49 protein-coding genes and 3 pseudogenes are annotated in these 55,500 nt (G+C 70.8%); 31 read left to right on the top strand and 21 right to left on the bottom strand.

The window, feature by feature from the left end:
* Window positions 1–67: 67 nt before the first annotated feature.
* The 4 genes from ACWCRB_RS24590 (at window position 68) to ACWCRB_RS24575 (ending at window position 4,576) form a co-directional block, all read left to right on the top strand.
* Window positions 68–1,567 carry a GMC oxidoreductase gene (locus ACWCRB_RS24590; RefSeq protein ID WP_450998094.1) on the top strand — a complete coding sequence of 500 codons (1,500 nt, stop codon included), beginning with the start codon at window positions 68–70 and terminating at the stop codon, window positions 1,565–1,567.
* 13 nt (window positions 1,568–1,580) lie between these two features.
* Window positions 1,581–3,083, top strand: a complete 1,503-nt coding sequence (locus ACWCRB_RS24585; RefSeq protein WP_450998093.1) for an alpha/beta hydrolase domain-containing protein — start codon at window positions 1,581–1,583, stop codon at window positions 3,081–3,083.
* A gap of 141 nt (window positions 3,084–3,224) precedes the next feature.
* Window positions 3,225–3,467, top strand: a complete 243-nt coding sequence (locus ACWCRB_RS24580) for a DUF6411 family protein (protein ID WP_450998092.1) — start codon at window positions 3,225–3,227, stop codon at window positions 3,465–3,467.
* A 143-nt stretch (window positions 3,468–3,610) separates the two neighbouring features.
* Complete coding sequence (locus ACWCRB_RS24575; protein ID WP_450998091.1) at window positions 3,611–4,576, top strand: YihY/virulence factor BrkB family protein; 966 nt, start codon at window positions 3,611–3,613, stop codon at window positions 4,574–4,576.
* A 130-nt stretch (window positions 4,577–4,706) separates the two neighbouring features.
* Here the strand turns inward: ACWCRB_RS24575 and ACWCRB_RS24570 are convergent, their stop codons facing one another.
* The gene (locus tag ACWCRB_RS24570; protein WP_450998090.1) at window positions 4,707–5,174 is read right to left on the bottom strand and encodes a winged helix-turn-helix transcriptional regulator; all 468 of its coding nucleotides are present in this window, start codon (window positions 5,172–5,174) and stop codon (window positions 4,707–4,709) included.
* A 96-nt stretch (window positions 5,175–5,270) separates the two neighbouring features.
* On the opposite strand from ACWCRB_RS24570, the gene ACWCRB_RS24565 reads away from it, so the two are divergent.
* From ACWCRB_RS24565 to ACWCRB_RS24555, 3 genes are all read left to right on the top strand, one after another.
* Entirely contained in the window at window positions 5,271–5,801 is a 531-nt protein-coding gene (locus tag ACWCRB_RS24565; RefSeq protein ID WP_450998089.1) for a PaaI family thioesterase, read from the top strand.
* A 131-nt stretch (window positions 5,802–5,932) separates the two neighbouring features.
* Entirely contained in the window at window positions 5,933–6,313 is a 381-nt protein-coding gene (locus ACWCRB_RS24560) for a VOC family protein (protein WP_450998088.1), read from the top strand.
* A 166-nt stretch (window positions 6,314–6,479) separates the two neighbouring features.
* A complete protein-coding gene (locus ACWCRB_RS24555) occupies window positions 6,480–7,472 on the top strand; it encodes an enoyl-CoA hydratase/isomerase family protein (protein WP_450998087.1) in 993 nt (330 codons plus the stop codon).
* Between the two features lie 20 nt (window positions 7,473–7,492).
* On the opposite strand, the gene ACWCRB_RS24550 is transcribed toward ACWCRB_RS24555, so the two are convergent.
* Window positions 7,493–8,377, bottom strand: coding sequence for an NADP-dependent oxidoreductase (locus tag ACWCRB_RS24550; RefSeq protein ID WP_450998086.1), 885 nt, complete (start codon window positions 8,375–8,377; stop codon window positions 7,493–7,495).
* Between ACWCRB_RS24550 and ACWCRB_RS24545 the strand changes: the two genes are divergently transcribed.
* The 3 genes from ACWCRB_RS24545 to ACWCRB_RS24535 all read left to right on the top strand — a co-directional run bounded on the left by ACWCRB_RS24545 (window position 8,368) and on the right by ACWCRB_RS24535 (window position 11,746).
* A complete protein-coding gene (locus tag ACWCRB_RS24545; protein WP_450998085.1) occupies window positions 8,368–8,868 on the top strand; it encodes a winged helix-turn-helix transcriptional regulator in 501 nt (166 codons plus the stop codon). The two genes, ACWCRB_RS24550 and ACWCRB_RS24545, sit on opposite strands and share 10 nt — an antisense overlap.
* Before the next feature lie 177 nt (window positions 8,869–9,045).
* Window positions 9,046–9,690 (top strand): class I SAM-dependent DNA methyltransferase, encoded by a 645-nt coding sequence (locus tag ACWCRB_RS24540; protein WP_450998096.1) that lies wholly within the window; start codon window positions 9,046–9,048, stop codon window positions 9,688–9,690.
* 55 nt (window positions 9,691–9,745) lie between these two features.
* Entirely contained in the window at window positions 9,746–11,746 is a 2,001-nt protein-coding gene (locus ACWCRB_RS24535) for a SpoIIE family protein phosphatase (protein WP_450998084.1), read from the top strand.
* Window positions 11,747–11,823: 77 nt separating this feature from the next.
* On the opposite strand, the gene ACWCRB_RS24530 is transcribed toward ACWCRB_RS24535, so the two are convergent.
* The 4 genes from ACWCRB_RS24530 to ACWCRB_RS24515 form a co-directional block, all read right to left on the bottom strand.
* A complete protein-coding gene (locus ACWCRB_RS24530; RefSeq protein WP_450998083.1) occupies window positions 11,824–13,275 on the bottom strand; it encodes a DUF1996 domain-containing protein in 1,452 nt (483 codons plus the stop codon).
* Window positions 13,276–13,452: 177 nt separating this feature from the next.
* Window positions 13,453–15,426 carry an SMI1/KNR4 family protein gene (locus ACWCRB_RS24525; protein ID WP_450998082.1) on the bottom strand — a complete coding sequence of 658 codons (1,974 nt, stop codon included), beginning with the start codon at window positions 15,424–15,426 and terminating at the stop codon, window positions 13,453–13,455.
* Between the two features lie 112 nt (window positions 15,427–15,538).
* Window positions 15,539–16,321, bottom strand: coding sequence for a TSUP family transporter (locus ACWCRB_RS24520; RefSeq protein WP_450998081.1), 783 nt, complete (start codon window positions 16,319–16,321; stop codon window positions 15,539–15,541).
* Window positions 16,322–16,386: 65 nt separating this feature from the next.
* Window positions 16,387–18,696: a heavy metal translocating P-type ATPase gene (locus ACWCRB_RS24515; RefSeq protein WP_450998080.1), complete on the bottom strand. Its 2,310-nt coding sequence runs from the start codon at window positions 18,694–18,696 to the stop codon at window positions 16,387–16,389.
* A 265-nt stretch (window positions 18,697–18,961) separates the two neighbouring features.
* On the opposite strand from ACWCRB_RS24515, the gene ACWCRB_RS24510 reads away from it, so the two are divergent.
* The 6 genes from ACWCRB_RS24510 to ACWCRB_RS24485 all read left to right on the top strand — a co-directional run bounded on the left by ACWCRB_RS24510 (window position 18,962) and on the right by ACWCRB_RS24485 (window position 24,312).
* Window positions 18,962–19,924 (top strand): hypothetical protein, encoded by a 963-nt coding sequence (locus ACWCRB_RS24510; RefSeq protein ID WP_450998079.1) that lies wholly within the window; start codon window positions 18,962–18,964, stop codon window positions 19,922–19,924.
* A gap of 139 nt (window positions 19,925–20,063) precedes the next feature.
* Entirely contained in the window at window positions 20,064–20,219 is a 156-nt protein-coding gene (locus ACWCRB_RS24505; RefSeq protein WP_450998078.1) for a hypothetical protein, read from the top strand.
* The gene (locus ACWCRB_RS24500) at window positions 20,216–21,433 is read left to right on the top strand and encodes an MFS transporter (protein ID WP_450998077.1); all 1,218 of its coding nucleotides are present in this window, start codon (window positions 20,216–20,218) and stop codon (window positions 21,431–21,433) included. Before ACWCRB_RS24505 ends, ACWCRB_RS24500 begins: the two co-directional genes overlap by 4 nt.
* Window positions 21,434–21,572: 139 nt before the next feature.
* Entirely contained in the window at window positions 21,573–22,496 is a 924-nt protein-coding gene (locus ACWCRB_RS24495; RefSeq protein ID WP_450998076.1) for a TIGR03619 family F420-dependent LLM class oxidoreductase, read from the top strand.
* 482 nt (window positions 22,497–22,978) lie between these two features.
* Window positions 22,979–24,163 carry a sensor histidine kinase gene (locus ACWCRB_RS24490; RefSeq protein WP_450998075.1) on the top strand — a complete coding sequence of 395 codons (1,185 nt, stop codon included), beginning with the start codon at window positions 22,979–22,981 and terminating at the stop codon, window positions 24,161–24,163.
* Window positions 24,160–24,312 carry a hypothetical protein gene (locus tag ACWCRB_RS24485; protein WP_450998074.1) on the top strand — a complete coding sequence of 51 codons (153 nt, stop codon included), beginning with the start codon at window positions 24,160–24,162 and terminating at the stop codon, window positions 24,310–24,312. Before ACWCRB_RS24490 ends, ACWCRB_RS24485 begins: the two co-directional genes overlap by 4 nt.
* Window positions 24,313–24,330: 18 nt before the next feature.
* Here ACWCRB_RS24485 and ACWCRB_RS24480 read toward each other — a convergent pair.
* The 3 genes and pseudogenes from ACWCRB_RS24480 to ACWCRB_RS24470 form a co-directional block, all read right to left on the bottom strand.
* Window positions 24,331–24,559 (bottom strand): annotated as a pseudogene (locus ACWCRB_RS24480) (NADH:flavin oxidoreductase/NADH oxidase); the annotation flags it as partial.
* A 16-nt stretch (window positions 24,560–24,575) separates the two neighbouring features.
* On the bottom strand, window positions 24,576–25,121 hold the full coding sequence (locus ACWCRB_RS24475) for an SDR family NAD(P)-dependent oxidoreductase (RefSeq protein ID WP_450998073.1): 546 nt from the start codon (window positions 25,119–25,121) through the stop codon (window positions 24,576–24,578).
* Window positions 25,106–25,291: a hypothetical protein gene (locus tag ACWCRB_RS24470; RefSeq protein ID WP_450998072.1), complete on the bottom strand. Its 186-nt coding sequence runs from the start codon at window positions 25,289–25,291 to the stop codon at window positions 25,106–25,108. Before ACWCRB_RS24470 ends, ACWCRB_RS24475 begins: the two co-directional genes overlap by 16 nt.
* A 211-nt stretch (window positions 25,292–25,502) precedes the next feature.
* On the opposite strand from ACWCRB_RS24470, the pseudogene ACWCRB_RS24465 reads away from it, so the two are divergent.
* Both ACWCRB_RS24465 and ACWCRB_RS24460 read left to right on the top strand, forming a co-directional pair.
* Window positions 25,503–26,446: pseudogene (locus ACWCRB_RS24465) on the top strand (helix-turn-helix transcriptional regulator).
* Between the two features lie 59 nt (window positions 26,447–26,505).
* Window positions 26,506–26,637, top strand: a pseudogene (locus ACWCRB_RS24460) (aldo/keto reductase); the annotation flags it as partial.
* Between the two features lie 278 nt (window positions 26,638–26,915).
* On the opposite strand, the gene ACWCRB_RS24455 reads toward ACWCRB_RS24460, so the two are convergent.
* Complete coding sequence (locus ACWCRB_RS24455; protein WP_450998071.1) at window positions 26,916–27,797, bottom strand: helix-turn-helix transcriptional regulator; 882 nt, start codon at window positions 27,795–27,797, stop codon at window positions 26,916–26,918.
* A gap of 132 nt (window positions 27,798–27,929) precedes the next feature.
* Between ACWCRB_RS24455 and ACWCRB_RS24450 the strand changes: the two genes are divergently transcribed.
* Window positions 27,930–28,880: a quinone oxidoreductase family protein gene (locus tag ACWCRB_RS24450; protein ID WP_450998070.1), complete on the top strand. Its 951-nt coding sequence runs from the start codon at window positions 27,930–27,932 to the stop codon at window positions 28,878–28,880.
* Window positions 28,881–28,987: 107 nt separating this feature from the next.
* On the opposite strand, the gene ACWCRB_RS24445 is transcribed toward ACWCRB_RS24450, so the two are convergent.
* Entirely contained in the window at window positions 28,988–29,158 is a 171-nt protein-coding gene (locus tag ACWCRB_RS24445; protein ID WP_450998069.1) for a hypothetical protein, read from the bottom strand.
* A 45-nt stretch (window positions 29,159–29,203) separates the two neighbouring features.
* On the opposite strand from ACWCRB_RS24445, the gene ACWCRB_RS24440 reads away from it, so the two are divergent.
* Window positions 29,204–29,734 (top strand): GbsR/MarR family transcriptional regulator, encoded by a 531-nt coding sequence (locus ACWCRB_RS24440; RefSeq protein WP_450998068.1) that lies wholly within the window; start codon window positions 29,204–29,206, stop codon window positions 29,732–29,734.
* Here ACWCRB_RS24440 and ACWCRB_RS24435 read toward each other — a convergent pair.
* From ACWCRB_RS24435 to ACWCRB_RS24420, 4 genes are all read right to left on the bottom strand, one after another.
* A complete protein-coding gene (locus ACWCRB_RS24435) occupies window positions 29,731–30,537 on the bottom strand; it encodes an ABC transporter ATP-binding protein (protein WP_450998067.1) in 807 nt (268 codons plus the stop codon). The two genes, ACWCRB_RS24440 and ACWCRB_RS24435, sit on opposite strands and share 4 nt — an antisense overlap.
* The gene (locus ACWCRB_RS24430) at window positions 30,534–31,598 is read right to left on the bottom strand and encodes a FecCD family ABC transporter permease (protein WP_450998066.1); all 1,065 of its coding nucleotides are present in this window, start codon (window positions 31,596–31,598) and stop codon (window positions 30,534–30,536) included. The genes ACWCRB_RS24435 and ACWCRB_RS24430 overlap by 4 nt, the downstream gene beginning before the upstream one ends.
* The gene (locus ACWCRB_RS24425) at window positions 31,595–32,518 is read right to left on the bottom strand and encodes a FecCD family ABC transporter permease (RefSeq protein WP_450998095.1); all 924 of its coding nucleotides are present in this window, start codon (window positions 32,516–32,518) and stop codon (window positions 31,595–31,597) included. The genes ACWCRB_RS24430 and ACWCRB_RS24425 overlap by 4 nt, the downstream gene beginning before the upstream one ends.
* A 68-nt stretch (window positions 32,519–32,586) precedes the next feature.
* A complete protein-coding gene (locus ACWCRB_RS24420; RefSeq protein ID WP_450998065.1) occupies window positions 32,587–33,639 on the bottom strand; it encodes an iron-siderophore ABC transporter substrate-binding protein in 1,053 nt (350 codons plus the stop codon).
* A gap of 219 nt (window positions 33,640–33,858) precedes the next feature.
* On the opposite strand from ACWCRB_RS24420, the gene ACWCRB_RS24415 reads away from it, so the two are divergent.
* From ACWCRB_RS24415 to ACWCRB_RS24365, 11 genes are all read left to right on the top strand, one after another.
* Complete coding sequence (locus tag ACWCRB_RS24415; protein ID WP_450998064.1) at window positions 33,859–36,777, top strand: aminotransferase; 2,919 nt, start codon at window positions 33,859–33,861, stop codon at window positions 36,775–36,777.
* Window positions 36,778–36,783: 6 nt separating this feature from the next.
* Complete coding sequence (locus ACWCRB_RS24410) at window positions 36,784–37,806, top strand: LacI family DNA-binding transcriptional regulator (protein WP_389349757.1); 1,023 nt, start codon at window positions 36,784–36,786, stop codon at window positions 37,804–37,806.
* Window positions 37,807–37,911: 105 nt separating this feature from the next.
* Window positions 37,912–39,510: an ABC transporter substrate-binding protein gene (locus ACWCRB_RS24405; RefSeq protein ID WP_450998063.1), complete on the top strand. Its 1,599-nt coding sequence runs from the start codon at window positions 37,912–37,914 to the stop codon at window positions 39,508–39,510.
* 6 nt (window positions 39,511–39,516) lie between these two features.
* Complete coding sequence (locus ACWCRB_RS24400) at window positions 39,517–40,488, top strand: ABC transporter permease (protein ID WP_450998062.1); 972 nt, start codon at window positions 39,517–39,519, stop codon at window positions 40,486–40,488.
* A complete protein-coding gene (locus tag ACWCRB_RS24395; RefSeq protein WP_450998061.1) occupies window positions 40,485–41,639 on the top strand; it encodes an ABC transporter permease in 1,155 nt (384 codons plus the stop codon). The genes ACWCRB_RS24400 and ACWCRB_RS24395 overlap by 4 nt, the downstream gene beginning before the upstream one ends.
* Window positions 41,636–42,622 carry an ABC transporter ATP-binding protein gene (locus ACWCRB_RS24390; RefSeq protein ID WP_450998060.1) on the top strand — a complete coding sequence of 329 codons (987 nt, stop codon included), beginning with the start codon at window positions 41,636–41,638 and terminating at the stop codon, window positions 42,620–42,622. Before ACWCRB_RS24395 ends, ACWCRB_RS24390 begins: the two co-directional genes overlap by 4 nt.
* Window positions 42,619–43,341 carry an ABC transporter ATP-binding protein gene (locus tag ACWCRB_RS24385; protein WP_450998059.1) on the top strand — a complete coding sequence of 241 codons (723 nt, stop codon included), beginning with the start codon at window positions 42,619–42,621 and terminating at the stop codon, window positions 43,339–43,341. Before ACWCRB_RS24390 ends, ACWCRB_RS24385 begins: the two co-directional genes overlap by 4 nt.
* Complete coding sequence (locus ACWCRB_RS24380; RefSeq protein WP_450998058.1) at window positions 43,338–44,372, top strand: P1 family peptidase; 1,035 nt, start codon at window positions 43,338–43,340, stop codon at window positions 44,370–44,372. The genes ACWCRB_RS24385 and ACWCRB_RS24380 overlap by 4 nt, the downstream gene beginning before the upstream one ends.
* Window positions 44,342–45,442: a C45 family autoproteolytic acyltransferase/hydolase gene (locus tag ACWCRB_RS24375; protein ID WP_450998057.1), complete on the top strand. Its 1,101-nt coding sequence runs from the start codon at window positions 44,342–44,344 to the stop codon at window positions 45,440–45,442. The genes ACWCRB_RS24380 and ACWCRB_RS24375 overlap by 31 nt, the downstream gene beginning before the upstream one ends.
* Window positions 45,427–47,202 (top strand): MOSC domain-containing protein, encoded by a 1,776-nt coding sequence (locus tag ACWCRB_RS24370; RefSeq protein WP_450998056.1) that lies wholly within the window; start codon window positions 45,427–45,429, stop codon window positions 47,200–47,202. The genes ACWCRB_RS24375 and ACWCRB_RS24370 overlap by 16 nt, the downstream gene beginning before the upstream one ends.
* Window positions 47,203–47,266: 64 nt before the next feature.
* The gene (locus ACWCRB_RS24365; protein ID WP_450998055.1) at window positions 47,267–48,508 is read left to right on the top strand and encodes a MalY/PatB family protein; all 1,242 of its coding nucleotides are present in this window, start codon (window positions 47,267–47,269) and stop codon (window positions 48,506–48,508) included.
* A 9-nt stretch (window positions 48,509–48,517) separates the two neighbouring features.
* Here ACWCRB_RS24365 and ACWCRB_RS24360 read toward each other — a convergent pair whose 3' ends face one another.
* The 6 genes from ACWCRB_RS24360 to ACWCRB_RS24335 all read right to left on the bottom strand — a co-directional run.
* Window positions 48,518–51,604, bottom strand: a complete 3,087-nt coding sequence (locus ACWCRB_RS24360) for a glycoside hydrolase family 18 protein (protein WP_450998054.1) — start codon at window positions 51,602–51,604, stop codon at window positions 48,518–48,520.
* Window positions 51,605–51,739: 135 nt separating this feature from the next.
* A complete protein-coding gene (locus tag ACWCRB_RS24355; protein ID WP_450998053.1) occupies window positions 51,740–52,459 on the bottom strand; it encodes an alpha/beta fold hydrolase in 720 nt (239 codons plus the stop codon).
* Between the two features lie 167 nt (window positions 52,460–52,626).
* Window positions 52,627–53,808: a cytochrome P450 gene (locus ACWCRB_RS24350; RefSeq protein ID WP_450998052.1), complete on the bottom strand. Its 1,182-nt coding sequence runs from the start codon at window positions 53,806–53,808 to the stop codon at window positions 52,627–52,629.
* Between the two features lie 54 nt (window positions 53,809–53,862).
* A complete protein-coding gene (locus tag ACWCRB_RS24345; protein ID WP_450998051.1) occupies window positions 53,863–54,966 on the bottom strand; it encodes an NAD(P)/FAD-dependent oxidoreductase in 1,104 nt (367 codons plus the stop codon).
* The gene (locus ACWCRB_RS24340; protein WP_450998050.1) at window positions 54,963–55,157 is read right to left on the bottom strand and encodes a ferredoxin; all 195 of its coding nucleotides are present in this window, start codon (window positions 55,155–55,157) and stop codon (window positions 54,963–54,965) included. Before ACWCRB_RS24340 ends, ACWCRB_RS24345 begins: the two co-directional genes overlap by 4 nt.
* An 89-nt stretch (window positions 55,158–55,246) precedes the next feature.
* Window positions 55,247–55,500, bottom strand: a 254-nt coding sequence (locus tag ACWCRB_RS24335) for a response regulator transcription factor (protein WP_450998049.1), incomplete at its 5' end; no start/stop codon positions are given.

The following is a 55,500-nucleotide window of genomic DNA, read 5'->3' as shown; positions in this document are numbered from 1 at the left end:
CGCGGCGACGTCAACGACGCGGTGATCACCGGCTTCGTCTGGCCGGAGCGCGGGCCGGGCCCGCGCCGTGACGTCCTCCGCCGCGCCCTCCGTGACGGAGCGGCGCGAACGCGCCGTCGTCGTGGGCACCGGCTTCGGCGGTGGCGTGACCGCGCTGCGACTGGCCCAGGCCGGGGTGTCGACCCTGGTCCTGGAGCGGGGTCTGCGCTGGCGCACCGGCCCCAACGCCACCACCTTCTGCCGCTTCGCGAACATGGACAACCGCTCCGCCTGGCTGACCGACCACGCCATCGTCGGCGATGTCGACAAGACCTGGACGCCTTTCACCGGCGTCATCGAACCCGTCGTCGGCAACGGCATGACCGCGATGGTCGGGGCCGCGGTCGGCGGCGGCTCGCTCATGTACCACGGCATGACCCTGCAGCCCACGAAGGCCGACTTCGCCACGTCCATCCCCGTGGCGGCCGGCCTGTACGACGACCTCAACCGGTGGGCGTACCCCACCGTCGCCCGGATGCTGGGCATCTCCACCATCCCGTACGACCTGCTGGCCTCCGCCCCCTACACGTCCTCCCGCCTGTTCCAGGAGACCGCACCGAAGGCGGGCCTGATCCCGTTCAAGGTGCCGCTGCCCATCGACTGGAGCTACGCCCGGGGCGAGTTGACCGGCCAGTACGAGCCGACCTACACCACCAGCGACATCGCCTTCGGCGTCAACAACGGGGGCAAGCACTCCATCGACGTCACCTATCTCGCGCAGGCGGAGTCCACCGGCCTGGTCGAGGTGGCGCCCCTGCACGTCGTCCGTGACCTCGCCCTCGGCGCGGACAAGCGCTGGGTGCTGTCCGTCGACCGCATCGACACCGCCGGCACTGTCCAGGAACGGATCCGGATCTCGGCGGACGCGGTGTTCCTCAACGCCGGTTCGCCCGGTACCACCCGACTCCTCGTCAAGTCCCGCGCCAAGAACCTCGTCCCCGACCTGCCGGACGCCATCGGCACCCAGTGGGGCAACAACGGCGACCGGATCTGGGCCTGGATCAACCCCACCGGGGACGCCGGCACCCAGCAGGGCGGCCCCGCCTGCATCGGCGGCACCGACCCCACCAGCCCCATCCCGCTCACCGTCATCCACGCCGGCTCACCCATCCAGCAGCCCGGCGTCACCGCGCTGACCGTCGTCGGCTTCGGCATCGTCGACGGCGCGGGCACCTGGGCGTACGACGCCACGACCGACGACGCCGTGCTCACCTGGCCCACCGACGCCGACGCCGCGCTCCAGGCACTGATCGCGACCCGGATGCGGGCCATCGCCACGGCGGGCGGCGGCATGATGATCGACACCAACGCGAACGCCGCCTCCACCTGGCACCCCCTGGGCGGCGTTCCCATGGGCGACGCCGTCGACCTCACCGGCCGCGTCCTCGGCCACCAGGGCCTGTACGTCCTCGACGGCGCCCGCATCCCCGGCTCCACCGGCGCCTGCAACCCCTCCATGACCATCGCCGCCCTCGCCGAACACAGCATGCAGACCATCGTCCGCCAGGACGTCGGCCGAGTTTTCTGACCCAGGAGATGTCATGCATATGAAAATCCAGTGGGCGAGAAAGACCCGCCCTCAACTCCTCACGGCAGCCGCGCTGATCCTCCCGCTCCTTCTCGGAACCTCCTCGGCGGTCGCCGCACAGCCCGGCGGCACGGACTCGGGACCGGTCGCCCAGGCAGCCGCGAGTCCGACGGTCACCGGGCCGGTGACGGGCGGAAACGGCGCCGTCGTGCTGCAGGCGACGGCGTTCGACCTCGGCAGCGTGGGATACACACGGTCCGAGTACCTCCTGTCCGGTACCGCCGAGTCCTACGTACCCGAGGAGCCCCTCGACTCCGACGGCCGCTGGTCGGTCACGCCGGCGAGCAGTGCCCCGTACACCACCCGGATCGTGGTGAACCGGCCCGCGGATCCCGCCCGTTTCAACGGGACCGTCGTCGTGGAGTGGCTGAACGTCAGCGGCGGGCTCGACGCCGCCCCGGAGTGGATCTACGCCCACAACGAACTGATCCGCGAGGGCTACGCCTGGGTGGGTGTCTCCGCCCAGGCCACCGGAGTGACCGCCACCAGGACCGCGGACCCGGTCCGTTACGCGGACCTGTCCCACCCCGGCGACAGCTACTCGTACGACATCTTCAGCCAGGCAGGCCAGGCCGTACGGGACTCCGCGGCCACCGTCCTCGACGGGCTCCGCCCCCGCGTCGTGCTGGCCAACGGCGAGTCGCAGTCCGCGTTCCGCCTCACCACCTACATCAACGCGATCCAGCCCCTGGTGTCGGTGTACGACGGTTTCCTCGTGCACAGCAGGCGGGACATCGGCGCGCCGCTGTCGCAGGCGCCCCAGGCGGACGTCCCGACTCCGGCGGCCGTCCGCTTCCGCCCGGACCTGGACGCACCGGTACTCGTCGTCCAGGCCGAGACCGACGTGATCGCGCTCGGTTCCCTGTCCGCCCGCCAGGCCGACTCGCACCGCCTGCGGCTCTGGGAGGTGGCGGGCACCGCCCACGCCGATGCCTACATCGGCCTCGGCACGATCGACGACGGCAGCGGCACCGTCGGCCTCCAGGGACTGAAGGCCATGCTCAGCCCCCCGACCCGGACCGGCTGCGGCTCGCCGATCAACACCGGCCAGGCGCACTACGTCCTGGACACCGCCGAGTTCGCACTCAACCGCTGGGTGAAGACCGGCATCCCCCCGGCCAAGGCACCCCGCCTCCAGGTGGACACCTCCGGTTCCGCGCCCGCCTTCGTCCTGGACACCCACGGCAATGTCGTGGGCGGCGTCCGCACACCGTCGGTCGACGTGCCGGTCGCCGTCCTGTCCGGCCTCGGGCAGACCGGGGCGTCGTTCTGCTTCCTGTTCGGTACGACCACCCCCTTCTCCGCCGAGAAACTGGCGACCCTGTACCCCGACCACGCCACGTTCGTCGCGAAGTGGACGTCCGCGACCGTACGAGGGGCCGTCGCGGGTTTCATCCGCCCGGCCGACGCGGCTGAACTGATCGGAGCGGCCACCGAGTCCGGCATCGGCGGCTGACGCACGACGGGCGAGGCTCCCCGGCGGCCGAGGCGAGGCGTCTGATGCCTCGACTCCCGGCGCGGGGAGCCTCGTCCGTCGTGCGTAGGTGCGCGGCCCCGGGGCACCCGTCTCCTCCCGACCGACCAAAGGAGCAGACTCGTGATCATCGCCGCAGTTGTCGGAGTATGTGTGGTCCTGGCCGTGCTGGCCTTCCTCGTCCCGCGTCTCTCCCGCCACCCCGAACGCGGCACGCAGCGTTCGCTCGGCGCCGGCGCGCGGACCGGCGGCAAGGCACCCGGCTTCCTGGGCAGGCTGTTCAGCAAGCCGTTCCGGACGAGTTCGCGCGCCGTGGGCCGCAGCGGCTCGGCAGGCCGTCGCACCCGTGGCCGTATGCCCTTCTGACGCCCCGGCCCGCTCGTCGTCGGTGCTGCCACCCCGAATCCCCCTGACGACCGACCCCCACAGCCGTCCGGCTGTACGGTTCTCCCCGCGGCAAGATCGCGTTCCTCGTCTCGCCGTACGGACGACAGGAGGAGACGTTCTCGATGGGGACCGTCGTACACGTTCCGCAGACGCGGGACATGATCGGGGAGGAGCTGTCCGGAGACGAGGCGCTCACCGCGCTGAGGCACTACGGCGGCCGCCGACTGCTCCTCGACGCGTTCTCCCGCTTCCGCTACGCCGACGGCTTCACCAACTCCCGTTCGCTCGCCTTCCAAGTGGTCCTGGGCCTGGTGCCGTTCACGATCGCGCTGGTCGGCGTGGCCACCACCGTGCACACGGAGAGCGTCGGGCGGATCATCGAACTCACCCTGGGCCAGATCGTGCCGGGCGCCAGCGCGAGCCTGGTCGAGGACGCCCTGGACGCCACCGCGCGCAGCGCCGGTTCCGGAGTCGGGAACGCCGTCGCCATGTGGCTGGGACTGGCCTTCGCCGTACTCAACCTCGCCTCGGCGATGGGGCAGGTCGAACGGGGCGCCAACCGCATCTACGGCATCGAACGCGACCGGCCGTTCCTGGCCAAGTACGGGCGTTCCCTGCTCCTCGCGCTCACTGCGGGCATGCCAATGGTTCTGGGATTCCTCGTGCTCGTCGCGGGGGACGCCATCGGGAACGCGGTCGTGGAGGCCCTCGGGTGGCCCCGGGAACTGCTCGACTGGTGGCGGCCCCTCGAAGTGCCCCTGGGCGTGCTGCTCGCCTGGGTCGCGTCGGCGGTGATCTTCCGCTGGGCTCCGCGCAGGGACCAACCGGGCTACACCTGGCTCGCGTTCGGCTCGGCGGTCCACCTGGTCCTGTGGATCACGGCCACGTGGCTGCTGGCGCTCTACGTCGCCAACAGCGGAGCGTTCGGCGCGGTGTACGGACCACTGACGGCGTTCGTCGCCCTCCTGCTGTGGGCCAACCTGACCGGTGTGTCCCTGTTCCTGGGCATCGCCTTCGCCGCCCAACTCGAAGCGGCCCGGGCCGGGATCACCGAGGCGGTGCAGCCGGATCCGGGGCCGGGGCCGTGAGCCGGGCCCGGGCCAGGCGTGCCGTGTACCGAGGCGGACTGAGTGGTGTGGGTCGGCTTGATCGGCCGTGCGTACCCCAAGTGCGGCGGTGCCACCGGACTTGCTGAAGGCCCGGGCCGGGGCGCAGGGCTCACGACCGGGGACGGGCACCGGGCCCCAGCCGGGCGGTGATCTCACCGGGCGTGAGGGCCGAGTGCTCGGCTGAGCACTCGACGACGACGCGGACCGGGGCGTCGCATTCGGTGTGGCGGATGTCCAGTACGGGGCCCTCGGGGCCGAGGGCGTGCTTTTCGCCCCACTGGCTCAGCGCCAGCAGGACCGGCCACAGGTCCCAGCCCTTGCGGGTCAGGCGGTACTCGTTGCGGGCGCGGCTGCCCGGCTCCTGGTAGGGGACGGTCTTGAGGACGCCCGCCGAGATCAGCTTCCGGAGGCGGTCGCTGAGGACGGCTTCCGACAGGCCGATATGGCGGTGGAAGTCGTCGAAGCGGCGGACCCCGTTGACGGCGTCACGCAGGATCAGCAAGGTCCATTTCTCGCCGACCACGTCGAGCGTGCGCTGGACGGGACAGTTCTCCGTGCTCGCCTCAAGCCACTCCATGCCGCCATCGTAAGGGGCTGGCTTCGTCATTGACAGTCAGGTGAAGGCGCGGCTAGCTTCATTTGTAAAAGTCAGAGGACGGGAAGGTACTCGGTCGTGGGACGGACACGTACGTATCAATGGGAAGATCCCGCGATCCTGGCGGAGGCCGCCGGGCGCATGGCCGGTATCGACTTCCTGCGCGAACTGCAGGAGGGGCGCCTGCCGCGGCCGCCCATCAACCACTCCATCGACTTCACCCTCGACGAGGTGGAGCCCGGCCGGGCGGTCTTCTCCCTGACGCCGGGGGAGGAGCACTACAACCCCATCGGCAGCGTGCACGGCGGTATCTTCGCCACCCTGCTCGACTCGGCGGCGGGCTGCGCCGTCCAGTCCACCCTCCCGCAGGGCATGGCCTACACCTCGCTCGACCTGACGGTGAAGTTCCTGCGCCGGATCACCGTGGACACGGGCACGGTGCGCGCCATCGGCACGGTCGTCAGCAAGGGCCGTCAAACCGCCCTCGCCCAGGCCCAGTTGGTCGACAGGACGGACCGCCTGCTCGCCCACGCCACCAGCAGCTGCATGCTCTTCCCGGTGCCTCCTTCCCGCGCGGGCGCGCCGAGCCCCGGACAGGATCGCCCCTGAAATCAATTCGCCCGCGCTCGCCTCATCCGGTACGTTCACGGGGTTGTTTTCCCTGCTGGGGGACCTGCGGTTCGCGTGTGGCCTTCCTGGCGGTTTCCCGGCAGTTCCCAGGCTGAGAGTAGGTTTCGTCCATGGCATGTCGTATCAGTGAGCTGGTCCTCGGTTGCCGCGACCCTGAGGTGCTGGCGCGGTTCTGGTGCGAGGTACTGGACTTCGTCGTCCTCGACCGCGAGGACGACGGCACGCTGGAGATCGGACCGCGCGAAGGGTTCGGTGGTCCGCAGCCGACGATCATCCTCAGTCGCAGGGACGAGCCGGAGAAGGGAAAGTCCCGGCTGCACATCGACGTCAACGCCACCGACCGCGACCAGGACGCCGAACTCGAACGCCTGCTGAAGCTCGGCGCGCGCCCGGCCGACATCGGTCAGACGGGTGAGGAGCAGTGGCATGTCCTGGCCGACCCCGAAGGCAACGAGTTCTGCCTGCTCAGGGCCCGCCTCGCCCCACTCTGATCGGCATCGGTCACGCGCCACCCGGGCGCCAGAGGCAGCCTCCGTATCGCAGCAGGGCGCACGATGTCCGCTGTGCGATTCCGCAGATCCACGCCTGACATCCGGCGAGTGAGGAACAGTGATGGCCACGACAGCCGGAGCCGTCGGCGGTGCGGGGTGCTGACCCATGACTGACACGGCTGCGGACGAGGTGCTCGCCCACGTCGACCGGGGCGTGGGCCGGATTCTGCTGAACCGGCCCAAGGCGCTCAACGCCCTGACGACGGGCATGGTCGCCGCCATCGACCGTGCACTCGCCGGGTGGGAGCACGCCCCGCCGACCGCCGTGGTGCTCGCCAGTACCGGCCCGAAGGCGTTCTGCGCCGGGGGAGACATCCGTACGATCCGCGAGCACAGCCTCGCCGGGGATGCCGAGGCCAGTGAGCGGTTCTTCGCGTCCGAGTACCGGCTCAACGCCCGGATCGCCGAGTATCCCGTGCCGGTCGTGTCGCTCATCGACGGTGTGTGCATGGGCGGCGGTCTCGGGCTGTCCGTCCACGAAAGCTTCCGCGTCGTGACCGAGCGTGCGGTGCTGGCGATGCCCGAGACCGGGATCGGGTTCTTCCCGGACGTCGGGGCGAGCTACTTTCTGCCGAGGCTGCCCGGCGCGATCGGCATGTACCTGGGCCTGACCGGACACCGCCTCGACGCGGCCGACGCCCTCTACACGGGGCTGGCCACGCACTTCGTCCCCGCGGACGGACTCGACGCGGTCGCGGACGCCCTGGCCGACCGTCCCGGCGACCCGGTGGACATCGTCCTCAACCGCCTCGTCGGCCGTTCCCCGGTGGCGGAGAGCGGGTTGGCGGCGGTACGCGGGGACATCGACCGGGCGTTCGGCGCGCCTACCCTCGGTGAGATCGAGAAACGCCTGCACCACCTCGACACGTCGTGGGCGGCTTCCGCGCTGGCCGCTCTGGAGTCCGCCTCGCCGCAGAGCCTGGAGATCACCCACGCCCTGCTGTCCCGGGGCAGGCAGCGCACCTTGCGCGAGTGTCTCGACGCCGAACTCGCTCTCACGCGCACGACCATCCGTACGCCGGATTTCCTGGAGGGTGTCCGTGCGGCCCTGGTCGACAAGGACCGCAGTCCTATTTGGGTACGCGCGTCGCACGGCTGACAGACACTGCCGAACTCACCTCAGTCGCTCTCGGGCGCCTTCGTGACCACGACCTTGCCCGCCGTGGTGCGGCCCTGTTCGACGTACGCCATCGCCTCCAGCGTGCGGTCGAACGGGAACGTCCTGTCGATGACCGGGCGGAGCTGCCCACTGTCGTACAGGGCGCCGAGCTGATTGGTGAACCCGGCGTCCGGCGGGCCGACGACACCGATGGCCAGGCCGCCCGGCTTCAGTACCGTGAGCGACTTCTCCAGGTTCGTGCCACCCAGGGAGTCCAGCACGAGGTCGTAGCCGGACAGCACCGTGGAGAAGTCCTCCTTGGTGTAGTCGACGACGATGTCCGCGCCGAGGCTCCTGACCAGCTTCTCGGTGTCGGGGGACGTGGTTGTCGCCACCTCGGCGCCGAGGTGCTTGGCGAGCTGGACGACCGTCGACCCGAGGCCACCGGCACCGGCGTGGACGAGCACCTTCTGGCCCGGCTTCAGATGGGCCCGGTCGACGAGGATCTGCCAGGCGGCCAGGGCCACCAGCTGCACCGCGGCTGCTTCGTCGAGGGTGAGCGAGGCCGGCTTGGGCGCGACGTCGTCCACGTCGATCGCGATGTACTCCGCGAAGCCGCCGATCCGCAGGTCGCGCGGACGGGCGTGTACCTCGTCGCCGACCTCGAAGCTGTGCACGGCGGAGCCGACGCGCGTCACGACACCGGCCAGGTCATGGCCGAGGACGAACGGGAGCTTGTATTTGAGGAGCTGCTTGAACTCCCCGTTGCGGACCATCTTGTCCAGCGGGTTGATGCTGGCGGCGCTCACTCTGACCAGGACGTCGCGGTCCCCGACCGTGGGTTCGGGTACCTGTGCGGCGCGTGCGCCGTCCTTGCCGTACTTCTCGACGACGAATGCCTTCATGCCGGCCGCCCTTTCTGGGTGATCTTCTCGATGACCGGGACACGTCGAACTGCTCGATCGCCCGGACCCTCGAGGTCGTCGGTGAGAAATGGACGATCCTGATCCTGCGCGAGGTCTGGTACGGCTCGTCCCGCTTCGGCGACTTCGAACGCGTCCTCGGCTGCCCTCGCAACCTTCTCGCTGCGCGGCTCCGGATGCTCGTGGAGGAGGGCATCCTGGCCGCCGAGACCTACAGGGAACCGGGATCACGGAGCCGGCCCAAGTACGTGATCACGCCCAAGGGCATGGATCTGGTCCCGGCCGTGATGGGGCTCCTGCAGCGGGGCGACCGTTACCGCGCCGACCCCGAGGGCCCGGCTGTGATCACGCGACACCGCGGCTGCGGCGCGCACGTCGACGCCCGGATCCGCTGCGAACAAGGCCACGCGATGGAGGCGGAGGACATCGAGAGCGTCCCCGGTCCCGCCTTCCGTATGAAGCCCGCCGACTGACCTGAGCGCAGTCGCGCCAGGACTCGATCGATCACTGGAATTGGGCCACGGCGGCCATCGCGGTCGATCTACGCCTAAGCTTGGATAACTGTGAAAAAATTACTCACAAACTGTTACATACAGGGCTGAAGGAGAATCCTCGTGACCAACCCCGCCGACGAAGTCGGCTACGGGAGCATGTGGCTCGACCGCACCGGTCAGGCCGAGGCCTTCGACGCCATTGGTGACCGCTACGACGAGGCCTTCCCGCACAAGGAAGGGCAGGTCGCGTCCGCCGCATGGCTCGTCGAGTCGCTGCCGCCCGGGGCCCGGGTGCTGGACCTGGGGTGCGGCACCGGCCTTCCGACCTCCCGCCAGCTCGCGGAGGCGGGCCTGCAGGTCATCGGGGTCGACCTCTCGGAGCGGATGGTCGCGCTCGCCCACAAGTACGTGCCCACCGGGGTGTTCCACCAGGCCGACATCGCCGATCTGCGGCCCGGAGGCCCCCGGGACCTCGGCCGCTTCGACGCGGTGACCGCCTTCTTCTCCCTGCTCATGCTGCCGCGCGCCGAGATTCCCCTCGCGCTGCGCACCATCCACCACCTGCTCCCGCCGGACGGTCTGTTCGCGCTGTCGATGGTGGAGGCCGACGTCGACGACTTCTCGATCCCGTTCATCGGAAGCACCATCCGGGTGTCCGGCTATCTGCGGGAGGAACTGCGCGAGGTCGTCGAGGAGGCGGGCTTCGAGATCGTCGAGGAGTCCTCGTACTCCTACGCTCCGGCGAGCGCGGACGTCCCGCCCGAGGTGCAGATCTTCCTGCGCTGCAGACGGCCCGCCTGACGCCCTCTGATCACCCCGCCCCTGCGGCGGGGTCCGCACGGTCGGAAGGAAACGCGTGACGAAGCACCTCGGAGCCGATGGAGGCACCGGCGGGCAGGCGGCCGACGGGCGGACGACCGGCGAGCGGACGGCCGACGTGCACGAGGCAGTTGCCGCTGGTCGCGCGCGTCGGCCGCAGTGCGCGGCCGCGGCCCCGTCGCCCGGCTCCGGCGCACGCTCCGACGGGGCACGTGCGCAGTCAGGTGCGAATCCCGGCTCCGAGGGGAGCGGCCGAGCGATGCGTGCGGCGGCTGCGGCAGCCCCCACCGTACGACCGGGCGGTCCCCGGCCCGACAGAGCCGAGCCGCAGACCGACAGGCTCCGCTACCTCGACGCGGCGACCCGGCAGATCGCCCGCGGCATGGACCTCGACGAGATGCTGCAGGAGCTGTGCCGGGCGGCCGTACCGGCCTTCGCCGATGTGGCGCTCGTTCATCTGTACGCCCCGCTTCCGGTCGGCGACGAGGTCGCCGACCCGCCCGGCGTCCTACGACTCCACACGATGGACCGCGCACCCCTGCGCAAAGCGGCCGTCCGCGGTTCCGGCCCACTCCCGCCGGTCGCCGACACCGCCCGGGCGGCCGAGGTCGTACAGCTGTCTCCCACCGGTCCGCTCGCCGGCCTGCTGCGGGCCGGGCGGCCGGTGTTCGGAGACCTGCCGGGCATCCGTTCCGTCGTGGCCGAGCTGCTGGGCGTGGCGAACTCTCCCGGCACGGTGCCGCCAGGACGACGGCTGATCCTCGCCCCGCTCCACGGCCGCAGCCACGCCATGGGCAGCGTCGTCCTCATCCGCGGCCCCGGCAGGGCGGACTTCACCGGCGACGACCTGCTCGTCGCCTCCCAACTCGCCACCCACACCGCCCTCGGCATCCACAAAGCGGTGCTGTACGCGCGGGAGGCGTCCGTCGCGGACGCGCTCCAGCGCACGATGCTCCCGCCCTCGCTGCCCGAGCCGGCAGGGGTCCAGCTGGCCAGCCGCTATCTGCCGGCCTCACGGACCGCGCAGGTCGGCGGCGACTGGTACGACGCGATCCTGCTGCCCGGCAACCGGGTCGCCCTCGTCATCGGCGACGTGATGGGCCACTCCATGACCTCGGCCGCGATCATGGGCCAGCTGCGCACCATCGTGCAGACCCTGGCCGGCCTCGACCTGCCGCCCGACGAGGTCCTGCACCACCTCGACGAACAGGCGGAGCGACTGGGCAGCGAACACACGGCGACCTGCCTGTACGCCATGTACGACCCCGTACTGCACCGGCTGCTGGTGTCCAACGCGGGCCATCTGCCGCCGGTGCTCCTGCACCCCGACGGCAGTACGGAGGTCCTGCCGGTGCCGCCCGGAGTACCGATCGGCGTGGGCGGCGGCGGATTCGAGTCCACCGAGATGCACGCACCGGCCGGATCGACCCTTCTCCTGTACACCGACGGCCTGGTCGAGTCCCGCGACTCGGACGTCCTGACCGGGGTGGACCGGCTGCGCGCACGGCTGCGGGCCGCAGCCTCCGGTTCCGGGCCACCGGCGCCGGCAGAGGTGTGCGATCAGGCGCTCGGCACGCTGGGTGCGGGGGACCGGGACGACGACATCGCGCTGCTCGCCGCCCGGTTCGAGGGCATCCTGCCGGAGACCGTCGCCTACTGGTACATGGCTCCCCGTCCGCAGACCGCGCGACAGGCCCGTCGGCTGACCCGCAGGACACTGCGTGACTGGGGTCTCGATGCCCTGGTGGAGTCCACCGAACTCATGGTCAGCGAGGTCGTGGCGAACGCCGTACGCTTCGCCTCCCGGCCGATCACCCTGCGACTGCTCTGCACGGACGTGCTGCGCTGCGAGGTGGGCGACAACTCGCCCCTGGTGCCGAGGATGCGACACGCCCGGCTCAGCGACGAAGGCGGCCGAGGGCTCTTCCTGGTGGACCAGCTGGCACAGAGCTGGGGGGTGACACGGGTGAGCACGGGCAAGGTGGTGTGGTTCGAACAGCCGCTGCCCGGACCGCTCGGCGAACAGGAACCCGCCTGAAGGATCGGTGCACTCCGTACATGGCGGTGGGCGCCGTCAGTCACGACGACGCCCACCGCTCGGTAACTCGTCCGGACTCAGCTGCACTTACGTCCGGTGTTGATGCACTGGACCGCCTTGTTCATCACCTTCGGGTCGAAGACGTTGATGAAGTCACCGTGGTCGGTGATCGGCTTGTGGTTCTGCTCGGGGAAACCGTCCAACGCGTAGAACGGGCTGGTCTTGCCGTTGTCCTTCACGCTGGGCGCCTTCACCGCGTACACCAGTCGCTGCACCAGCTGCGGGATGGCCTTGAAGCCGGTCGGGCAGTTGCCGGCCGCGTCGGCGAACGCCACGTGGGTGCGGTGGTTGGCGCTGTCGATGTTCGTGCCGTCCCAGCAGCTCTGGAACTTGAAGGTGCGCACCACGTTGCTGCCGCGGGGGCAGAGCGGGTACTTGTCCTTCAACTGCACCTTGTTCTCGAAGCCGGTGCAGCTCCAGGAGGCGTTGGCGTTGGCCGTGCCGTTGACGAACGCCTTGGCGTCACCGGTGATGATGCGCAGGAACTTGGGCATCGCCACCACCTTGCCGCGGGGGCTGCCCACGAAGTCCAGGGTGGCCTGCTTGGCCGTCAGGATCCGGCCCGTGTTGCCCTCGGCGCCGCCGCCCAGCTTGTCGGCGTCGAACTCCTTGGTGCCGTCCTGCAGACGCAGCACCGGCCAGTAGTAGGACGACTTGTCACCCTGGTTCTGGCAGCTGGTCGCGGCCTTGGCGAAGTCCTGGTCGCTGGAGAAGGCGTCGTTGTCCTGGTTGCCGACGTAGTCGTGCACGTGGTGTGCGCCGTTGGTGACACCGGGCGCGACGATCACGTTGTCGCTGTTGTACAGCTTGTTGGCGTTCACCCCGCACTTGGTGACGAAGGACCCCTTCGAGGCCTTCGCCGACCTGGCCGGCGCGCTCACGTTGGCCTTCACCTTGGTGATGTCCACGAAGTCGGCGGCGACGGGGCCGTTGCCGCTCACGCCGGCATTGGTGTTGTTGCTCGGGCTGGCGCTGGGCTGGCCGGCGGCGGGCTGGTTGCCGGTGGCCTTCAGCGTGCAGGCCGCCAGAGCGTCAAGGCCCTGCGGCTTGGCCGCCACCCGGCCGATGGCGGTGGCGATCCGGTCGATCGTCGCCTTCCGCTTGTCCTTCAGTGGGCCGATGATCGCGTTCTGGGCGAAGTTGGGATCCTGCGCGATCGCCCTCTGCGAGGTGGAAAGGCGCTGGTACGCCTCGGAGATCTGCTTGTCGAGGAGCGCCAGCTCCTTGTCGACCTGGGCCTTCGCCTGGGCGGGCACGGAGGTCAACTGCTGGCCGACATCGGGGCAGTCGATGGTGGAGCCGCCGGCCGCGAGCACCTGGTTCTGGGCAGAGCCCTTCGACGCGCCGGTCTCGTCGGCCGAGGCGTAGATGTTGACCGCCACCAACCCACCGGCGCCGATGGCCAGTGCGGCCGCCGCGCCTACCGCCCGGCGGGCAGTCTTCGATCTTCTTCGCGTGTTGCGTGTCATCGGGCCTCTCAAGGACATCTGCCGGAGTCGGCAGGACTTCCGGCATGGGGGAAGCGCGTCCATAGATACGGATGTGAGCGCGGAATACTCAGCGGATTCTCAGGTTCGTAGGTTTCTCCATCCATAAACGGGGCACGGATCCGCAATCCGGACCAGTACTCCGGGCCGGTTCGACGTCTACCGGTCGCCCGGCCCGTCGTCTCCCATCCGCTCGCCGTCCGCCGGGCGCGCGGCTGCCCGGTGCACGCGGATCACCGCATACGTCTCGCCGTCCCCCGGCGGACGCGTCCAGGAACGGCTGGTGAACGTGTGCAGCCGCCCGTTCACGATGGCGTGCCGCGGCAGAGACGCGCCGAACTCCCCAGCCACCGCTTCGAGTAGTGACCGTTCCGCCCCAGCCGCGTCCTTCGGGTCGCCCGGGTCTCCGACGAGCCGGCTCGGATCCAGCGCCCGCGGTATCTCCCCGGTCTGCTCGATCTCTCCCTGCGCGTAAGTGAACGCGTACTGCTCGGCACCGTCCCGCGCCACCGAGAGGTGGAAGAACGGTTCCCCGTGCCATGTCCTCAGACCGCTCCACACCACCACCGCGCGGGTGCCGGCGCTGGCGGCCGCGGCGGGGGAGACGAAGCGCCGCCGGTCGAACGGGGCCGGATCGCCGTCGAAGGCGAAGCCCCAGTCGGTACCGGCCCGGCCGACCGCCATGAGCGCCCTGTCGTCGAAGGACGAGAACTCCCTTTGGCTGTACGGCGATCCGTGACGCGCCTCCCAGGAGGTCGTGGGCTCGTTGAGCACGCTGCCGTCCTCGCCCTCGCCCCTGTCCGCGAGACGTCCGGGCAGCTCCACCGGCTCCACGCCTTCCACCAGGACGAACCGGTAGGACGTGCGGTTGTTGCCGGGGTCCGGATCCGCGAGCCACGCCAGGGTGTCCGGGTCGAGCCCGGCCGTCGGTCCCGGTGCCTCACCGGTCTGCCCGCCCCTCGGCGCGGACAGCAGCTCGCGGCCCCGCTCCGGGGTCAACAGCGGCCCGAGCACGGGGTCGGCCACCCACCCCAGCGGCACCAGGTGGTCCGGCCCCAGCGGCTCCCACAGGGAGAGAGCGCTCAACAGCGTCCGCCAGGCCCCGTCGGAATCTCCCCACCGGGCCAACTCCCGCGCCCGCTCGACCGCTTCCCCGAACGGTCCGGCCGCCGTGTACCGGTACGTGCCGTTCCTCACCTGGTCCAGCGTCGCGTAAGCCAGCGACACCAGGTCGTCGTCGGCGCCCCGCAGATGGAACGTCAGCGTGGAGTCGTCCCAGTACGAGTGCGCCGCGTGCTCGGCGACCAGCGGTGGCAGCAGTTCGGGAGTGTACCGAGGGTCCGTCACCAGTCCGTCGAAGTACACCGAGGAGGTCTGCCCCAGCAGGCGGCGTATCTGGTCGCCCAGACCGACGGCCCGCGGTCTGCCGTACCCCTTCGCCTCGTCCAGCGCCTTCCCGGCCCGCTCCCAGGCGCCGCGCAGCGCATCCAGCCGCGCCTCCTCCACCAGAGCGTCCAGCTTTCGCGTCGTGTCGTTGGCGAACACCGGCTCCCCGTCGCTCCGGTGCGCCCGCAGACTGTGGAACTCCCGGAACATGTCCCGCATGAACTCCAGGAAGTTCGCGTGCCGTTCGGGCGGCGCGGCCCGCCAGCCCGCCCAGGTGTACACGGCCCACTCGCCGTCCTCGTCCGCGTCCTCGGGATCCAGGAGGACGTACATGGCGTCGGATTCGACGTCGAGCTGAAGCCCGCGCCGCCAGATGTCCGCCTCCAGTCGCTCCTCGGGCCCCGCATCCTCGTCCAGGTACTCCTCGAACATGTCCGCGAGCCCCGACTCGTTGTCGTGCCAGTGCGCGCCCTCGGTCCCCGCCAGCAGCCACACGAACCCGCCCGCGTGCCGCCACCCGTCGCTGACCTGGAGGAATCCCCGGTACGACGGGGGCATCCGTCGGCCGAGGCGCTCCTCCATGGCCGCGATCCGTTCCTCCGGCGCGGGGGAGAACCCCAACCACCGTGTCTGTCGCGCGGTTTCGTCGTCCTCGCCCCGCGCCCCGCCGTCCGGCAGGGAATCCGCCCACTCCTCGCTCCACCTGAGCAGGAAGGACCGCCAGTCGAATGCCGTGGTGTCCGTCATACGCCCGATGCTGCCACCCACCACTGACAACGCCCCGGCCCCGCTGCTCGCTGCCGCCGACAGGCCACTCGAATCCCGGAGACGAGAACGTCGCGCGCCTCGGCCATGAGGTTCAGAGCAGTGAATGGACGGCGTAGACGACGCCGAGGGCGGCGGCGAGTGCGCCGAGCAGCAGGCGCAGCGCCGTTTCCGGCAGGCGGGGTTGGAGGTGGGCGCCGAGGTAGCCGCCGATCAGCCCGCCGAGGCCGCAGGCCAGGCCGAGGTACCAGTGGGGCGTCACATCGTCGGCGCCGGTCAGTGACAGCAGCGTGAAGGCCGTGGCCCCGGCCAGGGAGGTGACGAAGGTGGAGGCGAGGGCGGCCGGGGCGACCTGGGCGACGGGCATGCCCCGGCCGACCAGGACGGGGCCGAGGATGGAGCCGCCGCCGATCCCGTAGATTCCGCCGACGATCCCGACGGCCAGGGCAAGGCCGGTGACGGCGCGGGGAGATGGTTCCGCCGGCGGGTCGGTCCGGGCCGGGCGGAGAGTGCGTGTGACGAGCCACAGGCCCAGGGGCATCAGCAGACCGGCGACGAGGAGGCGGAAGACGGCCGGTCCCGGGACGGCGAAGACCCGCAGCACGGCGCCGACGGCTACGCCGGGCAGGGTGCCGGCCACCAGACGGCGGGTCAGCGGGCTGTACAGCAGGCCCGTACGGCGATAGCGCAGCAGTGCGCCCGGTCCGGCCACGACGTTGAACAGGAGGTTGGTGGGGGTGACCGCCGGGCTGGGCACGCCGAGCACGCTCAGTTGCACGGGCAGGAGGAACACCGCGCCGGAGACCCCCACCGGCGCGGTCACCGCCGCGATCAACAGGCCGACGGCCAGACCCGACAGCCCTGTCGACCACTCCACTCCGTCCCCCTGGTTCGAACGTCCGGCCAGTATCGCTGGCACGGACCGCGGCCTGTGGGGCTCCCTCACGACCTGCCGTACGCCCCGGTCTGTTTGAAGGACCGCAGACGCAGGCTGTTGGTGACGACGAAGACCGAGGAGAAGGCCATCGCGCCCCCGGCGATCATGGGGTTGAGCATGCCGAGTGCGGCGAGGGGCAGGGCCGCGACGTTGTAGCCGAAGGCCCAGAAGAGGTTGCCCTTGATGGTGGCCAGGGTCCTGCGGGACAGGCGGATCGCGTCGGCGGCCACGCGCAGGTCACCTCGTACGAGGGTCAGGTCGCCGGCCTCGATCGCCGCGTCGGAGCCGGTGCCCATCGCCAGGCCCAGGTCGGCGGTGGCGAGTGCGGCCGCGTCGTTGACGCCGTCCCCCACCATGGCGACCGTACGGCCTTCCTTCTGCAGCCGTTTGACCACGTCGACCTTGTCCTGGGGCAGGACTTCGGCGATCACCTCGTCGATTCCGACGGCCCGGGCGACCGACTCGGCGACGAGTCGGTTGTCGCCGGTCAGGAGGACGGGCTTGAGGCCGAGTGCGCGCAGGTCCGCCACCGCGTCGGCGCTGGTCTCCTTGATCGCGTCGGCGACGGTGAGGACGCCGCGCGCCTCGCCGTCCCAGGCGACGGCGACCGCCGTACGGCCCTCGGCCTCCGCCGCGGCCTTGGCCTCGGCCAGTTCCCGGGGCAGTTCGATGGACCACTCGGCCAGGAGCCTCTCGCGGCCGACGAGTACGGCGTGCCCGTCCACGACCCCTTGGACGCCGAGGCCGGCGACGTTCTCGAAGTTCTCCGGTACCGGCAGGCTTCCGGCCCGCTCGGCCGCGCCGGCGGCGATCGCCTGCGCGATCGGATGCTCGGAGGCGTGCTCCAACGCGCCCGCCAGCCGCAGCAGTTCGCTCTCGTTCACGTCCGGTGCGGTGAAGACGTCCTGGAGTCGCATGCGGCCCGTGGTCACCGTGCCGGTCTTGTCCAGGACGACGGTGTCGACGCGGCGGGTGGACTCCAGGACCTCGGGGCCCTTGATGAGGATGCCGAGTTGGGCTCCGCGGCCCGTGCCGACCATCAGTGCGGTCGGCGTGGCCAGTCCGAGCGCGCACGGGCAGGCGATGATCAGTACGGCCACGGCGGCTGTGAAGGCGGCGGCCGTGTCGCCCGTGGCGCCGAGCCAGGCGCCGAGGGTGGCGGCGGCGATGAACAGGACGGCGGGGACGAAGACGCCGGAGATACGGTCGGCGAGGCGCTGGACCTCGGCCTTGCCGTTCTGCGCGTCCTCGACCAGCCTCGCCATCCGGGCGAGTTGGGTGTCCGCGCCGACGCGGGTCGCCTCGACGACGAGCCGTCCGCCGGCGTTCACGGTCGCGCCGGTCACGGCGTCGCCGACGGTCACGTCGACCGGCATCGACTCGCCGGTCAGCGTCGACGCGTCCACCGCCGAGGATCCGTCGACCACGGTGCCGTCGGTCGCGATCTTCTCTCCGGGGCGTACGACGAAGCGGTCACCGACCGCCAACTGCGCGACGGGGACGCGTACTTCCTTGCCGTCCCGCAGCACCGACACGTCCTTGGCACCCAGTTCCAGCAGTGCGCGCAGTGCCGCGCCCGCCTTGCGCTTGGACTTCGCCTCCAGGTAGCGGCCGATGAGGATGAACGTGGTCACGCCGGCCGCGGCCTCCAGGTAGATGGAGGAGGAGCCGTCCGAGCGGGAGATCGTGAACTCGAAGCCGTGCCGCATGCCCGGCATGCCCGCATCACCGAGGAACAGCGCCCAGAGCGACCAGCCGAGCGCGGCGAGCGTGCCGAGGGACACCAGGGTGTCCATGGTCGCGGCGCCGTGCCGGGCGTTGGTGAACGCGGCCCGGTGGAAGGGGAACGCGCCCCAGACGACGACCGGTGCGCCCAGTGTCAGCGACAGCCACTGCCAGTTGTCGAACTGCAGGGCCGGGACCATGGCCATCAGCACGACCGGCACCGAGAGCGCGAGCGACCCCAGCAGACGCTGCCGCAGGGAGAGCAACTCCCCGTCCACAACAGGTCCGGCCGCCTGGACGTCGCCCTCCTCGCCGGCCGGTGGAGCGGGAGGGGGCGGCTCCTCGGCGGTGTAGCCGGCCTTCTCGACGGTGGCGATGAGGTCGCCGACCTCGATGCCGTCCGCGTAGGAGATCTTCGCTTTCTCGGTGGCGTAGTTGACGGTCGCCGTGACGCCGTCCATGCGGTTGAGCTTCTTCTCTATGCGGGCCGAGCAGGAGGCGCACGTCATGCCGCCGATGGAGAGCTCGACCTCGGAGGCGGACGCGGGTGCGGGGCCGTGCAGTCTCGTATCAGGAGCCGCGATGGTCATGGGAGGTTCTCCTGGGACGGGCCGGAACGTACGGCATCCACGTGCGCGGGAGCGGCACGCCCGGCGGGGAGGAAACGCGGGGCCCGGGGCCGTCGGCCCCGGAAGGTCTCAGACCGTGGGGTAGATCGCGATCTTGCTGGCATACCCCCGTGGGGTAGATGGTATACCCCCCGGGTGTATGTTCGCATCCATTGCAGGATACCCCATGGGGGTATAGGTTCGGGCGTATGACGTTCCTGTTGTCGGCCCTTCCAGGGAGACTCCTATGAAGACCTGGCCGAAGATCACCGGCTTCGCCGCAGCACTCGCCCTCGTGTTCGGCGCGGCCTACGGTGTGGGCAGCCTCGCCGGATCAGACGACTCGGGCACCAAAGCGGGTACGCACGCCGCCAGTGAGGTCGAGACGGCGGAGGGCGGCGGCACGGACGAGGCCGTGGAAGTCCCCGAGGGACTGCAGGTCTCGGCCCACGGCTACTCGATCGACCTGAAGACCCCGCGGATCGAGCGCGGACGCGCCACCGAGATACGGTTCGCCGTCCTGGACGCGAAGGGGCGACCGGTCACCGACTACACGGTGGAACAGGAGAAGGAACTCCACCTGATCCTGGCCTCCCGCGACCTGACCGTCTACCGTCACCTGCACCCCACGCGCTCCACCGACGGCACGTGGAGCATGCCCGTGAACCTGCCGACGGCCGGCGACTACCGCCTCTTCGCGGACTTCGCCCCGGCCGCAGGGGACGGCGAAAGCCTCACCCTGGGCACCGACCTGGCGGTTGCGGGGAGCTACCAGCCGCAGCCGCTGCCCGAGCAGGTGTCCACCAGCAAGGTCGACGGCTACACGGTCACCCTGCGCGGGGACCTCGACGCCGGCTCCGCACGGGAGCTCACCTTCGAGGTGACCAAGGACGGCAGGCCTGTGACCGACCTGCAGCCCTACCTCGGCGCCTACGGGCACCTGGTCGCGCTGCGCGCCGGCGACCTGGCATACCTCCACGTCCACCCCGACAGCGAAGCCGGCGACCCCAAGACGAAGCCCGGGCCGACCGTCTCCTTCACCGCCACCGCGCCCAGCGCCCACGGCTACCGCCTCTTCCTCGACTTCAAGCACGAGGGCAAGGTGCGGACCGCGAACTTCACCGTCCAGGCGGGCCTAGGTGGGGACACCGCCCCGGCGGAGGGTGAGCGCGCAGAGGAGAGCGGCTCGGAGGAGCACGGGCACGAGTGACGCCCCACCGCCGACCGGCCACCTAACGGCCGTGCCCGGTTGGCGTGCGGCCGAACTCTGCAACAGTCCCTCACCGCGCACGACGCTCCGTACGAGATCGAGAAGCCCGGCACGAGGCCCGGAAAGGCGCAACAGCGCGATGACCCCCACCTCGACCCCCACGCCCACCGCAGCGCTGCCCGTCCTCGCGAAGGTACTGATCGTCGGCGCCGGCATCATGAGCCTCGCCAACTCGGTCACCGTCCCCTTCCTGGCCGTGTTCCTGCGCAAGGAACTCGGGCTCCAGCCGGGATGATCGGCTTCGTCATCGGCCTCTACTTCAGCCACGGTGTCCTGGCGGTGTTCGTCCTCAACGCGATGATGGCGTTGAGCAGCAGTTCCTTCGGACCCGTGGGCAAGGCGCTGCTGAGCGACCTGCTCCCGCCGGAACGGCGGGTGAAGACGTTCTCCTACCAGTACATGGCCATCAACATGGGCTTCGCCGTCGGGCCGGTCGTCGGCGCGGCGGGCTACGGTGTCTACCTGGTCGGCCTGGCAGGAATCCTGCTGGAGGGCGTGCACGGCCGGATCTCCTCGCTGCTCGCGCAGCATCTCTCCGACGGCTTCGCCGACGGCACCGTGATCCTCGGGTATGTGCTGACCACGAACGCGGTGACCGTGGTGGCGCTGCAGCTGTTCGTCTCGCGGTTCGTGGAGAGGCGCAACCCGGTGACGGCCATCGTCGTCGGCGGTCTGCTGACCGTCGTCGGCATGGCCGGCTTCGCGTTCTCGGAGGAGATCTGGCACTTCGTCGTCGCGATGGTGGTCTTCTCGCTCGGCGAGATCCTCATCTATCCGGCGGAGTTCGCCATCATCGACCGGATCGCGCCGGAAGCACGCCGGGGCTCCTACTTCGGCGCGCAGACCTTCGCCCAACTCGGCGTCTTCGTCGGCCCGTTCACCGGCGGTCTGCTGCTCGCGGCCTACGACGGCACCACCATGTTCCTCGGCGTCGGCTGTTTCGCCCTGGCCGGCGTGGTCATCTACCTGCTCGTCGGCCGACGGAACGGATACCCGGCCTGGGCACCTCCGGGCCGGACCGCCCGGTGGAGCGGCCGAAGGAGGAACACGCCGATGAAGTGGCGTGAGAGAGCGCTGCGACTGCGGGTACTGCCCAACCTGCGCGCCCAGCGAAGCCGCGGCCGGCTCCGGCTCGGAGGGCTGATCGAGGAGAGCGTAATTGCCGTACGAGGTGCTGAGCCCGTACGAGTGCGAGCTGCCGGCGGCACACGCCACGTCGGGCTGGACCCGCCCGGCCCGAGCCGCCTCAACCGGCTTGGCGGAGGGCGTCGCAGCGTGCATCGCGGCCGTGGCGAGCATTGCCGGAACCGACGGGACGGGCTTCTCGCGCGACTTCACCACCGGCGCAGTCGCGACACCGGGCCGCGGTCCCTGTACGGGCGTTCAGCAATCGTCCATGCCGCTTCCCACGGAGCGACTTGGCCCCGGCGGCGACGGTCCCACGGATGATCCCGACGACGACATCCAGAACTTCGTACTTGGACACCGTCCGCGCCCACTTTTCACGCACTCCTCGTGCACAAGAGCGGCCTAGCGTGGGCCGCCCGCAGGCCCGTCGGGCCGTTGCCACGCGAAGGAGTCTCCCCAGATGCCCCAGTTACGGATCGGCCTGGCCGTACCTCAGTACGGCACGTTCGCCACGCCCGAGGCGATCGTCGAGGTGGCTCGCGCCGCGGAGAGTCTGGGCTTCGACAGTCTGTGGGCCGCGGACCGCATCCTCGCGCCGCACGAACCCAGCGACCCCTATCCGGGCGGCGACGGCACGATGCCGGAGCAGTACCGCACCTTCCTGGACCCGCTCACCGTCCTGACCCTGGCCGCGGGCGTGACGACGCGCGTACGGCTCGGCACCAGCACGCTCAACGCCCTGTGGCACACCCCTGTCCTGCTCACCCGGACACTCACCTCCCTCGACGTCGTCAGCCACGGAAGGCTGGACGTCGGCCTGGGCATCGGCTGGCTGCGGGACGAGTACCGGGCAGCCGGTGTGCCGTGGAAGGGACGCGGGGCCCGTCTCGAGGAGTGGCTGGACGTCGCGGAGACGATCTGGACCCGCGAGACCGTACGGCACGACGGTGAACGGTGGACGATCCCGCCCTCGGCCATCGAACCCAAGCCCGCGCAGCGTCCCCGTCCGCCGGTTCTGCTCGGCGGGTTCTCGCCCAGCGCCCTCGAACGGATCGGCCGCCGCGCGGACGGCTGGCTCGCGGTGGGACTGCCCCTGCCCGCGCTGACAGCGATGTGGAACACCATCCGGCTCGCCGCGGACGCGGCCGGACGGGACGCGTCCGCACTGCGCATGGTCCTACGCGTCAACCCCCTATTGACCCAGGACGAGGCCCCGGCGGAACTCGTCCCGAACACGGGAACGATCGACCAGATCGCCGACTACCTCCTCAGCACGGCCGAGGCGGGCGCCGACGAGGTACTGGTCGACCTCCAGCAGACGACGACCACGACGGACGAACTCCTCACCGCCGCCGAGACGTTGATCAAACGACTGCGCGCGTAGCGCTGTTCGACCCGTCGGCAGGGCGGGCTTCCCGTGCGGTGGCCCTGCCCGCAGACTTCCGGAAGACAACAGCGTCGGCCGGAGCCATCCCATACGGGGCAGGACGTACGTCTACCCTCCACGAGCGCGCAGACGAAGCACGCGACCGACACCACATACAACAGTGCGGGTCTGGCTTGTCACCAACTTCCTTACGGTGGATGCCGTACCACGCGTGATCGACGCGATGGGACCCGAGGGCACGGCCCGCGCGGTGCGGGCGCCCGCTCCTGGGCCGGCCCGGCTCACTTCACGTCGAGGATCTTCGCTCCACCTCGGCGAGCGCCACCAGGCCCTCTGGGGTCAGCGTGATCGCGTTCGCCCGGCGGTCCTTGTTGCTCGCTCAGCTCCTGTTGCGAACACGGGCCCACGGTCCGACGGCTCGCACGCGGCTACTCCCGCTGTCGTACGCGCCCGGGCACCACCGCTCGTACCGTGTACACGTGACGCCCTTCGATCGTCTGGCCGCCCGGCTGCGGAACCTTTCGCCCAGGGCCGTGGACCTGCTCGTGGTGGCCGTCGTCGCGTGGTTCACCGGGCTGGACGCGTGGTCGAACGCCCCGGAGTACCGCCAGGCGGACTGGTTCACCTGGCTGCTGCTGGTCGTTTCGCTGCTGGCGCTGGTGTGGCGGCGGCGGTGGCCGGTGGCGGTCGCGGTGGTGACGGGGGCGGCGTGTGCCGGGTGGGCGCTGTACGGGCACATCGGGGAGTTGCTGAACCTGCCGGTGATCGTGGCGCTGTACTCGGTCGCGGTGCGGGGCGACCGGCGTCGCACCGTGCGGACCGGGCTGATCGCCTCCCTCACCGCGGGTGCGGTCGCGCTGTGGGTGGGCCACGACGTGGTGAACCCTCAGGGGCTGCCGGTACTGGAGATGCTGTGGCCGCTGGTGCCCCTGTTGCTGGGTGAAGTGGTGCGCATGCGGCAGCAGTTGCTCGACGAGTACGCCGCCCGGGCCTCCCGCGCCGAGGCGGACCGGGAGCGGGAGGCGGCGCGCCGGGTCGGCGAGGAGCGGGTGCGGATCGCCCGTGAGCTGCACGACGTCGTCGCGCACACCGTCACGGCGATGACCGTGCAGGCGGGCGTGGCGCTGGACGCCTTTGACGTGAAGCCGGAGGTGGCCCGGGCGGCCATGCGTCAGGTGCGGGCGGCGGGCAAGGAGGCGGTACGGGAGCTGCGGGCCACCGTCACCGTGCTGCGCGCGCCGGAGGGGGATCCGGTCGAGCCGGCGCCGGGGCTGGAGCGGCTCGCCGAGTTGCTGGACCGGTTCGCCGGCGGCGATGTGGCGATCACGCTCCGGCGGGAGGGAGCGCCGGACGGGGTGTCGTCGGTGGTGGGGCTGGCTGCGTACCGGATCGTGCAGGAGGCGCTGACGAACGTGGTCAAGCACTCCGGCGCCCGGCATGCGCAGGTGTCCGTCGTCCGGCGGGACGGTCGGCTCACGGTGGAGGTCGTCGACGACGGCTCGCGGTCGCCGTCCCCGACTGAGGGTGGCTTCGGGCTGATGGGGATACGGGAGCGGGCGGCGGCGGCCGGGGGCACGATCGACTGTGGGCCGGTGCCCGGCGGCGGGTTCCGGGTGCGGGCCGAGTTGCCGGCCCGCGACGGCGACGGAGGAGAGCGATCGTGACGGTGCGTGTGGTGCTCGTGGACGACCAGACCGTCGTACGGGCGGGCTTCCGCGCCCTGCTGGACCTGACCGACGACCTGGTGGTGGTCGCGGAGGCGGCCGACGGGCGACAGGCTGTGGAAGCGCTGACTGTCGACTCCGCGGCCTGAACCGCCCCGCGAGGTCCGCTGTCGGCGGTCGTTCCACAGGCCCAGGTCCCAGGGGGTGATGCGCCCCGTCGGGCTGTATTCCGGTCGCCTCGGCCATCACGATCCCGCGGCCGGCTGCCCGGCCGGCCAGTTGGGTGAGGTGCGAGTCGGTCGGTACCCCGCTCTCCGGGCCGTCGGATGTGGCGGACTACATGCACATCGGAGATGTCCAGATGCGGTGGGGGATCTTGAAGGACCGCGGGGTCAGGGGGTCAACAGGGCACTCACGGGTGGTTCCTCATCGATTGGGTCATGCCGGCGGGCGGGCCGACGCCTTGGGCGGTGGCGGTGGCGGTGGTGGTGGGGCTGCGGCTCTCAGGGTGCCGGCCACCGGGCGTGCCGGGGAGCATTGCCGCGCCGCCCGGACGGTCCACCGCCCACGTGGTCACCCGCTCGGATCCTGAGGCGGGGAGCAGGCCCTGGACGTTGATGGCGATCATGCGCTCCCATTCGTCGGCGTCCGCGCCGACGACGGGGCCCAGGAGCATCAGCCCGGCGTTGTTGACCAGGGTGTCGAGACGTCCGAAGTGTTCGACGGTCTGCTGTACGGCGGCCTCGGCCCGGGCGCGGTCGGTGATGTCCGCTTCCACGACCAGGGCTGTGCCGCCGGCTTTCTCGATCTCGGCGGCCAGGTCGGCCAGGCGGTCCTTGCGGCGGGCCACGAGGGCGACGGAGGCGCCGTCCTCGGCGAGCCGGCGGGCGGTGGCGGCGCCGATACCGCTGCTCGCGCCGGTGACGAGAGCTACGGTGCCGGTCAGATTCGTTGCCATGGGATGTCCTGTTCTTCTTCGTTCGCCGGATGCACGGCGCGGGGCCGACGGGGAACCCGTACGTGCCGACGGGAGTGGTGAGCGCCGGTCATGGTGTAGCGGATGGCCACGGTGTCGGCCTCGGCCCGTATGTCCTCCACCGACCACTTGAGGTCGTGGAAAGCCCTCATGTTCGCCGGTGGGCAGGAACTCACTGGTGAAGCGCTCCATGACGCGCTTGTTCACCTGCGCGGTGCCGTGGTTCCAGGAGGCGGACTCCGCCGTGACGCGAGACGACGACGGTCGGCTTGGTGTACCGACGCATGCGCGTGATTCATCCTTCTGGTTCCGAGGATCGCAGCGGCGACGGCGCAGCGGAGGGGCTGGGGACCGGCGGCAGAAGTGCCGTTTCGTGGTGATTTCCGTGCGGAGATCAGGGAATTCCTGGGCACGCGGCGGGCCAGGATCACTCCTGAGCAGGCCGGGCTGCCCTCGTACGGGGGAGACCGTCGGCGGGTCACCGGGCTGCGCCGGGAGGGGAGGTGGCCCTGCTCGCGGGCATCTCCAGCGAGTACTACACCCGGCTGGAGCGCGGCAACGCCAGCGGTGTCTCGGAGAGCGTCATCGACGGCATCGCGCAAGCGCTGCGACTCGACGAGGCCGAACGCATCCAATTGCTCGACCTCCTGCGCGGCGCCGGCACGACCCGTCCGCCGCGGCGGAGGCCGGCCCAGCGGCGCGTGCGGCCCGCGGTGCAGCGCGTCCTCGACTCGATGACCGGCACACCCGCGTTCGTCCTGAGCAGACGCCTGGACATCCTGGCCGCCAACCGCCTCGGACGCGCGCTGTTCTCCCCGGTCTACGCCGACCCGGCGCGGCCGCCCAACAACGCAAGGTTCGTCTTCCTGGACCCGCACGCATTCGAGTTCTTCCGCGACTGGGACGAGGTCGCGAACGACGTGGTCGCAATGCTGCGGGCCGAGGCCGGCCGCGACGCCTACGACCGGCGGCTGACGGACCTGATCGGGGAACTGTCCACTCGCAGCGAGGACTTCCGTCGTCGCTGGGCCGCCCACGACGTCCGGATCCACACCACGGGCATGAAGCGGCTCCACCACCCGGACGTCGGCGACCTCGACCTGCCGTTCGAGACCTTCCCGCTCGGGGGCGACGCCGGCCAGAGCCTCCTCATATACACCGCCGAGCCCGCGTCGCGTTCGCAGGACGCCCTGAACCTGCTGGCCAGTTGGGCCGCCACCACTGACGACATCGACGAGTCCGAGCCGATCAACGACTCCGGGCCGGCTGAGTCGGCCGAGACCCCCCGACCGACCGACAAGCCGTAGCGCCCGCCCCGGTGACGGCGGCCGGAGGGGCCAGACGCAGCGCGGCCTGCCCAGGTGACCGGACCATCCACCGGCCGTTCGACCTGGGCGTCACCTTCATCGACACCGCCGAGGTCTACGGGCCGTTCACCAACGAGGAACTCGTCGGACGGGCCGTCAAGGGCCGCCGTGACAAGGTCGTCGTGGCGACGACATCGCCCCGATTCCCGGCACCAAGCGCGACGATCGCGTCGAGCGTGTCGAGGAGAACACCGCCGCCTCGCCGTGGCGACCCTGCTGGGCGGCGGAACACTGACTGCTCCCTGGAGAGGTAGGGAATGTCCACAGGCCTTGTTGCACCAGCCACTCGAACCACAGCAACCCCATAGGCCACACACTCGGAGGGGGCGCACCTTCGGCGCCAGGGTCATTTGTCTCAACTGCCGAGTATGCCTTGACACTTCAAGATCAGCTCTGTGGGTCTCCGGACTCAGCGTTCCGTCTTGGGGCAGCGGGTGTCGAGCAGGCCGGCGAGCAGTTGGAGTCGCTCGGCGTCGGGGCTGTCCTCGGCGGCGGTGCAGACGATGAGGGCGGGGCCGGGAGTGCCCGGCAGCGGGTAGGCGTCCCAGTCCAGGTTGAGTTCGCCGACCAGGGGGTGGTTGATGCGCATCTGGCCGCGGGTCGGTTCCTCCACGTCGTGGCGGGCCCACAGGGCGGCGAACTCGTCGCTGTGGACGGCGAGTTCACCCACCAGTTCGACGGCGCGCGGGTGCCCCGGATCGGCGGCGACCTGCGTCCGCAGCATCCCGATCAGTTCCGCGACGGTGGCCGCCCGCTCCGGGCATGCCTGGTCGGCCTCGGGGTGCAGGAGCAGCGACAGGAGGTTGCGCTGCTCCTGGGGCTGCTGGGTGAACTCGCCCAGCAGGGCGGCGGCCAGCGGACTCCAGGCCAGCACGTCCAGGAAACGGCCGACCACCAGGGCGGGCGAGGTCATGGTGCGCAGCAGTCGTAGCGTGGTGTCGGGCACCTCCTCCGGCACGTACGGACGCGGGCTGCGGGCCGGGGTGCGCGCGGCGGCGGCGAGACTGTGCAGGTGCCGGGACTCCTCGGCGGAGAAGTTGAGGGCGCGCGCGAGGGCGTCGAGGACCTGCTCCGAGGGCCGTACGTCGCGCCCCTGCTCCATGCGCTGGTAGTAGTCCGAACTCACCCCGGCCAGCAGGGCCAGCTCCTCCCGCCGCAGCCCGGCGACGCGCCGCCTCGGGCCCGGTTCGAGGCCGACGTCCTGCGGACGCAGGCGGGTTCGGCGGGTTCGCAGGAACTCGGCGAGTTCGCGGCGGGGATTGTCGCTCATGGCGAGGGGGGCGTCGGTCACGGCGCCAGTATGCCGCCGACGCGACTCGTGAGGGTGGGTCTGCCAGTCCCAGGAAAAGGCGAACGACCGTGATGCCGCGTGGAGGGTTCAGCATCGGATCAACCACTCAGCAGGCCGCGGAAGGACAGCGACATGAAGGCCGTTCAGATCACGAGTTTCGGTGCCGCGGATGTCTTGCGGGTCAATGACGTCGAGCGCCCCGTTCCCGGTCCGGGGGAGGTACTGGTTGCGGTCGGGGCGTCCAGCGTGAACGGACACGACGTGATCGTCCGCGCCGGGGAGTTGAAGATGGTGTCGGGACGCCGCTTCCCGATCGGTGTGGGGCTGGACTTCGCCGGCACCGTCGTCGAGACCGGCGCCGATGTCGCGGGTCACCGGGCCGGGGACCGGGTGTGGGGCACTGTGCATCCCCGGCAGCGGCACACCACCGGCGGGGCGGCCGAGTACGTCGTGGTGTCCGCCGACCGCATCGCGCCCGCCCCGGACGGTCTCTCACCGGCGGACAGCGCCTCCCTGGTCGTCGCGGGAGCCACGGCGTTGATCGCGCTGCGCGACAGCGTGCGCCTGGCGAGCGGGGAGAAGGTCCTGGTCCGGGGCGCGGCCGGCGGCGTCGGCACAGCCGCCGTGCAACTGGCACACGCCATGGGCTGCCACGTGACCGCACTGGCCCGCGACCGCCATGCCAAGCTCCTCACCGGCCTCGGTGCCGACGAGGTCCTGGACTACGGCTCCACCACCTCGGACCGGATCGGCCCCTTCGATGTCATCGTGGACACGGTCGGCTCGGAACTGCACTGCTACCGGAGCCGGTTGGCCAAGGGGGGCCGGATGGTCACCGTCGGACTGTCCGCGCCGGCCCTGGCCGCGATCGCCGCGTCCAGCGTGCACGGCTCCCGCCGCATCCGCACCTTCAGCGCCAACCCCGACACCGCCGTACTGCGCGACCTGGCCGACCACGTCACATCGGGTGCGCTGCGCCCGGTGGTCCACAGCGTGTATACGCTCGCGGACACCGCCGCCGCACACGAGGCGTTCGAACGCGGCGGCGTCGTGGGCAAGCACGTGGTCACGGTGGCCGCGTAACCTCGCCGTTCTCCTGGTCATCCGCTTCGGCGGGCGCCATCGCGACCACACCGGAGCAGGACGGCCCTGACCCGGCACCATGGATCGCGGTCTTGCGGAGGGTCCGGTCAGCGGGGACGGGTGCGCAGGTCGATGCCGCCCTGGCCCTCGCCGACGCGGAGGTGGCGGGGCTGCTCGGGCTCGGCGGCTGCCTCCGGCGAGATCTGTCGCGACGGCGGTGCCACCGTCGGCCGACGCCAGGATCGGCAGTCCGTCCGTCGTTTGCCCCGTCGTGCCATGTTCCCTAGGCTCCCCGGAAGATCATGTGCCGGGGAGGCAGAGCAGTGGAACCGCAGGACGGCGGGCCGAAGGGCGAGATGGACGAGCGGGCCGGGGAGACGTTCCCGGACTGGTTCATCGAGAGCTTCGCGGACTACTGGCAGAGCATGGGGTCCTCGCGCATCGAAGGACGGATCGCCGCGTATCTGATGGTCAGTGACGCGGCCGAGGGCGTGTCGGCGGAGGAGCTGGCCGAGGTGGCCGGAGCCAGTCGCGGTTCGGTGTCGACGTACACCCGCAGTCTCATCGCGGCGGGATTCGTCCGCCGGGTGCGGCGCCCCGACGACCGTGCCCACTACTACGTCATGGACGAGGACGTCTGGGGCGGCTTCCTGGACAAGGAACAGGGCTATCTCCGCAGCCAGCGCGACCTCGCCGCGCGAGCACTGGCCGGGACCGTCCCCGGAGGCCCCGCCCACCAGCGCATCCGCAACATGCGGGACTACCTGGGCTGGCTGCTGGAGGTACAGCAACTGCCCGCCGCCTGGCGCAGGTACAAGGAGGAGCGGGACGGCCAGGAGGGTCAGGAGAGTTAGACGCCCCGGGTGTGGTGTCTGCCCACGGGCAGGACCAGTGGGGCGCCCGACACCGGGTCCTCGATGACCTCGGCGCGCAGGCCGAACACGTCCGCCACGGTCCGCGGGGTCACCACCTCGGCCGCAGCGCCCGTCGCGTACAGGGCGCCGTCCTTCACGGCGACGAGGTGATCGGCGTACCGGGCGGCGAGGTTGAGGTCGTGCAGGACCATGACGACGGTCGTGCCCCGGTCGCGGTTGAGGTCGGTGAGCAGGTCGAGGACCTCCACCTGGTGGGTGACGTCGAGGTAGGTGGTCGGCTCGTCGAGCAGCAGGACGTCGGTCTCCTGGGCGAGGGCGGTCGCGATCCACACCCGCTGGCGCTGTCCGCCGGAGAGTTCGTCGACGGGACGGTCGGCGAGGTCCAGTACGCCCGTCGCCGTCATGGCGCGTGCCACCGCCTCGTCGTCGGCCGGTGTCCAGCGGCCCAGCAGTCCGTGGTGCGGGGTGCGGCCACGCGCCACCAGGTCGGCCACCGCGATGCCCTCGGGCGCCGTGGGGGACTGGGGCAACAGGCCCAGCGCGCGGGCCACTTGACGGGTCGGCGTGCGGTGGATGTCCTTGCCGTCGAGCAGCACCGACCCGCGCTCGGGGGCCAGCAGCCGGGCCATCCCGCGCAGCAGCGTGGACTTGCCGCAGGCGTTCGCGCCGACGATCACGGTCACCGCGCCCGGCGGGACCCGCAGGTCGAGGCCGTCGACGACGATCCGTCCGGCGTAACCGAAGCGGGCCGCCTCGACGGTGAGGGTACGGGTGGCGCTCACAGGACTCCTTCGGCACGACGGGCAAGGCGGGTACGGCCGGGCCGGGCCAGCAGCCACAGCAGGCAGGGCGCGCCCAGGGCTCCGGTGACGACACCGACGGGGAAACGGGTGTCGAAGGCGAACTGGCCGATGAGGTCGGCGGCCAGGACGAGGACCGCGCCGGTGAGCGCGGCCGGCAGCAGCGGTGAGCCGTTGCCGCCGGTCAGCCGTTGGGCGACGGGCCCGGAGAGGAAGGCGACGAACGCGATGGGGCCGGTCGCCGCGGTGGCGAGGGCGGTCAGTCCGACCGCGCCGAGCACGAGGGCCAGCCGTACGGTCTCCACCCGGGTGCCGAGCGCGCGGGCGCTGTCGTCACCGAGCTGAAGCGCCGTCAGCGGGCGCTCCAGCGCCAGCAGTACGGCCGACAGCGGCACCACTCCGGCGGTCAGCGGGCCCACCCCGTCCCAGAACGCCGAGCCGAGGCTCCCGGTCAGCCAGCGCATCGCCTCCTGCACGTCCCAGGCCGGCGCCCGCAGCAGCAGATACGAGGTCACGCTGTTGAGGAGCGCGCCCATCCCGATGCCGACGAGCACGAGCCGCGCGCCGAGCACCCCTTGACGGTAGGTGAGCAGGTAGATCACGAGGGCGACCAGGACTCCCGCCGGTACGGCGACCACGAACACCGCCGTGCCGCCGAGCCCCAGCACGATGATCGCGAACACGGCCGCCGCACTCGCCCCCGACGTGATGCCGATGACGTCGGGACTGGCCAGCATGTTCCGCAGCAGCGTCTGGAAGGTCGCCCCGGCCAGCCCGAACGCGAACCCGGCCAGCAGCCCGGTGAGCGCCCGCGGCAACCGCAGCCGCCCCACCGTGAAGGAGGCGCCGGGCACGGTCTCACCGAGGACGACGCGCAGGGCGTCGTAGGGGGAGTAGACGGTGTGACCGACGCACAGGCTGATGACGAACAGTGCGGCGAGCACCGTGACCAGGCAGGCGATGACCACTCGTCTACGGCGGACCCGGCGCCGTCGGCCGCGACGGATCACCTCGACCCCAGTGGCCCCGACGGTCTCGCTCACAGCTCACGCACCTTCTGCCGCCTGGCAACGGCGATGAACACCGGCGCCCCGATGACCGCCGTCACGATGCCGACCTCCATGTCCTCGGGCCGGGCCACCAGACGGCCCGTCACATCGGCGAGGGTCACGAGGGCTGCCCCGGTGAGGGCGGACAGGGGCAGGACCCAGCGGTTGTCGGGGCCGGTCAGCAGCCGGACCATGTGCGGGACGACCAGGCCTACGAAGCCGATGGGGCCCGCCGCCGCAGTCGCGGCCCCGCACAGCAGGACAGCCCCGAGAGCCGCCAACAGGCGGGTACGGGCGACGTGTTGACCCAGACCGGTGGCCAGGTCGTCGCCGAGCGCGAGCGCGTTGAGGCCCCGCGCGGAGGCCAGGCTGAGCACGAAACCGGCGGCAAGCAGCGGCAGCACCTGGAGGATGCCGTCCGCCGACGCCCCGCCCACCCCGCCGATCTGCCAGAACCGGAAGGTGTCCACCACGTCGAGACGCGGCAGCAGCACCGCGCTGACCAGTGAGGACAGCGCGGCCGTGACCATCGTCCCGACCAGCGCCAGCTTCACCGGCGTCGCACCGCCCCGCCCGCGCGAGCCGATCACGTACACGAGCACGGCCGCCGCACCCGCCCCGCCGACCGCCAGCCACATGTACTGCGCGGGTGTGCTGATGCCGAGGTACGCGATGCCGTAGACGACCGCCAGCGCGGCACCGGCGTTGACCCCGAGGATGCCCGGGTCGGCCAGCGGATTGCGGGTCAGGCTCTGCATCACCGCGCCGGCCGTGCCCAGCGCCGCGCCGACCAGCAGCGCGAGCCCCGTACGGGGGACACGCTGCCGGACGGCGGCCCGGGCGAGGGAGCCGTCGTCGCCGTGCACGAGGGCGGCCAGCGCGTCGCCGGGGGAGACCGTCCGGGCGCCGAACATGACGGACAGCACGGCGGCCACGGCGACCAGCAGCACACAGGCCGCCAGCCACAGCGACGAGCGCGCTCTCACTTGAGGTTGGCCGCCGCGTCGGCGAGCAGACCGGCGTACTCGTCGGTGGTGGCCGGGATGGTGAGCGCGGTGGGCGGGGAAAGTGCGGCAGCCAGCTCGGAGTTGTCCTCCAGGACGACGACTGCGCCCTTGGCGATCGCCGGGATCTTGCCGAGCAGCGGGTCCTTCTGGAGCCTCGCCAGGAGCTTGTCGTCGCCGTAGGTCACGAAGATGTCGACGTCGTCGAAGACGTCGGCCTTCTCCGCGCTGATGGTGGAGTAGAACTCGTCGGTCTTCGCGGACAGGTCCGTGAGGCTGTCCGGGTACTTCATGCCGAGGTCGACGGAGAACTGGTTCCGGGCGTCGTGGGTGGTGTAGTAGCCGACCGTGCTGAAGTCCTTGGGGTCGATGTAGCCGACCAGCGCGGTACGGCCCGCGATCGTGGGGTGGCTCGCGGCCGCCTCGTCGATCGACTTCTCCAGGCTCGCGACGAGCGCGTCGCCCTCCGAGGCGAGGCCCAGCGCCTCGGCGTCGAGCCGGACGGTGTCCCGCCAGGTCGTGCCGTACGCGGTGTCGGGGTAGGAGACGGTCGGGGCGATCTCGCTGAGGGTCGTGTAGTCGGCCTTGGACAGGCCGGAGTGGGCGGCGAGGATCACGTCCGGGCGGGTGTCGGCTATCGCCTCGAAGTCCAGGCCGTCGGACTCGTCGAACAACGCCGGGGTGTCCGCCTTCAGCTCCGTGAGCTTCTTCGTGGTCCACGACAGCACGCCGTCGCCGTCCTGGTCGCCGTACGTCTGCTTCGGAATGCCGACGGGGACGACCCCGAGGGCGAGTGCGGCATCGTGGTTGCTCCACACGATCGTGGCGACGCGCGTCGGCTTCTTCTCGATCACCGTCGTACCGAAGGCGTGCTTGATGCTCACGGGGAAGGCGGCGGCGGACGCCGAGGAGGATGCCTCCGACGAACCGGCGGAGTCGGAATCGGAGTCGGAGTCCGCACAGCCGGTCAGTACGAGCAGGGCGGAGGCCGCGCAGGCGGCCAGGGTTCTTCCGAGGGAGGGGACTCTCATGACGCCATCCAGGAGGTGCGAGTGGCCGCTGAGCGGCGGGGGCGAGGTGAGGGTAGCCTTACCAACCCCAAACTTTCAATTTTTTTGAAATGTCCCCTCATGGTATTGACGCTCCGGGATGTCGGATCTACGTTTGCCGGAACGTTCCGGCATGCAAGTCACGCGCTACGCCGGAGACATGCAAGGCAAGAGACACACGCAGGAGAAGCGGTGCCACCCATGGGTCTTCCCTCCACCGACTGGCTCGTCGAGCCGATCGCCCAGGTCGACGAGGCCGACGTGCTCGCGCTCCTCGCCGAGCGGTTCGGGGTGTGTGGGACGGTCCAGTCGCTGGGCAGCCAGCAGGACCAGAACTGCCGGGTGCGCACCGACACCGCCGAACACGTCCTGAAGATCGCCAACCCGGCCACCGTCCCTGCCGCCCTGCGCGCACAATGTGCGGCCATCGACGAACTGGCCTCGGCGCTCCCGGAGTTGAGGCTCCCGCGGGCCAGGCCCGGCGTCGACGGCGACCGGCTCCAGTGGCTCACCGTCGACGGTTCGGAACTCGCCTGTCTGCTCCTGGACTTCGTCCCCGGCGAGCCGATCATGGACAGCCGCTACCTCGCCCCGTCGGTCGTCGCCCGGCTCGGCGGTATCGCCGGACAGGTCGCCGCCGCCCTGGCCGGTCTCGACGCCGCCGAGCCGGACCGGGTCCGGCTGTGGGACCTGCGCAACGCGCTCACGGTGGTCGAGACGCTGGCCCCGCACCTGCCCGACCAACTCCGTGCCCAGCGCGTCCTACGGGCCGCCCGCGCCGCGCACGCCCTGGTCGGGCCGTACGCCGACGGGCTGCCGACCCAGGTCGTCCACGGTGACATCACCGACAACAACGTGGTCTGCGAGGCTGCCCCCGACGGCCGCCCCCTGCCCGTCGGCGTGATCGACTTCGGCGACCTGGGCCTCGGCTGGACGGTCGCGGAACTGGCCGTCGCCTGCACCTCCGTCCTGCACCACCACGGGGCGGGCCCGACGTCCGTGCTGCCCGCCGTGCGCGCCTTCCACGCCGAACGCCCGCTCGGCGACGACGAGATCGCGGTGCTCTGGCCACTGCTCGTGCTGCGCGCGGCCGTCCTGGTGGTCAGCGGCCAGTACGACGTGAGGCTCGACCCGGACAACGACTACGCCTCGGCCGCGCTGGACCGCGAGTGGACGATGTTCGAGGTCGCGACGAAGGTCCCGGCACAGGTGATGACGGCACAACTCCGGGACGCGCTGGGCCTGTCGACGACCCCCGCACCGCTCACCGGCGACCGCCTGCTGCCCGCCCTCCCGGACGCCGTACCCGCCCTCGACCTGTCGGTGCTCGCCGACGATCTCCACACCGGCCGCTGGCAGGACGCAGACGTCGAACAAGCCCTTGCCGCCTCGCTGTTGACGGACCATCAGGCCGTACGAACCCGGCACGGCGAGTACCGGCTGACCCGCACGACCGTCGACACCGAGACCCTGCCCGAGACCTGCGCGCTCGGCGTGGAGCTGTACGTCACCGGCCCGCTGGAGGTACGGGCGCCCTGGGAGGGCACGCTAACCCGGGACGCCGACTGGGTGGTGACACTCCGTCAGGACAACGGCCCCGACCTGATCCTGGACGGCCTCGACACCGGCCCCCTGCCTGCCGGCCCCGTCAAGCCCGGCCAACTGCTCGGTACCGTCGCCGACCACGACGGCCCCCACCGGCTGCACGTCCAGCTCTCCATGCTCCCCGGCCTGCGCCCACCGCGCTTCGCCACCCCCGAACTCGCCGCCGGCTGGCTGGACGTGTGCCCGGACCCCACGGCACTCCTGCTCGCCACCGCTCCCGAACCACCCGCCGGGGAAACGGAGTTGCTGGAGCGCCGAAACAACTCTCTCGCCACCGTCCAGGAGCACTACTACGAGGCCCCGCCCCGCATCGAGCGCGGCTGGCGTCAGCACCTGGTCGACACCCGGGCCCGGGGCTACCTCGACATGCTCAACAACGTGACCGTGCTCGGCCACGGCCACCCCGCCCTGAGCGACGCCGTCCACCGCCAGTGGCAACGGCTCAACACCAACTCCCGCTTCCACTACGCCTCGGTGGTCGAACTCTCCGAACGGCTCACCGCACTGCTCCCCGCCGAACTCGACACCGTGTTCCTGGTGAACAGCGGCTCCGAGGCGGTCGACCTCGCGCTCAGGCTCGCCTGGGCGACGACCGGACGGCAGGACGTCGTCGCCGTCGAAGAGGCCTACCACGGCTGGACCTTCGCGAGCGACGCCGTCTCCACCTCCGTCGCCGACAACCCCAACGCCCTGTCCTCGCGCCCCGATTGGGTGCACACGGTCGCCGCGCCCAACACCTACCGGGGCCGCTACCGGGGCGAGGAGGCCTGGCGCTACGGCCCCGAGGCCGCCGCCCGGATCACCGAACTCGCCGCCGAGGGCCGCGCACCCGCCGCCTTCCTGTGCGAGCCGTACTACGGGAACGCCGGCGGCATGGCCCTCCCCGACGGCTACCTGAAGCAGGTCTACGAAGCCACCCGCGCCGCAGGCGGCCTCTGCATCGCCGACGAGGTGCAGGTCGGCTACGGCCGGCTCGGCACCCACTTCTGGGGCTTCGAGCAGCAGGGCGCCGTACCGGACGTCGTGACCGTCGCCAAGGCCATGGGCAACGGACACCCGCTCGGCGCGGTGATCACCCGACGCGAGATCGCCGACGCCTACCGCACCCAGGGCTACTTCTTCTCCTCCTCCGGAGGCAGCCCGGTCAGCTCGGTCGTCGGCCTGACCGTCCTCGACGTCCTGCGCGACGAGGACCTCCAGGCCAACGCCCGTGACGTGGGCGGCCACTTGAAGGAACGGCTCGTCGAACTCGCCGACCGGCACCCGCTGATCGGCGCCGTGCACGGCTCGGGCCTCTATCTGGGCGTGGAGTTCGTGCGCGACCGTACGACCCTGGAGCCCGCGACCGAGGAGACGGCCGCGATCTGCGAGCGGCTGCGCGAACTCGGCGTGATCATGCAGCCCACCTCCGACCGGCAGTGCGTGCTGAAGATCAAACCGCCGCTGTGTCTGACCCGGGACAGCGCGGACGTGTTCGTCGCCGCTCTCGACGACGTCCTCACCCACGGTTGGTGACCCGCCATGTCGACCAGGATTCCTGACCTGCCACCCGGACCCGACGCGCCCACCATCGCCGACGTGGCCAGGGAGGCCGCGGTCTCCAAGACCACCGCGTCGGACGCGCTGCGCGGCCACGGCCGGGTCTCGGGACCCACCCGCAGGGCCGTCCTGGAGGCGGCCGAGCGGCTCGGCTACGCGCCCAACCGCACCGCTCGCAGCCTGCGCACCTCGGTCACCGAGACCATCGCGCTGCACATCCCCGAGTTCCTGACCAGCGCCGAGTACTACATGTCGTTCGTCTTCGGCGTCGCCGAACAGGCGGCCCGCGCCGGACTCAACGTCACCCTGCTGTCCTCCGGACACCTCCCGCACCGACGCGGCACAATCCCGCAGGTCGACGGCCTGGTGCTGTGCGACCCGATGGCCGAGGACCCGTTCGTCGAGCAGCTGATGAGCAGCGGACTGCCGGTCGTCACGGCCGAGCGGTACGTCGGCGACCGTGAGCCCACCGGGGTCGTACGGTCCGACCACGACGCGTCGATGACCGAACTCCTCGACCACCTCTACGCGTCCGGCGCCCGCCGCCCGGCGTTCGTCGCCTCGGACACCACCGGCGACTGGGCCCTCACCCTCCAGCGGACCCACGCCCGCTGGTGCGCCGAGCACGGCCTGCCCGAACTCGTCAGCAAGGAGCCGTTCGGCTCCCCGCCCCACGTGCTGCAGGCCGCCGTACGGCAACTGCTCGCGCGGACGCCGGACATCGACGCGATCGTGTGCGCCGCGGACGGCGCCGCCGCGGCCGTACTGCCCGAACTGCGCGCCGCCGGACGCACGGTGGGCCAGGACCTGCTCCTCGCCTCCTGCGTCGACAGCTCCGCCATGCGAACGGCGGAACCCCCGATCACCGCGGTCGACCTCCGGCCGCGGACCATGGGCGCCGAGTGCGCCCGGCTGCTCTGCGAGATTCTCTCCGGCGAGACACCGCGGGGGACCGTGCGTCCCCTTCCCATCGACCTCCACTTCCGCGCCTCCACCTCTGCGTAGGCGTTCTCCGAAAGCGTCACAGGAATTCCGTGTCACCCCAACCGCCAGTTCTCTCACCGTAATTGCCGGAACGATCCGGCAAACTCTCCGAAAGGAGGAGCGAGAATGCGAAGATCAGCACTCCTCGTCGCCTGTTCCGCCGCTCTCTCGGCCGCAGTGACATCCTGTTCCGCACCTGCCACGACCGATGCCGGCGCCGCCGGCAAGGCGTCGAAATCCGGTTACCTCGCGGAATCCGACACCTCTCTGAAGGGCACCGGACCGCTCACCGTCCAGCTCGACTACGACTCCGTGGAGGCCGGCGGTCTCGACCCGCAGACCGCCGCCACCGCCCGCTCCTGGTCGATCGAGTCCCTCGTCTACGAGCCCCTCGTGACCGTCGACCCCAAGTTCGGCATCGAGCCTTTGCTGGCCAGCTCCTGGAAGCAGCCGAACGCCACCACCTACGTCTTCACCCTCCGCAAGGGCGTGACCTTCTCCAACGGCCGCGCGCTCACCCCCGCCGACGTCGTCGGCAGCATCCAGCGCCTGCTGAAGTCCAAGGCTGCCTACGCCGCCCAGCTCGGCCCGGTGAAGTCCGTGCAGGCCACCGGCGCGGACCAGGTGACCGTCGAACTCACCAAGGCCTACACGCCGTTCCTCGCCGCGCTCGCCAACACCCCTGCCGCGATCCTCCCCATGAAGGAGATCGACGACGGCTCGCTGGACCCGCAGAAGGAAATGCTGGGCACCGGCCCGTTCGTGGTGAAGGACCACAAGCAGGACCAGTACTGGAACTTCACCCGCAACTCGTCCTACCGCGACACGAAAAACATCCGTATCGGCGACCTGAAGATCGAGATCGTGCCGCAGGAAGCCGCCCGCCTCGCCGCCCTGCGCAATGGCAGCGCGGCATTCGTGAACTTCAACAACGTCGACTCCATGGACCAGTTGACCGGCACGAAGAACGCCAAGGTCGTCAGCCAGACCAACAGCGACTTCTATTACCTGATCCAGAACTCGAAGAACCCCGACTCACCGCTCGCCGACGAGAAGATCAGGTTCGCGCTGAACAGCGCCCTGAACCGGACCGAGATCGCCTCCGTCGCCCTCGGCGGCCAGGCACAGCCCACCGGCGTCACCCCGAGCGTCCTGCCCGGCGCCTGCGACCCCGCGAAGCTCCCCGCCACGAGCGGCGACACCACCGCCCTCAAGAACATCGGCACCCTGCGCCTCGCCGTGTACACCTCCGAGCCCGCCGTCGGCCAGATCGCCCAGGTCATCCAGCAGCAGCTCGCCGCCGCCGGGGTCACCGTCAAGATCCAGAAGTACGACGACACCACCTACGGCGCCAAGGTGTTCGGAGCCAAGCCCGACTTCGACCTCGCCATCGGCTGGTTCGCCGGCTACGTCGACGCCTCCATGGTGTCCCGCTGGTGGAACCCCGTCATCGCAGGCTTCTCCGGCACCTTCCTCAACGACGACAAGACCCTCGACGCCCTCATCGACAAGGCCGCGAGCGAACCCGACGGCAGCGCCCGCACCAAGACCCTCGCCGACCTGTGCGCCCGCGTCGACACCGCCGCCCAGATGCTGCCCCTGGTGACCCGCCCCTCCGTCATCGGCTACCGCACCGACCAGGTCAGCCCCACCCTGCGCGCCGCCGAGGGTTACGGCAACTTCCTGCGGGACCTCACCTCCTACACGCTCCCGGGCGCGAAGTAGCCGGCCATGGACCACATCCGCTGGCTCCTGGGCCGTACCGTCACCGCCGCCCTCACCCTCTTCGGCGCCTCGGTGCTGATCTTCGCGGCGGTCCGCGCCATGCCCGGCAGCTACACCGACCTCGTCCTCGGACCGCTCGCGAGCCGCGCAGAGAAGGCGGAGGCCGCGGCCCGCTTCGGCCTCGACCGGCCGGTCGTCGAGCAGTACGGGTACTGGCTGCGCAATGCCGTCCAGGGCGACTTCGGCACCTCGCTCGCCGCCCGCACCCCGGTCGCCGCCGAGTTCGGCGACCGCCTCCCGGTCACCGTCACCCTCACCGTCCTCGCCCTCCTCCTCACCGTCGCCGTCGGCGTCCCGCTCGGCGTGTACACCGGCACCCGGGACGGCGGCGGACGCGGGGGAGTCCCGGGCCGGCTGGTCAGCGCCTTCGGCATGAGCCTGCCGGAGTTCGTCCTCGGCAGCCTGGTCGTGTTCCTGTTCACCCGCTACAGCCTGGGCCTGACCGTCGGGACGTACGTCCCCTGGTCCCAGGACCCGCTCGGCTCCGTCGGCTCCCTGATCCTGCCCGCCTGCGTCCTCGCCGTGTTCTGCGTCGCCGCGACCGCCCGCACCACCCGTGACGCGGTGCTCGGCGTGCTGGTCGAACCCCACATCGCGGCGGCGGTCGCGCGTGGCGAACCGAAGGGATTCATCGTGCGCCACCACGTCCTGCGCAACGCGGCGGTCCCCGTCCTCACCCTGGTGGCCACCCTCAGCGCCTACCTCCTCGGCGGCACGGTCATCGTGGAGCGCCTCTTCAACGTCCCCGGCCTCGGCTCGTACCTCGTCGACGGCCTCGACCGCCGTGACTACGCGGTGATCCAGGCGGGCGTGCTCCTCGCGGCGACCGTGTTCATCACCACCAACCTGCTGGTGGACCTGGTCAGCGGGCTGATCGACCCACGGATCGGCACGGTCGGAAAGGAGGCGACGGGATGAGGAGGAAGGAACTCAGGGCCCGCCCGACCCGGAACCCGGAGGCCAACCCGGCCGCGCGAACCGCCGGGACGGCGACTCCGGGCGCCGTGTCGGCCGCACTGAACGCCGCCCCGACGGCTCCGGGTGCCGAGTTGCCTGCGCCGGACGCCGCCCCGACGGCTCCGGGCGCCGTGTTGCCTGCGCCGGACGCCGCCCCGACGGTCCCGGGCGCCGTGTTGCCTGCGCCGGACGCCGCCCCGACAGCCCCGGGCCCCGAGTCGCCCGCGCCGAAGTCCGGCGTGGCCGCCTCGGGCGGATACCTCCCTCGCCGTATCCGCCGCGCGGCAGCCATGCGCGGCTACGACGGCCTCTTCCGCGTCGCCCTGTGGGTGCTCGTCGCCCTCGTCCTCGTCACCCTGATCGGACAACTCGCGAGCCTCGGAGGCCGCCCCGACGCCATCGTCGGCCCGCGCCTGCAACCCCCGGCCGCGAGCTGGCCCCTGGGCACCGACAACCTCGGCCGCTCCCTGCTTCCCCGGCTGTTCCAGGGCGTCGGCACCACCCTCCTGCTGTCTGCCCTCGCCGTCACCTGCACGGCGGTCATCAGCACGGCCCTCGGCGTCCTCGCCGGCTACCGGGGCGGCCGTACCGCCGAACTGATCCTGCGGATGGGGGACGTGCTCTACGCCTTCCCCGCCATCGTCCTCGCCGTCCTGGTCGCCGCGGTCCTCGGCCCCGGCCGTACGGCGGCCCTCGCCGCGATCGTCCTGGTGACCGTCCCGCTGATGACCCGCATGGTTGGCATCGCCGCCCGCGCGGTCGCCCGCCGCGAGTTCGTCACCGCCGCCCGGATCAGCGGCGTCCGCGCCCCGACGATCATGCTCCGGCACATTCTGCCCAATGTCGCCGGCACCGTCGCGGTCCAGGGCACCTACGCCCTGTCCGTCGGCATCCTCGTCGAGGGCGGCCTCAGCTTCCTCGGCTACGGCGTCCAACTCCCGGACGCCTCCCTCGGGTTGCTCATCCAGGAGGGCGGCCTCTACATGGTCGGCGCGCCCTGGCTGATCGTCGCCCCCGGAGTCGTCCTGATCGCCGCCATCATGGCCGTCAACCTCATCGGGGACAGCCTGCGCGACCGCTTCGAACCCCGAGAGACGAGGTCGCTGGTATGACGACACCGTTGCTGGAGATCGAGGACGTCGTCGCCGAGTACCGCACCGGCAAGCGCGTCGTCCGCGCCCTCGACGGCGCCTCCCTCACTGTCGGCCGCGGCGAGACCGTCGGCATCGTCGGCGAGTCCGGCTCCGGCAAGTCCACCCTGGGCCTGCTCGTCGGACGCCTGCTGCCGAAGGCCACCGTGTTCCCGCGCGGCCGGGTCCTGCTCGACGGCGAGTCCGTGCTCGACATGCCGCCCGACCGACTCGCCCGACTCCGGCGCGACCGGCTGGCGTTCGTCCCGCAGGACCCCGTCGGCGCCCTCGACCCGACCCTGCGCATCGGCCGCCAGCTGCGGCTCGCCCTGCGGGCCACCGAGGCGGACCCGGCCGTCCTTCTCGACGGCGTCCGCGTCAACGACCCCGAACGCGTCCTGCGCCTCTACCCGCACGAGATCTCCGGCGGCATGGCCCAACGCGTCGTCGTCGCCATGGCCATGGCACGCAAACCCGACCTGCTGATCGCCGACGAACCCACCGCCGCCCTGGACACCCAGGTCCGCGAGGAAGTGCTGCGGCTGCTGTTCGCGCTCGCCGCCGAGAACGGCACCACCGTGCTGTGGCTCAGCCACGACCTCGGCGGAGTCGCCCGCCACTGCGAGCGCATCGCGGTCATGTACGGCGGCCGCGTCGTCGAGGACGGACCCACCGCCCAGGTCCTCACCGCACCCCGACACCCCTACACCGCAGCCCTGTCCGCCGCCGACCCCGCCCGCGCGAAGGACGGCACCCGCCTGCTCACCATCGGCGGCACCCCACCGGTCCTCACCGAGGACACCCCCGGCTGCGTCTTCTGCCCGCGCTGCCCATCGGCCGCCGACGACTGCCGTACGACCCGCCCGACACCCCGCACGGTCGAGGATCGGACGCTGCTGTGCCACCACCCGGCCACGGCAGCTACTGCACCGACCGCGCGACCGGCGAAGGAGGAGGCCCGATGAGTGAACCGGTCCTCGAACTGGACTCCGTGTCCGTCGTGTTCAAGAAACTCACCGCGGTGAAGGACGTCAGCTTCCGCATCGCCGCCGGCGAGACCCTCGGCCTGGTCGGCGAGTCCGGCTCCGGCAAGACCACCACGGGATCCGTCGCCCTCGGCCTGCGCCGCCCCACCTCCGGCACGGTCCGCTTCCCGTACGGCGGTCGCCGTACCCGCGCCGGAGAGGTCCAGGCCGTCCTCCAGAACCCCCACTGGTCCCTCAACCCCCGCCTGACGGTGGCCGATTCGGTCGCCGAACCCCTCGCCGCCGCCCAGGGCGGCCGACTGCGCACCCACCACCCGGCGGTCCTGCGCATCCTCGACCAGGTCGGCCTGCCCGCCTCCTTCGCCGACCGGCTCCCGCACGAACTCTCCGGCGGCCAGCGCCAACGCGTCGCCGTCGCCCGCGCGTTGATCACCCACCCCAAGTTCATCGTCCTCGACGAGGCCGTCAGCGCCCTCGACGTGTCCGTACAGGCGCAGATCCTCAACCTCGTCCACGACCTCCAGACCGAACACGGCTTCGGCGCCCTGTTCATCTCCCACGACCTCGCCGCTGTGCGCTACCTCGCCCACCGCGTCGCGGTCATGCGCGCCGGGGAGATCGTCGAACTCGCCGACGCCCACCGCTTCTACGCCACCCCGCAGCACCCCTACTCGCGACAGCTCCTGGAGACGCTATGACGCTCACCGAGCACACGGCACCGGCCGCCCGGATCATCCCCCCACCGTCCTTCGGCCCGGCCAAGAGCAACGACGACTTCGACCTCGTCCCGCAGCCCAGCCCCGGCCGAGGCACTGTCGAGTACGACTTCCCCGGCGTCGAGGTCGGCACCGCCCAGTACACGGAGGGCCCCACCGGCACCACCGTCGTCCATGTCCCGGCCGGCGCCCGCATGTTCATCGACGAGCGCGGCGGCGCCATCGGCCTCTCCTACGGCGACAAGCAGTACGCCCACGCCATCTGCCTGTCCGGCGGCTCGCTCTACGGGCTCGGCGCCTGCGCCGGGGTTGCCGACGAACTGCGGGCCCGCGTGGACCACCAGGTCGGCTGGGACGCCCTCAAGTGCGTGTCGGGCGCGATCATCTACGACTTCGCGGCCCGCGGGAATGCCGTGGTCCCCGACGCGGCCCTCGGCCGGGCCGCCCTGCGCATGGCCTCGACGGACCGGATCGCCGTGGGCCGGGCCGGTGCCGGGATCAGCGCCTCCGTCGGCAAGATCGACTACACCCGCTGCGAGTTCTCGGGCCAGGGCGCCGCCTTCCGGCAGATCGGCGACATCAGGATCCTCGCCGTGACCGTGGTCAACGCGGTCGGCGTGGTCGTCGACCGCGACGGCACCGTGATCCGCGGCAACTACGACCCCGCCACCGGCACCCGCCGCCTGCCCCACCTCGACTACCAGGCCGCCTTCGCCGGCGACGGCCCCACCACCGCGCACGGCAACACCACCATCTCCGCGCTCATCACCAACGTACGGCTCGACGACCGGGCCCTGGAACAGTTCGGCAGACAGGTGCACGGCTCCATGAACCGGGGCATCCAGCCCTTCCACACCAACCTCGACGGCGACACCCTCTTCACCCTCACCACCGACGAGGTCGACCTGCCGACGACCCCCTCCCGGATCGGCGCCCACGCCATCAACTCCGTGGGCCTCGGCGCCATCGCGGCCGAGGTGATGTGGGACGCGATCCTGAGCAGCTCCCGGTGATCGCCCGCCACCACACCGACACCGCAGACCCGGCGGAACGCGGCCACACCGTCGGCACCGCCGACCGGGCCCGCATACGCAGGAGCATCACCGAGTACCGGCGGCTCTTCGAAGCCGTACAGGTCGATCCGGGCGTCCTCCCGTCGTACGGCGAACAGGCCGCCGAGGAGATACGGCGCTGGGCGCCCGCCCTGCACACCGAACTCGTCGCCCTGGCCCGGGGCGCGGGCGTGGAACTGTGGCAGCTCGGGATACTCAACGCCCGCACCGAGATCCTCGCGACCGTCGGCGCCACCGCAGACGGCGAGTGCACCACCGCCGTGTACGTCGGCGGCCCGGGCGCCCCGCACACCATCCAGACCTGGGACTGGCACGAGGAGTTCACCGACACCAAGAACCTGGTCCGGCACCGGACCGGCCGGACCGGTGAGGTGCGGACCTTCACGGAGGCCGGCATCCTCGGCAAGATCGGCCTCAACTCGGCAGGCCTCGGGCTGCACTTCAACATCCTCAGCCACACCGCCGACGGCGCGCGCATCGGCGTCCCGGTGCACATCGTGGCCCGCAGGATCCTGGACGAGGCCGCCACCCTCGCCGAGGCCGTCGACATCGCGCGGTCGGCGGACGTCTCCGCGTCCACCGTCCTGACGGTCGTCGCCCACGACGGACGGCACAGCGACGCCGTGTGCGTCGAACTCAGCCCGGCCGGAACCGCCGTACTGCCCCCGGACAGCGACGGATACCTCCTGCACACCAACCACTTCCTCGATCCCCGCCTCGCTACCGGGGAGCTGGCCGCACCCACCGCAGGAACCTACGCCCGGCTCGAACACCTCACCGCCCGACGGAAGTTGCTCGCCTCACCCGACCCGGCCCGCTGGACCGAGCTGCTCGACGTCCACGAGAGCGACGGCGCCCCGGTGTGCTGCCACCCGCAGCCGGGACTGCCGTTCCACCAGCAGTGGCGCACACTCCTCACGGTCCGGCTGGACCTGGCGGAGGGCCGGCTGAGCTGCCACGACGGCGGTCCCTGTACGGCGGGGGAGGAGTCGGCGTGGGAGCACTTCTGACGGCCGTGTACCGGTACCCCGTCAAGGGACTGCCGGGCCAACCACTGTCCCATGCCGAGCTGACGGTCGGTCAAGGGCTGCCGCTGGACCGTGCCTTCGGACTCTCCGAGGGCGCGGTGCCGGTCAAGGCGAACGCGAACGGCTGGATCTCCAGCGAGGTCCTGCTGCGCCTGCGCAAGCATGCCGAACTCGGCGCCTACGGGCTGACGTCGGAGCCGGACGCCCTGCGCCTCACGGCCCCCGACGGCCGTGAGCTGCGGATCGCCCTGGACGGCGGCGACCTGAGGGAGACCGACGAGCCGATCCGTGACCTGCTCGGGCCGGTCCGCCTGGAGCGCCCCGGCGCCGCGCTGTGGGACTGGCCCGACGCACCCCTGTCCGTCATCAACCTCGACACGGTGGAGGCGCTCGCAGAGGCGGCCGGAGTCCCGGTCGACCCCCTCCGCTTCCGGGCCAACCTCCACATCTCCGGCCTCGGCGCCTGGCACGAACTGGAGTTGCCCGGACAACGGGTCCAACTCGGCGCGGCGGAGCTGGAGTTCACGTTCCCGACCGAGCGCTGCCGCGCCACCACCGTCCGCCCCGGAACAGGGGTGCGCGACCTGAACGTCCCGGCGCTGCTGGCGTCCCGCTTCGGGCACCTGTACTGCGGGGTGTACGCCCGGGTCGTGCGCGGGGGCCGGATCGAGGTGGGGGACCGGCTCGTGTGCTGGGGGAGCGCACCCGCGATGCCTCGGTACGCCGCCCGTCTGGCCGAACCCGGCCGCCCCCGGCGGGCCGAACTGATCGGGCGGACCGAGGAGAGCCCCACGGTCACCACCTTCGCCTTCCGCGAGCCTGCCGGGGCCAGGTGCCGCCCCGGCCAGCACCTCCGCCTCCATCTCACGGACGAGGAAGGCCCGTTGTGGCGCTGCTACACCCTCACCGGGGCCTCCGACACCGAACTGCGTATCAGCGTCAAACGGATCGCGGACGGCCGCATGTCCCCCTGGCTGCACGCCCTGCCGCTCGGCTCGCGCGTGCTCCTGTCCGGCCCGTACGGCACCGAGCTGACGACCGACGCCTCCTCCGACCGCCCGCTCCTGCTCGCGGTGGCGGGCATCGGAATCACCCCCGTGCTCCCCGTCCTCCGCGACCTGCTGGACACCGCCCCCGAACGCCCGGTCACCGTGCTGAACGTCGTCCGCAGCAGCGCCGAGACCCCATTGTGGGAACCGGTGCTCGAACTCCTCGCGAAACTGCCTCACTCGACGGCACGGCTGTACGTCACCGACCCCGGGGCCGAACTGCCGTACGGGGCCCGGCCCGGCCGTCCCACCACTGCGGACCTGTGTGAACTGGCGGCGGACGGGTCGGTGGAGGCGTACCTCTGCGGCCCACCCAGCTTCGTCGACACGGTGCGTACGGCACTGCTGTCCGCCGGTGTCCCGGGCGACGCCGTCACCGACGAGCGCTTCCTGTCGCCGAGCCCGGTGTCCCTCGACGAACGGCCACCGCCCGAGCCCGGCCCGTTCACCGTGGAGTTCACGGCGAGCGGCACGCGGGCTACCTGGACCGCGGACAGCGGCACGCTCCTCGAGACGGCCGAAGCCGCAGGCCTCAAGCTGCCCTCGGCCTGCCGCGCGGGAGCCTGCGGAAGCTGCCGCCAGCGGATCACCGGCAAGGTCGCACACCTCAGCGAACCGGCCGTGCCACTGGACGTCGACCAGGCGCTGCTGTGCTGTGCCGTGCCGGTCGGAGACGTCGAGGTGCATGCGTGAGCGCGAGCGGGTCGGGACCGAAAGAGGCGGATTTCCTTCAGGCCCCTTCGCGTATTTTGGCCGCATGGACACCTCTCCGCGAGAAACTCCTGTCCCCGACGGCTCGAACCCGCTGCGCAGCCTCTCCCTGGAGCAGCTGAGGAAGCGGACGAGCATGAAGTGGCGCACCTACCCGGACGACGTGTTGCCGTTGTGGGTGGCCGAGATGGACGTGCCGCTGGCCGAGCCGGTCGCGCGGGCCATCACGGACGCGGTGGCGCTCGGGGACACCGGATATCCGGCCGGCACGGGATACGCCGAGGCGCTCGCGGAGTTCGCGAGCAAGCGGTGGGGCTGGGACGGCCTCGCGGTGGAGCGTACGGCGATCGTGCCCGACGTGATGCTGGGAGTCGTCGAGATGCTCAAGCTGGTCTCGGGGCCGGGTGATCCGGTGATCGTCAACTCGCCTGTGTATCCGCCGTTCTACCAGTTCGTCGGGAACATGGGCAGACCGATCGTGGAAGCCCCGTTGGGCCCGGACTTCCGGATCGACTTCGCGGCGCTGGAGGAGGCGTTCGGGCGTGCCGTGAAGGGTGGTGCGCGGCCCGTGTACCTGCTGTGCAGCCCGCACAACCCGACCGGCACCGTGCACACCGCCACCGAGCTGGCGGATGCCGCGCGACTGGCCCGGACGTACGGTGTGCGCGTCGTCGCGGACGAGATCCACGCCCCGCTCCTGGCCGGGGGCGTGCGGTTCGTCCCGTACCTGACCGTGCCGGGTGCCGAGAACGGCCTGTCGCTGATGTCGGCGTCGAAGGCCTGGAACCTCGCGGGACTCAAGGCCGCCCTCGCCGTCGCCGGGCCCGGCGCGTCGGACGACCTGGCCCGCATTCCCGAAGAGGTCAGCCACGGCCCCAGCCACGTCGGCGTCCTCGCCCACACGGCCGCCCTGCGGGACGGCGGGGACTGGCTCGACAGCTTGCTCGCGGGCCTCGACGACAACCGCCGTCTGCTGGCCGACCTGTTGGCCGAGCATCTCCCGGCCGTGCGCTGCGAACCGGCCCAGGGCACGTACCTGGCGTGGCTGGACTGCCGAGCACTGGACCTGTCCGGGGACCCGGCGACCGTCTTCCTGGAGCGCGGCCGGGTCGCCCTCAACTCGGGAACGGGCTTCGGCACCGGGGGAGCGGGCTTCGTACGCATGAACCTGGCGACCTCCCCGGAGCTCATCACGGAGGCGGTCCGCCGGATGACCGTGGCCCTCCTCGACGGCGGGGGCGCTGCGCAACACACTGGCGGCGCCCCCGCGTTGCAACCCGAACAGTGACGCCCGAAATCAGGTCGGGTCTGTCTCCAGGTCCTCTCGCGTGGCCAGCTCGCCGGCTGCCCACATCTCGCGGGCGCGTTGCAGGCAGTCCTCCTCGGACTCCACGTCTTCCGCCAGTTGAAGACCGATCCTGTTGTTGATCTCGTCCGCCCGGTTGTCCGCATCGGACCCCGGGCGGCCACGCTCGTGCGCGTCGCCCATCGCCACGGCGAAGTCGTGGCCCAGCCTCTTCTTGAGCAGACACTGCCAGTACACATGGCGCACGGCGTTCTGTTCCTCCGCGTCCGTCATGTGTTCGACGATCTGGAACACCCTGCGGTGGATCCCGAGCCAGTGGAAGAGATTGGCGGGGTACTTGAGAATGACCTGGTACTCGTCGTAGGAAATGTTCTTCCCGACCAGGTAGCGGTACTTTTCGAGGGCGGGGAACCCTTCTTCCTTCAGGTCCTTCATCACCTTCGTCAGGATTCCCGCGACTTCCGCCATGTTTCGTGAGACGGAATCAATGGCGCCCGAATTGGAGAACCCCAGCCAGCCGACTCCGGTGACGGCCAATATCAGGGCTCGGGTGGCGATACCCAGCGGGAAGGGGACCAGGAGCGTGATCGCCGCCACTCCCAGGAATGCCGCGACCTGGCCCACGCTGATGTCCCGGGGCTCGATGTCGCTCCATTTACTGAGTTTCTGCCAGGTCTCCACCATGGAGTCGAAGACGTCCGCATTCGGAACGGTGTCGCATTCGCAGCGGAAATCGACGCCGCTCGGGACGTTCATGTGCATGGTCCAGTCGCCCGCTTTGGGATCCTTGACGATCAGGCACCGCACCGAGGAACCGGACATCAGGACGAACTGATTGCCGTCCTCGACGGCCTGGTCGTAGGTGGTCCCGTCGGGGTCCTGGAGGGTCATGACGACCCCCTCGGGGAAATCGAGCGATTCGCTGTCCCGAGTGATCACCGAGTAGAGGTAGGGCGTCCCCTCCCCGACGGTCATCGTGGTCGTGAGGTTCACCTGTGCCACGTTGGGCTGGGTGGGGAAGTCGTCGATCAGGCAGTAGGAGCAGTCGTTGGGCCCGGCGGCCTGCGTCACGAGCGAGGGCATGGTGCTCGACTCGTCACTGACGTCGAAGAGGCCGTAGAGGCCGGTGACTCCCTGGTCGTCGATCTCCGTCGGCTGGTCGAAGTACTGACCTGCGACGAGCGCCGGAGTCTGCCTCGCGCCGGCCTTCCAGTCGTCACTGAGCGACAGGCCCCACAAGCGCGAGCGATACCGCGTGAACCCGGACGGCGCCCCGTCCTCCGTCTCCATGTGACCCCAGTACCAGGCCGGAACGTCGTCCGATTCCACGACGTCGAACTCGCCCCAGAGTCCCAGTGCCCCCTTGTCCACGATGCGGGTCGGCCGGTTGAAGTACTGCCTCCTGATCACCGCCGGCGAGCGTTTGGCGACGGACACCCAGTCGTCTCCGTCGGGGATGTTCCACAGTCGGGCCGAGAACTGCCGCACACCGGACCGGATGATTCCGTCGTCCTGGAACTGGAGGTAGTCGGTCGCGTGGCCCAGGAACCCGATGGAGTCCCACAGACAGTGGCTGGCCACCGGGACCGGCGGGTTCGTGACGGGCGAGGGCTCGGGGTTGCCGGAGGCGCGGTAGAGGGCCTTGATGATGCTCTTGCCGTCTTCCCAGACGTCATTGGAGAGTTCCCAGATGATGACGCCCTGGGCTCCCACGTCCTTGAGGAAGTTCAGTTTGGTGACGGCGGTGGCCGGGGTCTCGAAATAGATGTTGTGGGCGTACGGGTAGTCGCCCGGAGGCAGGGGCTCGCCGAGCGCGGGCCGGAGTGTGGTTCCGGGAGTCTTGATGCTCGCGCTCGCGGCGTTGTGCGCGTCCGGGAACGCGTCCAGGATCTCCTTGTACCGCAGCGTCTTGTATCCCGGGGGCACCTCCCCGGTCAGGTCGTCCGGATCCTTCGCGGCGGTGAAGTCATAGCCGTAGATCGGCACCCCGGCCGCGATCTTGTCGCGGGCGACACCGTGCCCTGTCCCCTGCCAGTTCACGAAGAGCGGGTTCGACCAGTACCAGAGGGAGTCCTCCACCGACCCGATCGGGTTGTTCTCGATGTTGTCCGCGCCCGAGGACGAACCGCCCGTCCGGGGCCCCGGCCAGCCGCCCTGCTGTTCGGGAAGGTACGACTCCTGGTAGACGTCCGCCTCGCGTACGTCCGCGGTGTCCTCCCCGCGGATCTTCAGCAGGGCGGTGTGCGGGCCCACCGGAGACCGGTCCCACGACCCGGTCAGGTCATAGGTCATGACCCCGAGCCAGTCGACGTGGTCCGCGACCGCCGGGTCGTAGTTGTTGCCGTACCACGACGTGCCGAAAATGGCCGCCGAAACGATTTTGCCGGGCATGGCCTGCTTCAGTTTCTGAGCGAACAGCGTCAGACCCCGCCCTGCGGGATGCGGTCCGTCGCTCTTCAGCCGGCCGCCCTGGTCCGGCTCACCGGGTTTGCCCCACCAGCACTCCAGATCGAGGTCGACGCCGTCCAGGCCGTTGGCGGTGACGAAGTCGGCCACGTTTCGCACGGCCTGGTCGAGCTGCGGGGCGGCGGGATTGTTTCCCACCGCCGTCATCAGGTCCAGGAAGGCGTAGTCGTTCGCGCCGCCCAGCGCGACCATGATCTTGGTGTCGGTCAGGTTCCCGGCGATGACGACATCCGGGAGAATCGTCTTGATCTCCGCCAGCGACGCGGAGTCGAACTCGCCGAGGCTGCTCTGGCTGAACGTCAGGAACGCGATGATCCCGTGCGTGATGTACTGATACATCTCGCCATTGCCGTAGTCGAATCCCTCGGCTTTTCGCCAGGTGGGTATGTAGGCGATGACTTTCGCCTGCTGGACCGGCGTATGGGCGCTCTGGTCGTACAGCTCGTCGAAGAACCGCCAGCCATTCGTGTTGGCGTCGCCGACCCCCGGCTCCGAGGCCCAGAAGGCGGCGCGGAAGATGTTGCCCTTGTACTTGGTGACGGCTCCTGCCTGATATCCCTCGGGTTTCGAAACCCATTCGGGGACATCGGGGTAATCCGAGGAAACGCCCATGGGAAACTCACTTCTGATCGATGACCGGGATGACTCGAGGGTACGGATCGACGGGGACCGCAGGGGAGGCGCGAGGGGTCGGTGTTGCGCCAACTTGGTCTCAGCCGGTGAGCCCTTTCAGCGAGAGGTCGAGGATCAGTCGGCGCCGAGCTGCAACAGGATCTCGGCCACCGCCGTCGGTGCGGTCACCATCAGGTCGTGGCCGGAATCGACCACCCACGTCCGCTCGTTGCCGGCCAGAGCCTCCGCGGTGCCGGGCGGGGCCATGGACAAGGACGACGTGGTGTGGACCTCGGTGCGGGGGATCCGGGTCAGGGCCGCGGGATCCTTCAGCCGCAGTGGCTGCTCGAAGCACTTCCACGGATGGGGCGTGAGCCTGTCCCACATCCACGCGACGTCCCCGGGCTCGGTGATCCCGTAGTACTTGACGGCGTCGGAGTCGGGCCACAGCACCAGTTCCACACCGTCCACCACCCGGGACCCGGCCCGGGCCGCGGCCATGAGCTCGCCGGCCACCTGGACGAGGGACTGCTCGTTCTCGGGAATCGCGGCGTCGAGGTAGACGAGGTGGGCGATCCGCTCGGCTGCCCGGTCAGCGACTCCGGTGATGACCATCCCGCCGTAGCTGTGCCCCACCAGGATCACATCGGTGCAGTCCTCGTACCGCAGGACACCCACGACGTCCGTGATGTGGGTGTCCAGGTCGATGTCCGGGCGCAACAGATGGGCACGCTCGCCAAGGCCGGTCAGCGTCGGCGTGTACACCTCGTGCCCCGCCGCCCGTAGCAGGGGTGTCAGCCGCTGCCAGCACCACCCGCCGTGTCCGCCACCGTGTACCAGGACGTACGTCGCCATCTCCGCCCTCGCTCCCCGTCGAACAACGGACACTCGCCCGGGCGCCCTCATCGAAGCACACCGGCGAGAACTATGCTAGGCGTGATTGAGATTGCCATTCTCGACTGTGTGTCACGGATCGAGTAAATGCCCACCCGGTCATCTCCGGGTGGGCATCGGTCCGCTCGTCAGGAGACCCGTACCGGCAGAGTCCGGAAGCCGCGGGTGATGTTGTTGAGGGCGCGGACCGGCTCACCGGTCAGTTCGATGCGCTGCACGCGGGCGGTCAACGCCTTGAGGACGGCGTGGACTTCGAGACGGGCCAGGCCCTGGCCCGCACAGCCGTGGTTGCCGTAGCCGAAGGCGAGGTGGTCGACCGGGTTGCGGGTGACGTCGAAGCGGTCTGGGTCGGGGAAGTGCCGTTCGTCGCGGTTGGCGGCGCCGTAACTGTGCAGGACCCGGGCGCCGGACGGGATCACGACCCCCTCACCGAGATCGACGTCGCGGGTGGTGACCCGGGAGAAGACCTGGATGGGGCTCTCCACGCGGACGATCTCGTTGAACGCGGAGGGCACCAGCGACGGGTCCGCGCGCAGCAGGTCCCACTGCTCGGGGTGACGGGCGAACAGCCACATGCCGCTGGAGATCGCCGAGATGGTGGTGTCGAAGGCGGCCACCACATAGCCGGCGAGCAGACCGATCGCGCCCTCGACGGGTATCCGGCCCGCCTTGTGGGCCTCGATCATGGTCCAGCCGAAGCCGCCCGGGACGAGGTTCTCCTTCGTCACGACCTCGGCGAGAAAACCCATCAACGCCTCGACCTTCGGCACGGCGGCCGCCGTACGCGGGCAGACCGGCCCGGAGGAGTCGAACCACCCGGCGGCCATGTCGAGCAGCTGGTCGCGACCCTCCTGCGGCCAGCCGATCAGATCCATGATCACGTGCACGGGGAGGTCCTGGGCCAGGTCGGTGACGGCGTCGAAGGTCCTCCGAGCCACCAGGTCGTCCACCAACTCCTCGGCGCGCTGGTCGATGCTCTCGGCGACCGGTCGCAGCGCACGCGGGGAGAGCCGGTCGGTGAACAGCTTGCGCTGCTCGGTCTGCGCGGGCGGATCCATGTTGATCAGGGCGCTGGCCCAGGCCTCGTTGAAGCCGGGGTTGAGGCCGATGCCCTGCCCGGAGGAGAAGGTCTCCCAGTCGCCGAGAGCCGAACGTACCTGGTCGTAGCGGGAGATGAACCACAGGCCGTGCCGGCTCAGATGCACGGCAGGACCCAGATCGCGCAGCGCCTTGTACTGCGGGTAGGGGTCGGCGAGCGTCTCGTCGCTGAACAGGTCGACGTCGGAGGACAGGGGCGTGGCGATGGTCATGACGATCTCCTTTGATCGTGGCCTGAGATGGGCTGAGATGGGTGGCAGAAGGTGTTACGCGGCGAGCGCGCGCAAACGGGCCACGGGAATACGGTGGTTGAGGGCGGCGGCCACCGGGCGCGACGCATGGTCCCAGCGCAGGAGCGCGGACAGGTCGGAGACCGAGCCCTTCAGCACGGTGGGTTCCCCGGCGGCCGGCAGCGTTCCGGCGAGCTTGACGGCCAGGCCGAACGCCTCGGTCCAGAAGTACGGTTGAGGTGTGTACGGCGGTGCTTCGTCGCCGTGCAGCAGCGCGGCGACACCGGCCCTGGCCTGGCCGATCGCGCTGTCCCAGTGCGGCGTGCGCCGGAAGCGCCCGTCGCCGGTGGGGAAGGCGGCGACATCACCGACGGCGACGACGTCCGGTGCGCCGGCCCGGCAGCGCTCGTCGACCACGACCCCGCCGAGCAGGGACAGCCCGGCCCCCTCCAGCCACTCGATGTTGGGGCGGCAGCCGACGGCGGTGACGACGAGATCGGCCTCCAGCCGTCTGCCGTCGGCGAGTTGAGCGCCGTACCGCATCGGGGTGACGCCGCTGGGAGAGACGACGGTCCGTACGCCGTGTTCCCGCGTGGCCCGTTCGAACAGCTCGGCCAGGTAGGGCCCCAGCGTGGCCACGAAGGGTGCCTGGAGGTCGACGACGGTGACGTCGAGCCCGAGTCCGGCGGCGACGGAGGCGATCTCCATACCGAGGAAGCCGCCGCCGATCACCAACAGGCTCCGGGCTCGGGCGAGTTCGGCGCGCAGACGCAGGGCGTCGTCCAGGGTGCGCAGGACGAGCCCGTGCTCTCCCAGTGTGCGGGCCCGCGCACCGGTGGCGATCACGAGTCTGTCGTACGGGATCTCCTCGCCGCCCTCGACCCGCACCCGACGGGCGTCCACGTCCAGGCCCGTCGCCCGGGTTCCGGTCAGGACGTCGACATCGCCGCCGAGCTGGGGCAGCGCGACCGATGCGGCGTCCTCGGTGCCCTTCAGCACGCCCTTGGAGAGCGGCGGCCGGGTGTACGCCTCCCGGGGCTCGTCCCCGACAAGCGTGATTGCCCCGTCCCAGCCCTGGTGCCGCAGTTCGTCGACGGCCGTCACTCCGGCCAGCGAACCGCCGACCACGACCGCCCTCACTGGCCGACCCTCAGAGCCGCCACGGGACAGGCCCGGGTGGCAGCCTCGGCCTTCTCGGCCAGCTCGCCGGGGATCTCGTCCAGCAGGACGGTCACGACCCCGTCGTCGTCGAGCCCGAAGACCTCGGGCGCGGCCTGTTCACAGAAACCGAAGCCGTCGCAGCGGCTCTCGTCCACGTCGATGTGCACCATGCGGCCACGATCGGCCCGGGGGCCCACGGGGGCTATGGGTGGAACTACGGGGTAGGTACCCGGTTGCTCACGGGGCGGGTACTCGGCCGCTAGGGGGTGGGTACGTGGTGTTCCGCCACCCAGGCCGCCACCTGCGCACGGGAGCCGAAGCCGAGCTTGGCCAGGATGTGCTCGACATGGCCGTCGACCGTACGCGGCGACAGGACCAGCGCGGCGGCGATCCGCCGGTTGCTCATCCCCTGGGCCACCAGCGCGGCCACCTCGCGTTCCCGACGGGTCAGCCGGCCCGCCCTGGGCGGGGGCGCCGGTTCCGGCGGGGCGTCGAGCGCGTACGCGATGGCCC

The sequence above is a fragment of the Streptomyces sp. NPDC002156 genome, from assembly GCF_053593675.1.
The sequence above is the reverse complement of the archived record's forward strand: the minus strand, read 5'-3'. Positions and strand labels throughout refer to the sequence as shown.

Excerpts from the sequence above, each read along its gene's own strand:
- ACWCRB_RS24585 (WP_450998093.1), top strand. The coding sequence starts at position 1,581 with ATGCATATGAAAATCCAGTGGGCGAGAAAGACCCGCCCTCAACTCCTC.
- ACWCRB_RS24575 (WP_450998091.1), top strand. The coding sequence starts at position 3,611 with ATGGGGACCGTCGTACACGTTCCGCAGACGCGGGACATGATCGGGGAG.
- ACWCRB_RS24570 (WP_450998090.1), bottom strand. The coding sequence starts at position 5,174 with ATGGAGTGGCTTGAGGCGAGCACGGAGAACTGTCCCGTCCAGCGCACG.
- ACWCRB_RS24560 (WP_450998088.1), top strand. The coding sequence starts at position 5,933 with ATGGCATGTCGTATCAGTGAGCTGGTCCTCGGTTGCCGCGACCCTGAG.
- ACWCRB_RS24555 (WP_450998087.1), top strand. The coding sequence starts at position 6,480 with ATGACTGACACGGCTGCGGACGAGGTGCTCGCCCACGTCGACCGGGGC.
- ACWCRB_RS24545 (WP_450998085.1), top strand. The coding sequence starts at position 8,368 with ATGCCTTCATGCCGGCCGCCCTTTCTGGGTGATCTTCTCGATGACCGG.
- ACWCRB_RS24550 (WP_450998086.1), bottom strand. The coding sequence starts at position 8,377 with ATGAAGGCATTCGTCGTCGAGAAGTACGGCAAGGACGGCGCACGCGCC.
- ACWCRB_RS24540 (WP_450998096.1), top strand. The coding sequence starts at position 9,046 with ATGTGGCTCGACCGCACCGGTCAGGCCGAGGCCTTCGACGCCATTGGT.
- ACWCRB_RS24530 (WP_450998083.1), bottom strand. The coding sequence starts at position 13,275 with ATGACACGCAACACGCGAAGAAGATCGAAGACTGCCCGCCGGGCGGTA.
- ACWCRB_RS24525 (WP_450998082.1), bottom strand. The coding sequence starts at position 15,426 with ATGACGGACACCACGGCATTCGACTGGCGGTCCTTCCTGCTCAGGTGG.
- ACWCRB_RS24515 (WP_450998080.1), bottom strand. The coding sequence starts at position 18,696 with ATGACCATCGCGGCTCCTGATACGAGACTGCACGGCCCCGCACCCGCG.
- ACWCRB_RS24510 (WP_450998079.1), top strand. The coding sequence starts at position 18,962 with ATGAAGACCTGGCCGAAGATCACCGGCTTCGCCGCAGCACTCGCCCTC.
- ACWCRB_RS24505 (WP_450998078.1), top strand. The coding sequence starts at position 20,064 with ATGACCCCCACCTCGACCCCCACGCCCACCGCAGCGCTGCCCGTCCTC.
- ACWCRB_RS24500 (WP_450998077.1), top strand. The coding sequence starts at position 20,216 with ATGATCGGCTTCGTCATCGGCCTCTACTTCAGCCACGGTGTCCTGGCG.
- ACWCRB_RS24495 (WP_450998076.1), top strand. The coding sequence starts at position 21,573 with ATGCCCCAGTTACGGATCGGCCTGGCCGTACCTCAGTACGGCACGTTC.
- ACWCRB_RS24475 (WP_450998073.1), bottom strand. The coding sequence starts at position 25,121 with ATGGCAACGAATCTGACCGGCACCGTAGCTCTCGTCACCGGCGCGAGC.
- ACWCRB_RS24470 (WP_450998072.1), bottom strand. The coding sequence starts at position 25,291 with ATGAGGGCTTTCCACGACCTCAAGTGGTCGGTGGAGGACATACGGGCC.
- ACWCRB_RS24450 (WP_450998070.1), top strand. The coding sequence starts at position 27,930 with ATGAAGGCCGTTCAGATCACGAGTTTCGGTGCCGCGGATGTCTTGCGG.
- ACWCRB_RS24445 (WP_450998069.1), bottom strand. The coding sequence starts at position 29,158 with ATGGCACGACGGGGCAAACGACGGACGGACTGCCGATCCTGGCGTCGG.
- ACWCRB_RS24425 (WP_450998095.1), bottom strand. The coding sequence starts at position 32,518 with ATGTTCGGCGCCCGGACGGTCTCCCCCGGCGACGCGCTGGCCGCCCTC.
- ACWCRB_RS24420 (WP_450998065.1), bottom strand. The coding sequence starts at position 33,639 with ATGAGAGTCCCCTCCCTCGGAAGAACCCTGGCCGCCTGCGCGGCCTCC.
- ACWCRB_RS24415 (WP_450998064.1), top strand. The coding sequence starts at position 33,859 with ATGGGTCTTCCCTCCACCGACTGGCTCGTCGAGCCGATCGCCCAGGTC.
- ACWCRB_RS24410 (WP_389349757.1), top strand. The coding sequence starts at position 36,784 with ATGTCGACCAGGATTCCTGACCTGCCACCCGGACCCGACGCGCCCACC.
- ACWCRB_RS24405 (WP_450998063.1), top strand. The coding sequence starts at position 37,912 with ATGCGAAGATCAGCACTCCTCGTCGCCTGTTCCGCCGCTCTCTCGGCC.
- ACWCRB_RS24400 (WP_450998062.1), top strand. The coding sequence starts at position 39,517 with ATGGACCACATCCGCTGGCTCCTGGGCCGTACCGTCACCGCCGCCCTC.
- ACWCRB_RS24395 (WP_450998061.1), top strand. The coding sequence starts at position 40,485 with ATGAGGAGGAAGGAACTCAGGGCCCGCCCGACCCGGAACCCGGAGGCC.
- ACWCRB_RS24390 (WP_450998060.1), top strand. The coding sequence starts at position 41,636 with ATGACGACACCGTTGCTGGAGATCGAGGACGTCGTCGCCGAGTACCGC.
- ACWCRB_RS24385 (WP_450998059.1), top strand. The coding sequence starts at position 42,619 with ATGAGTGAACCGGTCCTCGAACTGGACTCCGTGTCCGTCGTGTTCAAG.
- ACWCRB_RS24380 (WP_450998058.1), top strand. The coding sequence starts at position 43,338 with ATGACGCTCACCGAGCACACGGCACCGGCCGCCCGGATCATCCCCCCA.
- ACWCRB_RS24365 (WP_450998055.1), top strand. The coding sequence starts at position 47,267 with ATGGACACCTCTCCGCGAGAAACTCCTGTCCCCGACGGCTCGAACCCG.
- ACWCRB_RS24360 (WP_450998054.1), bottom strand. The coding sequence starts at position 51,604 with ATGGGCGTTTCCTCGGATTACCCCGATGTCCCCGAATGGGTTTCGAAA.
- ACWCRB_RS24355 (WP_450998053.1), bottom strand. The coding sequence starts at position 52,459 with ATGGCGACGTACGTCCTGGTACACGGTGGCGGACACGGCGGGTGGTGC.
- ACWCRB_RS24350 (WP_450998052.1), bottom strand. The coding sequence starts at position 53,808 with ATGACCATCGCCACGCCCCTGTCCTCCGACGTCGACCTGTTCAGCGAC.
- ACWCRB_RS24340 (WP_450998050.1), bottom strand. The coding sequence starts at position 55,157 with ATGGTGCACATCGACGTGGACGAGAGCCGCTGCGACGGCTTCGGTTTC.